Source organism: Lentzea sp. NPDC055074 (genome assembly GCF_053608005.1).
Map to the genome: position 1 here is coordinate 225649 of NZ_JBSGUQ010000004.1, position 57116 is coordinate 282764.

At 69.0% G+C, this 57116-nt stretch carries 55 protein-coding genes (2 of these 55 only partly in view); 22 read left to right on the forward strand and 33 right to left on the reverse strand.

What is annotated here, in order from left to right:
• Both dnaN and dnaA read right to left on the reverse strand, forming a co-directional pair.
• A protein-coding gene (dnaN, locus tag ACWF7A_RS11515) for a DNA polymerase III subunit beta (protein WP_452250363.1) crosses the window boundary here: on the reverse strand, positions 1–1101 show its 5' portion. The gene continues 24 nt to the left of window position 1, outside the view; 1101 of the gene's 1125 nt are visible here — the first part of the coding sequence; its start codon is at positions 1099–1101; the stop codon falls past the left edge of the window.
• 807 nt (positions 1102–1908) lie between these two features.
• On the reverse strand, positions 1909–3510 hold the full coding sequence (gene dnaA / locus ACWF7A_RS11520; RefSeq protein ID WP_452250364.1) for a chromosomal replication initiator protein DnaA: 1602 nt from the start codon (positions 3508–3510) through the stop codon (positions 1909–1911).
• A gap of 347 nt (positions 3511–3857) precedes the next feature.
• Between dnaA and rpmH the strand changes: the two genes are divergently transcribed.
• The 5 genes from rpmH to ACWF7A_RS11545 are packed head-to-tail and all read left to right on the forward strand — an operon-like array spanning position 3858 to position 6266.
• Positions 3858–4001, forward strand: coding sequence for a 50S ribosomal protein L34 (rpmH, locus tag ACWF7A_RS11525; protein WP_030465619.1), 144 nt, complete (start codon positions 3858–3860; stop codon positions 3999–4001).
• A gap of 26 nt (positions 4002–4027) precedes the next feature.
• Positions 4028–4369, forward strand: a complete 342-nt coding sequence (gene rnpA / locus ACWF7A_RS11530; protein ID WP_452250365.1) for a ribonuclease P protein component — start codon at positions 4028–4030, stop codon at positions 4367–4369.
• Positions 4366–4623: a membrane protein insertion efficiency factor YidD gene (gene yidD, locus ACWF7A_RS11535; protein ID WP_030480223.1), complete on the forward strand. Its 258-nt coding sequence runs from the start codon at positions 4366–4368 to the stop codon at positions 4621–4623. Before rnpA ends, yidD begins: the two co-directional genes overlap by 4 nt.
• A gap of 5 nt (positions 4624–4628) precedes the next feature.
• Positions 4629–5663 (forward strand): membrane protein insertase YidC, encoded by a 1035-nt coding sequence (gene yidC / locus ACWF7A_RS11540; RefSeq protein ID WP_452250366.1) that lies wholly within the window; start codon positions 4629–4631, stop codon positions 5661–5663.
• Between the two features lie 30 nt (positions 5664–5693).
• On the forward strand, positions 5694–6266 hold the full coding sequence (locus ACWF7A_RS11545) for a Jag family protein (protein WP_452250367.1): 573 nt from the start codon (positions 5694–5696) through the stop codon (positions 6264–6266).
• Between the two features lie 936 nt (positions 6267–7202).
• Here ACWF7A_RS11545 and ACWF7A_RS11550 read toward each other — a convergent pair.
• Positions 7203–7640, reverse strand: a complete 438-nt coding sequence (locus ACWF7A_RS11550) for a protein-tyrosine phosphatase family protein (protein WP_452250660.1) — start codon at positions 7638–7640, stop codon at positions 7203–7205.
• Positions 7641–7845: 205 nt separating this feature from the next.
• Between ACWF7A_RS11550 and rsmG the strand changes: the two genes are divergently transcribed.
• The 3 genes from rsmG to ACWF7A_RS11565 all read left to right on the forward strand — a co-directional run bounded on the left by rsmG (position 7846) and on the right by ACWF7A_RS11565 (position 10429).
• Positions 7846–8493, forward strand: a complete 648-nt coding sequence (gene rsmG, locus ACWF7A_RS11555; protein WP_452250661.1) for a 16S rRNA (guanine(527)-N(7))-methyltransferase RsmG — start codon at positions 7846–7848, stop codon at positions 8491–8493.
• 95 nt (positions 8494–8588) lie between these two features.
• Positions 8589–9464, forward strand: a complete 876-nt coding sequence (locus ACWF7A_RS11560) for a ParA family protein (RefSeq protein ID WP_189157576.1) — start codon at positions 8589–8591, stop codon at positions 9462–9464.
• On the forward strand, positions 9461–10429 hold the full coding sequence (locus ACWF7A_RS11565) for a ParB/RepB/Spo0J family partition protein (protein WP_452250368.1): 969 nt from the start codon (positions 9461–9463) through the stop codon (positions 10427–10429). The genes ACWF7A_RS11560 and ACWF7A_RS11565 overlap by 4 nt, the downstream gene beginning before the upstream one ends.
• Before the next feature lie 89 nt (positions 10430–10518).
• Here the strand turns inward: ACWF7A_RS11565 and ACWF7A_RS11570 are convergent, their stop codons facing one another.
• Positions 10519–11463: a D-alanine--D-alanine ligase family protein gene (locus ACWF7A_RS11570; protein ID WP_452250369.1), complete on the reverse strand. Its 945-nt coding sequence runs from the start codon at positions 11461–11463 to the stop codon at positions 10519–10521.
• Between the two features lie 19 nt (positions 11464–11482).
• Positions 11483–12799: an aminotransferase-like domain-containing protein gene (locus tag ACWF7A_RS11575; RefSeq protein ID WP_452250370.1), complete on the reverse strand. Its 1317-nt coding sequence runs from the start codon at positions 12797–12799 to the stop codon at positions 11483–11485.
• Between the two features lie 134 nt (positions 12800–12933).
• On the opposite strand from ACWF7A_RS11575, the gene ACWF7A_RS11580 reads away from it, so the two are divergent.
• Positions 12934–13566 carry a GNAT family N-acetyltransferase gene (locus tag ACWF7A_RS11580; RefSeq protein ID WP_452250371.1) on the forward strand — a complete coding sequence of 211 codons (633 nt, stop codon included), beginning with the start codon at positions 12934–12936 and terminating at the stop codon, positions 13564–13566.
• 53 nt (positions 13567–13619) lie between these two features.
• On the opposite strand, the gene ACWF7A_RS11585 is transcribed toward ACWF7A_RS11580, so the two are convergent.
• The 9 genes from ACWF7A_RS11585 to ACWF7A_RS11625 all read right to left on the reverse strand — a co-directional run bounded on the left by ACWF7A_RS11585 (position 13620) and on the right by ACWF7A_RS11625 (position 23826).
• The gene (locus tag ACWF7A_RS11585; RefSeq protein ID WP_452250372.1) at positions 13620–14759 is read right to left on the reverse strand and encodes an N-acetylmuramoyl-L-alanine amidase; all 1140 of its coding nucleotides are present in this window, start codon (positions 14757–14759) and stop codon (positions 13620–13622) included.
• A gap of 220 nt (positions 14760–14979) precedes the next feature.
• Positions 14980–15309 (reverse strand): thioredoxin, encoded by a 330-nt coding sequence (gene trxA, locus ACWF7A_RS11590; protein WP_093595124.1) that lies wholly within the window; start codon positions 15307–15309, stop codon positions 14980–14982.
• Positions 15310–15344: 35 nt separating this feature from the next.
• Positions 15345–16319 (reverse strand): thioredoxin-disulfide reductase, encoded by a 975-nt coding sequence (trxB, locus tag ACWF7A_RS11595; RefSeq protein WP_452250662.1) that lies wholly within the window; start codon positions 16317–16319, stop codon positions 15345–15347.
• An 83-nt stretch (positions 16320–16402) separates the two neighbouring features.
• Entirely contained in the window at positions 16403–17143 is a 741-nt protein-coding gene (locus ACWF7A_RS11600) for a hypothetical protein (RefSeq protein ID WP_452250373.1), read from the reverse strand.
• Entirely contained in the window at positions 17140–17757 is a 618-nt protein-coding gene (gene sigM / locus ACWF7A_RS11605) for an RNA polymerase sigma factor SigM (RefSeq protein WP_360047514.1), read from the reverse strand. Before sigM ends, ACWF7A_RS11600 begins: the two co-directional genes overlap by 4 nt.
• 67 nt (positions 17758–17824) lie before the next feature.
• Positions 17825–19348, reverse strand: coding sequence for a protein kinase family protein (locus ACWF7A_RS11610; protein WP_452250374.1), 1524 nt, complete (start codon positions 19346–19348; stop codon positions 17825–17827).
• Between the two features lie 31 nt (positions 19349–19379).
• Positions 19380–21020: a murein biosynthesis integral membrane protein MurJ gene (murJ, locus tag ACWF7A_RS11615; protein ID WP_452250375.1), complete on the reverse strand. Its 1641-nt coding sequence runs from the start codon at positions 21018–21020 to the stop codon at positions 19380–19382.
• Entirely contained in the window at positions 21017–23314 is a 2298-nt protein-coding gene (locus ACWF7A_RS11620; RefSeq protein ID WP_452250376.1) for a DUF6049 family protein, read from the reverse strand. The genes murJ and ACWF7A_RS11620 overlap by 4 nt, the downstream gene beginning before the upstream one ends.
• The gene (locus ACWF7A_RS11625; protein ID WP_452250377.1) at positions 23311–23826 is read right to left on the reverse strand and encodes an NUDIX hydrolase; all 516 of its coding nucleotides are present in this window, start codon (positions 23824–23826) and stop codon (positions 23311–23313) included. Before ACWF7A_RS11625 ends, ACWF7A_RS11620 begins: the two co-directional genes overlap by 4 nt.
• Positions 23827–23868: 42 nt before the next feature.
• On the opposite strand from ACWF7A_RS11625, the gene ACWF7A_RS11630 reads away from it, so the two are divergent.
• A complete protein-coding gene (locus tag ACWF7A_RS11630; RefSeq protein ID WP_452250378.1) occupies positions 23869–25305 on the forward strand; it encodes a CCA tRNA nucleotidyltransferase in 1437 nt (478 codons plus the stop codon).
• Positions 25306–25401: 96 nt separating this feature from the next.
• On the forward strand, positions 25402–25656 hold the full coding sequence (locus tag ACWF7A_RS11635; protein WP_452250663.1) for a LuxR C-terminal-related transcriptional regulator: 255 nt from the start codon (positions 25402–25404) through the stop codon (positions 25654–25656).
• On the opposite strand, the gene ACWF7A_RS11640 is transcribed toward ACWF7A_RS11635, so the two are convergent.
• The gene (locus ACWF7A_RS11640; protein ID WP_452250379.1) at positions 25585–26925 is read right to left on the reverse strand and encodes an MFS transporter; all 1341 of its coding nucleotides are present in this window, start codon (positions 26923–26925) and stop codon (positions 25585–25587) included. The genes ACWF7A_RS11635 and ACWF7A_RS11640 overlap by 72 nt on opposite strands.
• A gap of 238 nt (positions 26926–27163) precedes the next feature.
• On the opposite strand from ACWF7A_RS11640, the gene ACWF7A_RS11645 reads away from it, so the two are divergent.
• Positions 27164–27742 (forward strand): YqgE/AlgH family protein, encoded by a 579-nt coding sequence (locus ACWF7A_RS11645; RefSeq protein ID WP_452250380.1) that lies wholly within the window; start codon positions 27164–27166, stop codon positions 27740–27742.
• Positions 27743–27853: 111 nt separating this feature from the next.
• On the opposite strand, the gene ACWF7A_RS11650 is transcribed toward ACWF7A_RS11645, so the two are convergent.
• Positions 27854–28258, reverse strand: coding sequence for an SdpI family protein (locus ACWF7A_RS11650; RefSeq protein WP_452250381.1), 405 nt, complete (start codon positions 28256–28258; stop codon positions 27854–27856).
• 249 nt (positions 28259–28507) lie between these two features.
• Between ACWF7A_RS11650 and leuS the strand changes: the two genes are divergently transcribed.
• On the forward strand, positions 28508–31285 hold the full coding sequence (leuS, locus tag ACWF7A_RS11655) for a leucine--tRNA ligase (RefSeq protein ID WP_452250382.1): 2778 nt from the start codon (positions 28508–28510) through the stop codon (positions 31283–31285).
• 21 nt (positions 31286–31306) lie between these two features.
• Here the strand turns inward: leuS and ACWF7A_RS11660 are convergent, their stop codons facing one another.
• Positions 31307–31921: a TetR/AcrR family transcriptional regulator gene (locus ACWF7A_RS11660; RefSeq protein ID WP_452250383.1), complete on the reverse strand. Its 615-nt coding sequence runs from the start codon at positions 31919–31921 to the stop codon at positions 31307–31309.
• Between the two features lie 92 nt (positions 31922–32013).
• Here ACWF7A_RS11660 and ACWF7A_RS11665 point away from each other — a divergent pair, with 92 nt between their 5' ends.
• The gene (locus ACWF7A_RS11665; RefSeq protein ID WP_452250384.1) at positions 32014–32877 is read left to right on the forward strand and encodes an NmrA family NAD(P)-binding protein; all 864 of its coding nucleotides are present in this window, start codon (positions 32014–32016) and stop codon (positions 32875–32877) included.
• Between the two features lie 3 nt (positions 32878–32880).
• Here ACWF7A_RS11665 and ACWF7A_RS11670 read toward each other — a convergent pair whose 3' ends face one another.
• A complete protein-coding gene (locus ACWF7A_RS11670) occupies positions 32881–33609 on the reverse strand; it encodes a TetR/AcrR family transcriptional regulator (protein ID WP_452250385.1) in 729 nt (242 codons plus the stop codon).
• 157 nt (positions 33610–33766) lie between these two features.
• Between ACWF7A_RS11670 and ACWF7A_RS11675 the strand changes: the two genes are divergently transcribed.
• On the forward strand, positions 33767–35845 hold the full coding sequence (locus tag ACWF7A_RS11675) for an MMPL family transporter (protein WP_452250386.1): 2079 nt from the start codon (positions 33767–33769) through the stop codon (positions 35843–35845).
• Here ACWF7A_RS11675 and ACWF7A_RS11680 read toward each other — a convergent pair.
• Both ACWF7A_RS11680 and ACWF7A_RS11685 read right to left on the reverse strand, forming a co-directional pair.
• Positions 35776–36747, reverse strand: coding sequence for a YVTN family beta-propeller repeat protein (locus ACWF7A_RS11680; RefSeq protein ID WP_452250387.1), 972 nt, complete (start codon positions 36745–36747; stop codon positions 35776–35778). The two genes, ACWF7A_RS11675 and ACWF7A_RS11680, sit on opposite strands and share 70 nt — an antisense overlap.
• Positions 36748–36974: 227 nt before the next feature.
• Positions 36975–39011: a DUF2339 domain-containing protein gene (locus ACWF7A_RS11685; protein WP_452250388.1), complete on the reverse strand. Its 2037-nt coding sequence runs from the start codon at positions 39009–39011 to the stop codon at positions 36975–36977.
• A 112-nt stretch (positions 39012–39123) separates the two neighbouring features.
• Here ACWF7A_RS11685 and ACWF7A_RS11690 point away from each other — a divergent pair, with 112 nt between their 5' ends.
• The 5 genes from ACWF7A_RS11690 to ACWF7A_RS11710 are packed head-to-tail and all read left to right on the forward strand — an operon-like array spanning position 39124 to position 44199.
• The gene (locus ACWF7A_RS11690; protein ID WP_452250664.1) at positions 39124–40089 is read left to right on the forward strand and encodes a LacI family DNA-binding transcriptional regulator; all 966 of its coding nucleotides are present in this window, start codon (positions 39124–39126) and stop codon (positions 40087–40089) included.
• Positions 40086–41495 carry a sugar ABC transporter ATP-binding protein gene (locus ACWF7A_RS11695; protein WP_452250389.1) on the forward strand — a complete coding sequence of 470 codons (1410 nt, stop codon included), beginning with the start codon at positions 40086–40088 and terminating at the stop codon, positions 41493–41495. The genes ACWF7A_RS11690 and ACWF7A_RS11695 overlap by 4 nt, the downstream gene beginning before the upstream one ends.
• Positions 41492–42397: an ABC transporter permease gene (locus tag ACWF7A_RS11700; RefSeq protein WP_452250390.1), complete on the forward strand. Its 906-nt coding sequence runs from the start codon at positions 41492–41494 to the stop codon at positions 42395–42397. Before ACWF7A_RS11695 ends, ACWF7A_RS11700 begins: the two co-directional genes overlap by 4 nt.
• Positions 42398–42427: 30 nt before the next feature.
• Positions 42428–43339, forward strand: coding sequence for a substrate-binding domain-containing protein (locus ACWF7A_RS11705; RefSeq protein ID WP_452250391.1), 912 nt, complete (start codon positions 42428–42430; stop codon positions 43337–43339).
• The gene (locus ACWF7A_RS11710) at positions 43336–44199 is read left to right on the forward strand and encodes a ribokinase (RefSeq protein WP_452250392.1); all 864 of its coding nucleotides are present in this window, start codon (positions 43336–43338) and stop codon (positions 44197–44199) included. Before ACWF7A_RS11705 ends, ACWF7A_RS11710 begins: the two co-directional genes overlap by 4 nt.
• A gap of 1 nt (position 44200) precedes the next feature.
• Here ACWF7A_RS11710 and ACWF7A_RS11715 read toward each other — a convergent pair whose 3' ends face one another.
• Positions 44201–45169, reverse strand: coding sequence for a right-handed parallel beta-helix repeat-containing protein (locus ACWF7A_RS11715; RefSeq protein ID WP_452250393.1), 969 nt, complete (start codon positions 45167–45169; stop codon positions 44201–44203).
• Positions 45170–45328: 159 nt separating this feature from the next.
• Here ACWF7A_RS11715 and ptsP point away from each other — a divergent pair, with 159 nt between their 5' ends.
• Positions 45329–46960: a phosphoenolpyruvate--protein phosphotransferase gene (gene ptsP, locus ACWF7A_RS11720; protein ID WP_452250394.1), complete on the forward strand. Its 1632-nt coding sequence runs from the start codon at positions 45329–45331 to the stop codon at positions 46958–46960.
• On the opposite strand, the gene ACWF7A_RS11725 is transcribed toward ptsP, so the two are convergent.
• Entirely contained in the window at positions 46957–47361 is a 405-nt protein-coding gene (locus ACWF7A_RS11725) for a RidA family protein (RefSeq protein WP_452250395.1), read from the reverse strand. The genes ptsP and ACWF7A_RS11725 overlap by 4 nt on opposite strands.
• A 70-nt stretch (positions 47362–47431) precedes the next feature.
• Here ACWF7A_RS11725 and ACWF7A_RS11730 point away from each other — a divergent pair, with 70 nt between their 5' ends.
• On the forward strand, positions 47432–47881 hold the full coding sequence (locus ACWF7A_RS11730; RefSeq protein ID WP_452250396.1) for a MarR family winged helix-turn-helix transcriptional regulator: 450 nt from the start codon (positions 47432–47434) through the stop codon (positions 47879–47881).
• Here the strand turns inward: ACWF7A_RS11730 and ACWF7A_RS11735 are convergent.
• The 11 genes in view from ACWF7A_RS11735 to macS are tightly spaced (at most 36 nt apart) and all read right to left on the reverse strand, a layout consistent with a single transcriptional unit that may run on beyond the window.
• Positions 47878–48750 carry a LysR family transcriptional regulator gene (locus ACWF7A_RS11735; protein ID WP_452250397.1) on the reverse strand — a complete coding sequence of 291 codons (873 nt, stop codon included), beginning with the start codon at positions 48748–48750 and terminating at the stop codon, positions 47878–47880. The genes ACWF7A_RS11730 and ACWF7A_RS11735 overlap by 4 nt on opposite strands.
• The gene (locus tag ACWF7A_RS11740) at positions 48747–49757 is read right to left on the reverse strand and encodes a hypothetical protein (RefSeq protein WP_452250398.1); all 1011 of its coding nucleotides are present in this window, start codon (positions 49755–49757) and stop codon (positions 48747–48749) included. Before ACWF7A_RS11740 ends, ACWF7A_RS11735 begins: the two co-directional genes overlap by 4 nt.
• Positions 49742–50215, reverse strand: a complete 474-nt coding sequence (locus ACWF7A_RS11745) for an RNA polymerase sigma factor (RefSeq protein ID WP_452250399.1) — start codon at positions 50213–50215, stop codon at positions 49742–49744. The genes ACWF7A_RS11740 and ACWF7A_RS11745 overlap by 16 nt, the downstream gene beginning before the upstream one ends.
• A gap of 29 nt (positions 50216–50244) precedes the next feature.
• Positions 50245–50412, reverse strand: coding sequence for a DUF397 domain-containing protein (locus ACWF7A_RS11750; protein ID WP_452250400.1), 168 nt, complete (start codon positions 50410–50412; stop codon positions 50245–50247).
• 13 nt (positions 50413–50425) lie between these two features.
• On the reverse strand, positions 50426–51328 hold the full coding sequence (locus ACWF7A_RS11755; RefSeq protein WP_452250401.1) for a Scr1 family TA system antitoxin-like transcriptional regulator: 903 nt from the start codon (positions 51326–51328) through the stop codon (positions 50426–50428).
• A 9-nt stretch (positions 51329–51337) separates the two neighbouring features.
• Positions 51338–52516 carry a glycine C-acetyltransferase gene (locus ACWF7A_RS11760; RefSeq protein ID WP_452250402.1) on the reverse strand — a complete coding sequence of 393 codons (1179 nt, stop codon included), beginning with the start codon at positions 52514–52516 and terminating at the stop codon, positions 51338–51340.
• Positions 52516–53547, reverse strand: coding sequence for an L-threonine 3-dehydrogenase (tdh, locus tag ACWF7A_RS11765; RefSeq protein ID WP_452250403.1), 1032 nt, complete (start codon positions 53545–53547; stop codon positions 52516–52518). Before tdh ends, ACWF7A_RS11760 begins: the two co-directional genes overlap by 1 nt.
• Before the next feature lie 36 nt (positions 53548–53583).
• The gene (locus tag ACWF7A_RS11770; protein WP_452250404.1) at positions 53584–55038 is read right to left on the reverse strand and encodes an SDR family oxidoreductase; all 1455 of its coding nucleotides are present in this window, start codon (positions 55036–55038) and stop codon (positions 53584–53586) included.
• A 36-nt stretch (positions 55039–55074) separates the two neighbouring features.
• Entirely contained in the window at positions 55075–55587 is a 513-nt protein-coding gene (locus ACWF7A_RS11775; protein ID WP_452250405.1) for a DUF1707 SHOCT-like domain-containing protein, read from the reverse strand.
• A 20-nt stretch (positions 55588–55607) separates the two neighbouring features.
• Positions 55608–56270 carry a response regulator gene (locus ACWF7A_RS11780; protein ID WP_382432622.1) on the reverse strand — a complete coding sequence of 221 codons (663 nt, stop codon included), beginning with the start codon at positions 56268–56270 and terminating at the stop codon, positions 55608–55610.
• Positions 56267–57116, reverse strand: partial view of a MacS family sensor histidine kinase gene (gene macS, locus ACWF7A_RS11785; protein ID WP_452250406.1) — the 3' portion only. It continues 311 nt past the right edge of the window; only the last 850 of its 1161 coding nucleotides appear in the window; its start codon lies beyond the right edge, outside the window; the stop codon is at positions 56267–56269. Before macS ends, ACWF7A_RS11780 begins: the two co-directional genes overlap by 4 nt.

A 57116-nucleotide genomic window follows, 5' to 3' on the forward strand; every position in this document is an offset into this window, starting at 1 on the left:
GAGCAGGTACAGGTAGCCCGGCGCCACGTTCCCATCCTCGTCCACCGGCTTCAGCAATGCCGGTCGGCTGGGTGTGGTGAAGGACAAGTGGACTTTCTGCGTGCGGACGGCTCCGAGGCCGTCGAGCAGGTAGCCCGGGTTGAACGCGATGGTGACCGCGTCGCCGGTGTACTCGACCGGGAGCTCTTCCTCGGCCGAACCCTCGTCGTCGCCGCCGGCCGAGAGACGCAGACCACCGTCGACGAACTCGAGGCGCACCTGCGTGCCGCGTTCGGCGACGAGCGACACGCGCTTGATCGCCTGCTGCAGCGCGTCGATGTCGATGATCGCCGCGGCGCTGTGCTCGGACGGCAGCAGCTGGCGGTACTTCGGGAAGTCCGCGTCGAGCAGGCGGGTGGTGGTCCGCTTGCCGGAGCCGGACAGACCGAGCAGTCCGTCGTTGGCCGCGAGCGACATCTCGACCTTGCTGCCGCCCGAGCCGAGCGTCTTCGCGGCGTCGCTGAGCGTGCGGGCGGGGACGAGGACCGCGACGTCGCCGAGCGTCGCGTCGGGCTCCCACGGGAACTCGCGCATCGCGAGGCGGAACCGGTCGGTGGCGACGAGGGTCAGCTTGCCCTCGCCGATCTCGACGCGGACGCCGGTCAGCATCGGGAGCGTGTCGTCCTTGCCGGCCGCGACGGCGACCTGGCTGACCGCCTCGCCGAAGACTTCGCCGGGGAGCTCACCGATGAGCTGCGGCATCGACGGGAGCGCCGGGTAGTCCTCGACCGGCATCGTCGGGAGGCTGAACCGGGCGCTGCCACAGCTGATCATCATTCGAGCACCGTCGACCGCGATCTCGACGGGGTGGTTCGGGAGCGCCTTGGTGATGTCGGCGAGAAGACGCCCGGAGACCAGAGCGCGGCCACCGTCGGCGATCGTCGCGGGCACACCGACCTGAGCGGAGACCTCGTAGTCGAACCCGGAGACCGTCAGCGAATCGTCCGACTCCGCGTCGAGCAGCACGCCGCCCAGCACGGGAACCGGTGGACGAGACGGAAGGCTGCGAGCGACCCAGGCGACAGCGTCGGCCAGGCCGTCGCGTTCGACGCGGATCTTCATGAGGCGTCCTTTCCTCGACAGTCGACAAGCCCAACCACGACAACGAGCCAGTGGGGGTTAGGGAGCCTCGACCTCGGCTGACCCGAGGTGCGGAGCAACAACGTTAGAGCGTCCTGGCCCTTCCCGTCACTTCGGGGTTCGGGCACCGATCCCCGGGAACCATCCACCGCTGTTTTGCTTTTGAGTTCTCCCAGAAGAGATCAAACAGCAGTAACAGTAAGGGTTGTGGATTGTGGGGACAGCCGTTAAACCTGCAGGTCAAGGTGTCACCCACCATGTGGACTAAGGGGGGATGGCACCCGGGGACAGATCGGCGCACCCGGGGACAGCCAGTTGTGCACAGGTCTCGATCCACAGATCGTCCACAGTTGTCCCCGGGTGCGTCCCCGGGTGCGGGCCAGTTGTACCCGGGTGTTCAACAGGCTTCTGTGGCCAGATCGTGGCCGGGGCCACAGACTTTTCCAGTTGTCCCCACCCCTTCGAGTGCCTGGGGTCAACAGAAAGCCTCGCCGCGCGGCGGATCGAGCCTCGTCTACCCAGGTACGTGTGCGGCTCGTGGTGGTGGTTGGAGCCGCACGGGCTTATGCAGTCCCATGCTGTCGCCCAAGTCGTCCCCAGGTGTTGGTCGTCGGGCGGCGGCCGCGCCCCCGGGTGCTCGCTGCCGGACCGCGGATCCGTCCCCGGGTGCTCGCCGCCGAGCCGGCCGGTCGCCTCCGGACCGTCCGGCCGTCCCGCTCACTGTCCCTGGGTGCGAACGAAAAAGGGGCCCTCCGCGGTGGAGGACCCCTTCGTTGCTACCCGGGTGGATCAGGAGATGTGGCGGGCGCGCTGCTTGATGCGCGACGTCAGTTCCTGCACCTGGTCGTAGATGCGTCGGCGTTCGGCCATCTCCTTGCGGATCTTCTTGTCCGCGTGCATGACCGTCGTGTGGTCGCGGCCGCCGAACGTCTGGCCGATCTTCGGCAGCGACAGGTCCGTCAGCTCGCGGCACAGGTACATGGAGATCTGCCGCGCCTGGGCGAGCGCCTTCGTCTTGCCGGGGCCGCACAGGTCGTCGATCGAGACGCCGAAGAACTCGGCGGTGACCGCCATGATCATCGGTGCGGTGATCTCCGGCGCGTGCGAGTCCGGGATGAGGTCGCGCAGCACGATCTCGGCGAGCTGGATGTCGACCGGCTGGCGGTTGAGCGACGCGAACGCCGTGACGCGGATGAGCGCGCCCTCGAGCTCGCGGATGTTGCGCTCTATGCGGGAGGCGATGAACTCCAGGACGTCCGCGGGAGCCGCGAGCCGGTCCTGGGCCGCCTTCTTGCGCAGGATCGCGATCCGGGTCTCCAGCTCGGGCGGCTGGATGTCCGTGATCAGGCCCCACTCGAACCGCGTGCGCAGACGGTCTTCCAGCGTCTCCAGCCGCTTGGGCGGCCGGTCGCTCGACACCACGATCTGCTTGTTCGTGTTGTGGAGCGTGTTGAACGTGTGGAAGAACTCCTCCTGCGTACCTTCCTTGCCCTCCAGGAACTGGATGTCGTCGACGAGGAGAACGTCGATGTCCCGGTAGCGGCGCTGGAAGGCGACCTTGCGGTCGTCGCGCAGCGAGTTGATGAAGTCGTTGGTGAACTCCTCGGTCGACACGTACCGCACGCGCATGCCGGGGAACAGGCGCTGGGCGTAGTGCCCGACGGCGTGCAACAGGTGCGTCTTGCCGAGGCCGCTCTCACCCCAGATGAAGAGCGGGTTGTACGCCCGGGCGGGAGCCTCGGCCACCGCGACGGCCGCGGCGTGCGCGAACCGGTTCGAGGCGCCGATGACGAACGTGTCGAAGTTGTACTTCTCGTTCAGCCGGGTCTGCGACGGCGACGGGTTCGCGGGCCGCGTGTAAGGGAGGTTCGCGTTCGGAGCCACCCCGCCCGCGGTGTTGGCCGTGTTGAACGTCGGCCAGATCTCGGAGACGGCCGCGAGCGCGTCGCCGGCCTCGTCGACTTCTTCTTCCGGGTCGTCCGCGATCACGGGGCCGGGCGTGTCGCCGTTCGGGATCGCGGGGATCCCCGGGACGACCGACGGCGCCACGGGCTGGACGACCTGCGCGGCCTGGATCGCGTGGACGGAGATCGGGGTGGTCGGCGGGCTCACGACGGGACTCACCGGTTCCGGCGAGTCGACCTTCACCGCGAGCGAGACCGAGCGGCCGAGCCTGCGGGAGAGCGCCGCGGTGATCGGGTCGCGCAGTGCGCGTTCGATCGCTTCTTTCGCGAAGTCACTGGGAGCAGCGAGCAGTGCCGTTCCATCCAGCAAACCGATCGGACGGGTGACCCTCATCCACGCGCGCTGCTGAGGGGACAGGTGGCTCGTCGCCAGTTCCTGCACCACCTCGGCCCACACGAGACCAAGATCGACCTGCTGGTTCGACACCTCCGCGCTCCCCTCCCCTCCGCCGGAGCCCAAGACTCCACATGTGGACACGGAGAATAGAGGTATCCACAGAGTTATCCACAACTGTGCACTAAAAGGTGCGTTGTGTTGCCGGTCGGTGGCGGCTCCCACGCCAACCCCGGCACGCGCGAAGGACGAACGGTAACAAGGCCCGGCACGCCTCACAAGACGTGGTGTGGCCCACCCCGATTTGGTCGCCGCACCCGGGCATGCGTACCCTCGTACGAGTCTCCCGCTTGCGACGGGCGCCTTTCGCGCGCCTACGTCCACTGCCGTCGGGGACAACCACAAGGCTTTGTCAGCAGTGAAGCACCGGGAGACCGACCGTGAGCAAGGGTAAGCGCACCTTCCAGCCCAACAACCGCCGCCGCGCGAAGACGCACGGCTTCCGGCTGCGCATGCGGACCCGCGCCGGCCGCGCCATTCTGGCCGCGCGCCGCAGCAAGGGCCGTGCCACTCTGTCCGCCTGACAGCGGCTGGTAAGCGCAGCGACGTCGTGCTACCACCGGCCGCCCGGCTCACCCGCAGCCAGGACTTCGGCCTGGTGGTCCGCCGAGGCCGCCGCGCCGGACGACCCCGGTTGGTCGTCCACGTCTTGAAGCCCGACGTGCCCACCTTGGATTCGTCCAAGGTGGGCTTCGTCGTGAGCAAGGCAGTGGGCAACTCGGTGGTTCGCCACCGTGTCTACCGACGCCTTCGCCACGTCGTCCGCCCGGCACTGGAAGAACTGCCGCCGGGAACTCTCGTCGTGGTCAGGGCGTTGGCTCCAGCAGCCGAGGCGTCGAGCTCCGAGCTCTCCGCCGATTTCTCTTCTGCCCTGCGCAAGGTGCTGCGATGACCACGTTGCCCGCGAAGGTCGCGCTGCTGCCGGTGCACTTCTATCGGAAGTTCATCTCGCCGCTGCTGCCGCCGACCTGCCGCTTCTACCCGAGTTGCAGCGCGTACGCGGTGGAAGCCCTGACAGTCCACGGCGCACTGCGAGGAACCTGGCTGACCATCCGCCGGTTGCTGCGCTGCGGACCCTGGCACCCTGGAGGCCTGGACCCCGTTCCGCCGAGGCGGCAGGTCCCCGACGTATCCACCGAGGAGTAGCTCCCGTGCTCAACTTCATCTACTACCCGGTGTCCTTCATCTTGTGGTGTTGGCACTGGGTGTTCGGCAAGGTCTTCGGTGAGTCGAGCGGCTTCGCCTGGGCACTGGCCGTGATCTTCCTGGTCTTCACGCTCCGCGCCATCCTCTTCAAGCCGTTCGTCGGCCAGGTGCGCTCCATGCGAAAGATGCAGGAGTTCGCGCCGGAGATGCAGAAGCTGAAGAAGAAGTACCCGAACGACCGCCAGCGCCAGGCGCAGGAGATGCAGAAGCTGCAGTCCGAGCACGGCGTCAACCCGCTCGGCGGCTGCCTGCCGATGCTGGTGCAGATCCCGGTGTTCATCGGTCTGTTCCACGTGCTGCGCTCGTTCAAGCCCGGCTGGGGCGAGGTCTACTTCTTCGACAAGCAGGGCGTCGACTCGTTCGTCAACGCCAAGCTCTTCGGCACGAACCTCTCGACCTTCATCACGATGCCGTCCGACCAGCTCGCGCAGTTCGGCACGGAGCGCCTGAACGTCATCCTGCTGTCGGTGCCGCTGATGATCATCGCGTCGATCGCGACCCACTTCACGGCCCGCCACTCGGTCGCCCGCCAGAACGCCTCGGCCCTGGACAACCCCCAGACGGCGATCATGAACAAGCTGACGCTCTGGGTCTTCCCCCTGGGTGTTCTCGCCGGTGGCTTCTTCTTCCCCGTCGCGATCCTGCTGTACTGGCTGTCCAACAACGCGTGGACCCTCGGCCAGCAGCACTTCGTCTACAAGCGCATCGACGCCGAGGAAGAGGAGAAGAAGGCCACGGTCGTCGAGACCCGCCAGGCCCTCGCTCCGAAGCCGGGCGCGAAGCCGGTCAACCCGAAGAAGCCCGCACCGGGAGCCAAGCCGGCCAACGGCGCCAAGCGCATGCCGACCGCGGGCCCGAGCGGCGCGCCGAAGGCGTCTTCCACGGATGCTGCCACCAACGGCAACGCCAACACCGAGATCCCCGGCCTGACCCCAGGCCGATCCACCAGCAAGAAGCCGGGCAGCAAGAAGCGCCGCTGATTTCGGGCGTTGCCCCGGAGAGGAGACATCGTGTCGGAGACCTTGCAGGCGACCGACGACGTGGAGGCGTCGTCGGAGGCCGAGGCCCAGACCGAGAGCACCGGGACTGCTGCTGAACCGCAGTCCCCCAGCAAGACCGAGGACCTGCTCGTCCAGGAAGGCGACATCGCGGGCGACTACCTCGAGCGCCTGCTCGACCTGCTCGACTACGACGGCGACATCGACCTGGACGTGGAAAGCGGCCGCGCCATCGTCAGCATCGACGGCGGCGAAGACCTCGCCAAGCTGGTGGGCCCCCGCGGCAACGTCCTCGAGTCGCTGCAGGAACTCACCCGCCTGGCCGTCCAGCAGGAAACGGGAGTCCGCTCCCGCCTCATGCTGGACATCGCCCAGTGGCGAGCGGGCCGCAGGGCAGAACTGGCAGAGATGGGCCGCACCACCGCGGAGAAGGTGGCCGCCTCAGGCGAGCGCGCCCGCCTGCACCCCATGACCCCGTTCGAGCGCAAGGTCGTCCACGACGCCGTCGCCTCGGTCGCGGGCGTGCACAGCGAGAGCGAGGGCGAGGAGCCGCAGCGGCGGGTCATCATCTTCCCCAAGCCGTAGCAGCTGGACCTCTCTCACGGCCCCTGGTTCCACTGGAACCAGGGGCCGTTTGCTGTCCCGGGGCAGGCAGGGCGGGGCGGCGCGGCCGGCTCGGGGGGCCGGGGCGGCTGCGGGAGGCGGTGGAGGGCCGGAGAGAGAAGGCAAGGGCTAGAAGCGAGAGCGCGAAGCCGAGAGCGGGAGCGAGGTGGGGGTGAGACATGGCGGCACAGACGGGGGCGAGGGCTGGGCAAGAGCGGGAGCGAGGAGGTGGAGGCGAGGGCTGGGGGCGGCGGCAGGAGGCCGAGCTAGTGCGGGAGCTGGGCGGCGGGAACTGGACAGCCGAGGCAGCGCGGAGAGGCAGCGCGGAGAGGCAGCGCGGAGAGGCAGCGCGGAGAGGCAGCGCGGAGAGGCAGCGCGGAGAGGCAGCGCGGAGAGGCGGAGTGCGCGTGAGCGGAGTGGGCGCGGCTAGCGACATGTCGACATGACGCGATCCCCCCTGAACGCAGACCGGGAGCAGTCCCCACGGGCGACGGCCACGCGCTCAGCGGCTCCCTAGACACGGCACTTGCGGGGACCACCGAGGCGATGGCGAAGCCGAGGCGTCACTCCAGAACCACAGGGCAAGGCGACCGATCGCAATGGCGGAGCCGAGGCGTGCGTACCTCTCCCCGCCGGGCAACCGGCGACAAAGGTGGGCGCGGCGCGATTGGGGCTTGACCTTGAGGGGTTGGATGCGACCGTGGCAGGGATCGGCTGGGTTGTTATGCCCAGCTTGTAAAGGTCCGATATGGCATCCAGCTAGAGGCTCAAGGTCAAGCCCCAATCGCGATCGTCGCGAAGCGGCGATGCCCCAGCACCGCCACGTCACGACCCAACCCAGCCACCCACGCAAGGCGACACGACGCGCGATAGGCACCCCCGCTGGAACAGCAGAGACAACCGTTCCACGTGAAACACCTACCCCCGCCCACCCCACCAGTTCTCCAACCACTCCCCCTGCCCCACGGTCTGAGGCACCGCCCTCCCCCGCACTCCGGAGATCAACCCCCAAGCCTCCGAAGGCGGAACCCCATCCATCCCCAACAACAACCCGGCCATCAACGAAGACCGCCCCACTCCAGCCCAGCAGTGAAACACCACATGCCCACCACCCACGTACACCTCGTGCAGCGGCCGAACCAACGCAACGGCCGCATCGACGTCAGGCACAGACCCATCCGCCACGGGCAAGCACAGGTATCGAATCCCGGCCGCGGAAACGACCCGCTCCTCATCCACCAGATCGCACTCGACCCGCTCGGAATCAGTCTGCAGCGACACCAGTACATCCACCCCCGCTCGCCGCAGCCCAGCAGCCTTCCCCTCCAGCAGCCACCCGCCTGCCGGATGACCCATGGTCGACACGAGCCCACGACCCGTACGAGCGACCGTCCACAGCGTCGAATCCAACTTTCCCCCAAGTTTCACGTGAAACGGCGCTCAGGATTTGGCGCCACCCACTGTCGATCCGTCATGATGGTGCCCTGGCATTCGCCAGCTTTTCCACCGGCCGCTGGGACACCGCCGCCGCGTGGTTTCACGTGAAACGCGGATGGAGAACATGGCCGGGGATTTGCCCGACAACGCGAAGCTCGTCTTCGGTGAGCACGTCGATCGTGCCGCCGAGTATGTCCGGCTCCTGGAGGAGCACGGCGTGGAGCGCGGACTCATCGGCCCTCGTGAGGTCGAGAAGATCTGGGATCGGCACGTGCTCAACTCGGCGGTGATCGAGGAGCTCTTCCAGCCCAACGAACGTGTCGTCGACGTGGGCTCAGGCGCCGGGCTGCCGGGAGTGCCGCTCGCCATTGCGCGGCCCGACCTGAGGATCACGTTGCTGGAGCCGATGGCTCGCCGCATCGCGTGGCTCGACGAGGTCAAGGAACGGCTGAGCCTCGACAACGTGACGGTCCTCCGCGGGCGCGCGGAGGAAGGACCGATCCGGAAGCAGTTGCTCAACTGCGACTCGGCCACGGCGAGGGCGGTGGCTCCGCTGGAGAAGCTGACGAAGTGGTGCCTGCCGCTTCTCAAGGGCGGTGGGCGGATGGTGGCGCTCAAGGGCGAGCGTGCGCAGGAGGAGTTGGAACGCGACGGTGCGGCGGTGCTCAAAGCTGGGGGCGCCAACCCGCACGTGGTCGTCGTGGGAGCGGACGTACTTGAGGTGCCGACGACGGTGCTCATCGTGGAGCGCCAGACCCGGAGGGATCGGTGAGCGTGTACCCGGAGTTCCAGGCCGCCGATGTTCCACGTGAAACGAAGCCCTCCAAACCCAAAGCCAAGACGACCAACAACGGAGATGACAGCGCCGTGGTGTGGACCCCGATTGCAGAAGAGGCGGCTCGTGCGGCAAGCGTGCTGCACCCCGACGAGTCACTGCTCCCCCGCCCGACCCATCGCCGGGTGATCACCGTCGCCAACCAGAAGGGTGGCGTCGGCAAGACGACGAGCACGGTGAACCTCGCTGCCGCGCTCGCCATTCACGGGCTCAAGACGCTCGTGATCGACCTCGACCCCCAGGGCAACGCCAGCACGGCGCTCTCCGTTGAGCACCGCAGCGGCACGCCGTCCGTCTACGAGGTCCTCATCGGCGAGATCTCCATCGCCGAGGCCGCTCAGGTCAGCCCGACGTCGCCGAACCTCTTCTGCGTGCCCGCGACGATCGACCTCGCCGGCGCCGAGATCGAGCTCGTCTCGATGGTGGCGCGTGAGGCGCGGCTCAAGGAGGCGCTCTCCCCCGAGGCGCTCGACCAGCTGCAGCCCGACTACGTCTTCATCGACTGCCCGCCGAGTCTCGGCCTGCTGACCGTCAACGCGATGGTCGCGGCGCAGGAGGTCCTCATCCCGATCCAGTGCGAGTACTACGCGCTGGAGGGTCTGAGCCAGCTGCTGCGCAACATCGAACTGGTGCAGCAGCACCTCAACCCGGAGCTCAGCATCTCCACGATCCTCCTCACGATGTACGACGGCCGCACGAAGCTCGCGGACCAGGTGACCAGTGAGGTGCGCGGTCACTTCGGCGACGTCGCCCTCAAGACGGTGATTCCGCGCAGCGTGAAGGTTTCCGAGGCGCCAGGATTCGGGCAGACGGTGTTGACGTACGACCCGGGCTCGCGCGGGTCGATGAGCTATCTCGACGCCGCCAAGGAGATCGCGATCCGCGGGGCCAAGAAGGAGGGCGCATGACGGAGCAGCGCAAGGGTGGACTCGGGCGCGGTCTGGCCGCACTCATCCCCCAGGGTCCGCCGGCCGGTGCGCCCAGCACGATCCGGCCCGCGATGGCCGGCAACGGGGCCACCAAGACCCAGACCGCGCAGCCTGCCGGTGAGGTAGCCGGGGCGGTGTACCGCGAGATCGCGGTCACCGCGATCCGTACGAACACCAAGCAGCCGCGTCAGGTGTTCGACCAGGATGCGATCGACGAGCTCTCGTTCTCCATCAAGGAGTTCGGGCTCATGCAGCCGATCGTGGTCCGCGAGCTGACCGCGGACACGTTCGAGCTCGTCATGGGTGAGCGCCGGTGGCGTGCCACGCAGCAGGCCGGGCTCAAGACGATCCCGGCCATCGTGCGGCAGACCGCCGACGACAACATGCTGCGGGACGCGCTGCTGGAGAACATTCACCGCGTCCAGCTCAACCCGCTCGAAGAGGCGGCGGCGTACCAGCAGCTGCTGGAGGAGTTCGGCGTCACGCACGAGGAGCTCGCGGACCGCATCGGTCGCAGCCGCCCCGTCGTCACGAACACCATCCGGCTGCTGAAGCTCCCCCTCCCCGTCCAGCGACGGGTCGCGGCGGGTGTGCTGAGCGCCGGCCACGCGCGTGCACTCCTCGGTCTGGACGACGCGGGAATGCAGGAGGACCTCGCGGCACGGATCATCGCCGAGGGCATGTCGGTCCGCGCGACCGAAGAAGCGGTGACGATCGCCAAGAACGAGAAGCCCAAGAAGGAGAAGGCCGCCCCGCGCAAGCAGCTGCACGCGCCCGGTCTGCAGGAGCTCGCCGAGCGCCTCTCGGACAACTTCGACACCCGCGTGAAGGTCGAACTCGGGCAGCGAAAAGGGCGGATCGTGGTCGAGTTCGGGTCAGTTGATGATCTTCAAAGGATCATCGGCATGATGAGCCCGGAAACGACAATTCGGACATCGGAGTAGGCCCATAGGATCACACCAGGGCCTTATGTCACGGTGACGATGACGCCCCGCATCCATACGGATACGGGGCGTCACCTATGAATGAGAGATCATCGAGCGACAGCGCGCTCGACCAAACCGGCGTAGATCTCGCCCAACGACTGCCCCGCCGCCTCGACGGCCATCGGCAGGAGCGACGTCTCGGTCAGTCCCGGCGACACGTTCACTTCCAGGAAGTAGACGGTGCCGTCCTCGGCCACGATCGCGTCGGTCCGCGACACGTCCCGCAGTCCGAGCAACCGGTGCGCCGCGACGGCCAGCTCCCCCACCGCCTTCGCGGACGAGGCGTCCAACCGAGCCGGCGCGTGGAAGTCCGTCAGCCCCGCGGTGTAGCGAGCGGTGTAGTCGTACACCCCGGTCTCCGGAACGATCTCGACCGCCGGCAGCGCGTACGGACCCTCCGGCCCGTCGACGACCGCGACCGCCACCTCCACCCCGGAGATGAACTGCTCGGCCAGCACGGTGTCCCCGTACGCCAGGCACCCGACCATCGCCGGCGGCAGCTCGGCCGCGTCACGCACGACCTGAGCGCCCAGCGCCGACCCGCCCTGGTCCGGCTTCAGCATCAACGGCAACCCGAGCGTCGAGACCATCGCGTCCAGCACCGGACGAGCGCCCAGCTCCCGGAACGTCGCGTGCGGCAGCACGACCCACTCCGGCGTCGCCAGCCCGGCACGGGCGAGCTCGGCCTTGGCGGTCGGCTTGTCCCACGCACGACGGCACGCCCGCGAGTCCGTGCCCACGTACGGCACGCCGAACATCTCGAGGATCGCCTGCACCGACCCGTTCTCACCCTCACCGCCGTGCAGGGCGACGACGACCGCGTCCGGGCGGTGGGACTCGAGGCGCGTCAGCAACGAGGCGTCGGCGTCCCACTCCTCCACCGTCAGGCCCACCGACCGCAGGGCGGCCGACAGCCGGCGGCCCGAGCGGATCGAGACTTCACGTTCGTGGGAGAGCCCACCGGACAGCACAGCGACCACACGGTCAGCCACAGCAAAACTCCAAAGAAGATCAGGCGGTGTCGGGCGACGGGGTCTGCGGACCGGACAGCTGACGGCCAGGTGTCGCCCCGAAGGTCGCGTGCAGCTGCATCTCTTCCTCGATGACGTTCGCCAGGCGGCGGACGCCCTCGCGGATGCGCTCCGGCGTCGGGTAGCAGTACGAGATCCGCAGCTGGCGGGAGCCGAAGCCGTCCGCGTAGAAGCCGGTGCCGGACGCGTAGGCCACACGGGCCGTCACGGCGCGGGGCAGCATCGCCTTCGTGTCGATGCCCTCCGGCACCGTCACCCAGACGTAGAAGCCGCCATCCGGAATGTTCCACGTGGAACCTTGCGGCATGTGCTGCTCGAGAGCCGAGATCGCCGCGTCCCGGCGATCCCGGTACGCCTCCCGGTAGGTCTTGATCTGCCCCTTCCAGTCCTGCGTCGACAGGTACCGGGACACGATCATCTGGTTCAGCGTGGGCGGGCACAGCGTGGCCGACTCGGCCGCCAGCACCAGCTTCTCGCGGACGGCGTGCGGCGCCAGCACCCAGCCGACCCGCAGACCGGCCGCGAACGTCTTGGAGAACGAGCCGAGGTACACGACGTTGTCCGGGTCCATCGACCGCAGCGCCGGGTACGTCTGACCATCGAACCCGAGCAGCCCGTACGGGTTGTCCTCCACGACCAGCACGCCGTAGGTCCGGCAGATCTCCAGGATCTCGGCCCGTCGCGACACCGCCAGCGTCACGCCGGCGGGGTTGTGGAAGTTCGGGATCGTGTACAGGAACTTGACCCGCTGCCCAGCGCGCTTGCACGCCTCCAGGGCCTCACGCAGCAACGACGGCACGAGCCCGTCGGCGTCCATCGCGACGTGCACGACCTGCGCCTGGTACGCGGTGAACGACCCGAGAGCGCCCACGTAGGAGGGCCCCTCGGCGATCACGACGTCACCGGGGTCGCAGAAGATCCGCGTGACCATGTCGAGGCCCATCTGCGAGCCCACGGTCACCACCACGTCGTCCGGGTGGCCGTTGATGCCCTCGAGCGCCATGACGTCGCAGATCTGCTCGCGCAGCAACGGGACGCCGTGCGCCGAGCCGTACTGCAGGGCCACGAGCCCTTCCGAAGCCACCAGCTGACCGATCTCCGCGGACAGCGACTCCAGGGGCAGCGCGGCCAGGTGCGGCATACCGCCGGCCAGCGACACGACCTCGGGCCTGGACGCCACTGCGAAAAGTGCCCGGATCTCCGATGCCGTCATCCCTGCCGTGCGCGCTGCGTAGCGACGGAGGTGGGGATCAAGGCTTCTGGGGCCCTGCTTGGCGGGTTGCCCGGGCATCGTCATGTGGGACTCCTGTATGGGAAATGTCCCGAGCGAGTGTAACCGTCGTCCCGTTCAGGGCACGCGCCTTCCGGGTTCCGTCACATTCGCCTACCCTCGTATGGGTTCGCTTTGCGTTTTAACGGGTGGAGGTCGGGGTGTCCCGTCGCGTCGTAGGCGTCACGCTGGACAACCTGGAGCATCTCTCCAAGCACAGCAGAACGTGCGTTTTCTGGGAGCTGGCTCCTCACCTGCGTGAACAGGCCGAGGAATACGGCGACACCGAGTTCGAGAAGGAAGCCTGGGTCTCCAGCGTCCTGCTCGAGTGGGGTTCGTGCGGTCGTCTCATCTACTGCGACGGCATCCCCGCCGGTTCGGTCTTCTACGCACCACCGGCCGCCGTGCCGCGCAGTTCCGCCTTCCCCACGTCCCCGGTGAGCCCGGACGCCGTCCTCATGACGTCGCTGGACGTCCTCCCCGAGTTCCGAGGGGGAGGACTCGCGCGAGTGCTCGTGCAGGCCGTGGCGAAGGACCTGACGCGTCGTGGCGTGAAGGCCATCGAGGCGTTCGGTGACATGCGCCCGGACGACGAAGAGGCGAGTTGCGTCACGCCCGCCGACTTCCTGACGAGCGTCGGCTTCAAGACCGTGCGGCCGCACCCTCGCTGGCCCCGGTTGCGGATGGAGCTCCGCAGCTCCATCACCTGGAAGGAAGACGTGGAGGCCGCTCTCGAACGGCTCCTCAACAGCGTCACCGTCTCCACCGCGGAACCCAGCTTCCGCCCCGTCTGAGACAGCGAAAAGGCCCCCTCGCCGAAGCGGAGGGGGCCTTTTTCGTCAGAACGTCAGCCCTTGGCCATCTCGTAGCGCAGCAGGTCGTTGAACGTGAACGTGCCCGTCGGCTGGTCGTCCTTGCCGAGCAGGTAGAGACGCTTCACGGCCACGAGGATGCCCTCGGCCACGATGTCGCGGAACCCCGGAGTCGCGAGGCGGGCCCGGTCCTCCGCGTTCGTCAGGTACCCGACCTCGACGCGGACGGCCGTGCAGCGGGTGAGCCGCAGCAGGTCCCACGTCTTCGGGTGCGAACCGCAGTTCGACATCGTCGTGCGGGCGGTGACCTCGCGCTGGATGAACCCGGCCAGCGCCTCACCGACCGTCGACGACGTGCCGTTGCCCGTCCCGTAGTGGAACGTGGCCACGCCCTGCGCGTTCGGCGACGAGTTGCCGTCGCTGTGCAGCGACAGGATCAGGTCGGCGCCCGCCTCGTTCGCGAACCGGGCGCGCTCGTTCTCGTCCGGGCAGTTGTCCGGACCGCGGGTGAGCAGCGCCTCCATGCCGGTGGCCGCCATCTTGCCTTCGAGGCGACGGGCCAGGTCCAGCATCAGGTCGGCCTCGGACAGCCCGTTCACGACCACACCGCGGTCCTGGCCGCCGTGGCCGGGGTCGATCACGATCCGCTTGCCGGACAGGCGTGAGCCGGCACCGCGGAGCCGTTCCTGCTCCCGCAACAGCTGCGGGCGGCCGCCGCGGACCTTCGGCTGGAGCTGGCGCAACGCGCGGACCGTGTCGGGACCGCACATGCCGTCCACGATCAGGCCGTAGTCGCGCTGGAAGTTCTTCAGCGCCTGCTCGGTCTGCTGACCGAACACACCGTTGGAACGGCCGACGTCGTAGCCGAGCTCCAGCAGGCGTTCCTGCAGCATCAGCACGTCGTCACCGGTCGTCGGCTGCGACATCAGGAACGCGAGCGGCCGGTCCCCCAACCGGAACGTCGCGTCACGCAGCGAACGGTAGGTCGCCGGGCCGACGATGCCATCGATGATCAGCCCCCGCTGCTGCTGGAACGCGCGCACGGCGTGCTCGACCTGTTGGTCGAACACCGGCGGCGCCTGTGGGTCGGCCGGCGGAAGCAGTCCGAGCCTGGTCACGATCGACCGGATCTCGGCAACATCACTTCCGACGTCCCCGCGGCGGAGCAGCTGCATGCACCCTCGCTCGACTAGGGCACCGAACTCGGTCGGCGCGTCAGTTGGGAAGCCCTCATTGTGCCCTGCTGCGCTCAGTGATCGATGCAGGGCTACTCACAGTCGTACCGGGATCACCGTCCCGGCACCGAAAACGAACGTGACCCGCTCGTCTTATCGATAGACGGGCGGGTCACGTTGCGCGTTGCAAAGGACTTGTTGGCCAATGCAACTTCTTCGCTCAGGCCAGGACGTCCTGCAGGTCCTTCAGCAGCGCGGCCTTGGGCTTCGCGCCGACGATCTGCTTCACCGGGCGGCCGCCCTGGAAGAGGATCAGCGTCGGGACGGACATGATCTGGTAGTCACGGGCGATCGACGGGTTGGCGTCGATGTCGACCTTGGCGACGGTGATCTTCTCGCCGTGCTCGGCCGCGATCTCCTCCAGCACCGGCGCAACCATCTTGCACGGGCCGCACCAGGTCGCCCAGAAGTCGACCAGCACGGGCTTCTCGCTGGTCAGCACGTCGTCCGCGAACGACTTGTCGGTCACCGTGACGGTGGCGCCTGCCATGTTGATCTCCCTAGAACTCTCTCGCAGCAGTTGCTTCAGTTGCTCTTGCCGTAGCCGCCACCGACGGCCTCGGCGGCGATCTCGGCCTGCTCGGTGCCGTGCTCGGCGAGCCACCGTTCCGCGTCGATCGCAGCGCTGCAACCGGAGCCGGCGGCGGTGATGGCCTGGCGGTACTCGTGGTCGACGAGGTCGCCGGCGGCGAACACGCCTTCCAGGTTCGTGTAGGAGGACTTGCCCTTGGTCAGGACGTAACCCTCCGCGTCGAGGTCGACCTGGCCCTTGACCAGCGCGGAACGCGGGTCGTGGCCGATCGCCAGGAAGAAGCCGGTGACGGGCATCTCGGACTCGGCGCCGGTCTGGGTGTCCTTGATCTTGATCGAGGACACGGTGCCGTCACCCAGCACGTCGGTGACCTGCGTGTTCAGCTGCCACTTGATCTTCTCGTTGGCGCGGGCGCGCTCGAGCATGACCTTCGAGGCCCGGAACTCCTCGCGGCGGTGGATGACCGTCACGGACTTGGCGAAGCGAGTGAGGAACGTCGCCTCCTCCATGGCCGTGTCGCCGCCGCCGACGACCGCGATGTCGTGGTCGCGGAAGAAGAACCCGTCACAGGTCGCACAGGCGGACACACCGCGGCCGAGCAGCTCCTGCTCGCCGGGGATGTCGAGGTACCGGGCGGCCGCGCCCATCGCCAGGATGACGGCCTTGGCCTCGTACTCGACGCCGTTCGCGACGACCTTCTTGATCTCACCGGTCAGCTCGACCGACTCGACGTCCTCGGCACGCAGCTCGGCACCGAAGCGGGTCGCCTGCTCGCGCATCTGCTCCATGAGCTCGGGGCCCATGATGCCGTCGCGGAAGCCCGGGTAGTTCTCGACCTCGGTCGTCGTCATGAGGGCGCCACCGTACTGCGAACCCTCGAAGACCAGGGGCTCCAGCTGCGCGCGTGCCGCGTAGACCGCCGCGGTGTAGCCCGCCGGTCCCGATCCAATGATGATCACGTTGCGCACGCTCACTGGCCTGCAACTCCTCGATCTCGTCGTCTGACTGGCTCAACGGATCGTAGGTGCAGCTAATTCCGTGACTTGAGCGACTACCTCGGCTTGATGGTGGTGTCGGCCAGAACGCCCTGCGGCTTGTCCGGCCCGCAGGTCTCCGGATCCAGCACGACCAGCCGGTACTGGCCCAGACCGGCGGGCAGGATCGCCATCACCGCGTCCTTGCCCTCCAGGTTGATCGGGCTGATGCCGAGCGGGTTGCCCGAGCTGGTGATGCCGCCGCCCTTGAGGCAGCCGGCCAGCCGGTCGGACGTCTCGAGCGGGCCGTAGTTCTGGGCCTTGAGCACCTCACCGACCGCGGAGCCCAGCTCGTCGCGCTTGAGCGCGAGCGGGGGCGCCTGGCTCGGCTTGGCCGTCGGTGCGGGCGCGGCGTCGTTCGCGGGCGGCTGCTGCGCACCCGGTGACACGGCCAGCACGATGCCGAACGCGGCCGCGGCGGCGACCAGCACGCCGACCCCGCCCAGGCCGAGCCGGCGGCTGCGCTTCTTGCGGACGTCGTCCAGGGACACGACCGGCGCGATGCCCGGACGGGCCTCGGCGGCCAGTGCGGCGTCGATCCGGGCGGCCACGTGGTCGGGCATCGGGATCGGCGGCAACGACCGGAGGTCCATCAGCGTCGCGTCGAGCGCCTGCAGGACCTCCCTGGCGTCGGGGTCTGCCTCGACCCTCGGGCGCAGCTGTGCGGCGACCTCAGGGGGCAGCACGCCCGCGTGCAGGTCCGCGATGAGGTCAACAGACCACGGCGGACCCATCGGCACGCGCTCCATGCCGGTCATCGGCCCTCCCACTGACGTTGCTCTTGCACATTCACACCGTCAGCTGGGACGTTCGCATCTGCGATTCGGTTCCTGAGGTGCCCGAGAACTTTGGCGAGCTTGGCGCGACCCCGCGCACACCTGCTCTTGACCGTGCCCTCCGCGATGCCGAGGATCTTGGCCGTTTCGGCGACCGAGTACCCCTCGACGTCGACGAGCACGATGGGCGCCCGCTGCTCTTCCGGCAGCTCCATCAACGCCTGCTGCACCATCAGGCTGGTCTCCCGGTCGCTCATCGCGTCACGGGGCGCGACGGGCTCGCCGGGACCGGCCTCGGGCAACGGCACTGTCGGTCTTGTTTGTCGCCGTCTCATCCGATCGAGACACGCGTTCACCACGATCCGGTGAAGCCAGGTGGTCACCTGTGACTCGGCGCGGAACGACGACGCTGCCCGGAAGGCGGAGATGAACGCCTCCTGCAGCGCGTCCGCGGCCTCTTCGGGATCACGCAGCGTGCGCAACGCCACCGCCCACATCCGGTCGCGGTGCCGTTTGACCAGCTCCGAGAACGCGTAGGGGTCACCTGCGGCGTGGGCCGAGATGAGATCGGCGTCCGAGCTGGCTGCGGCGGTCACGGGACGCACTTTAGCGAGGGTGATCACAGATCACCCGGACAGGTCTACCCAGAGTGCACGCGTAGTTCTACTGAGCCCGCGTGTACAGGACCTCTCGGATCTCCGACTGGTTCTTGCCACCGCCGGAGCTCGTCAGCTGAGTGATCCAGATCAGCACGTGGCTGGTCGGTTCGTGGTCGTTCAGCTGGATCTGCGTCTGCCCCTCGGACAGGTCCGCGACGCCGATGACCTTGGTCTCCTCGATCGGCGAGTCGAGCGCCGAGGCGACCCGGATCTCGACCTTCGTGCCCTTGCTGGGCGAGGTGATCGTGACCGAGGCCAGCTTCACCGGCTCCGCGAACGACGCCATCAGCCCGATGCCCGGCTTCAGCGTCGGGAACTGCTGGAAGTAGTTGTCGGTCCGCCAGAACGTGCCCGCGTTGTTGTCGACCGCCCGGCTCGCCTGGTTCGCGTTGTCGGGCTGGTTCGTCACGTCGTAGACGCCGATCTGGCCCGGCTGGACCGGACCGGCCGGCGCGGGCGGGGGCGCGGACTGGCCGTTCGACCCCGGCTGGTTGATCACCACGGTCGGGCCGCCGCCCTTGGACGGCTCGTCGCTGAAGAACCCGACGATCTGCACGCTCAGCCACACGATCACGGTCAGCGTGGCCAGGGCGAGCACGCCGACGCTGATCCACAGCTTCTTCTTCTGCTGCTTGTCCTGCCTCGGGCGCTGGGTCGTCCACACGACCTGGTCGTCGTCATCGCGTGACGCCGCCACGGCAGGGATCAGCGCCGTCTGGGCCTCCTCGGCCGCGATCTGGTCGAGGACCTGCAGGATCGCCGCGGACGTGCGGATGCCGCCGACCGACGTGTCCTCCAGCGACCGCACCGCGACGGACGACAGGTCGTGCGGCAGGTACGGGTGCAACGCGTTCGGCGCGACCACGGACCCGTCGGGCCCGGTCGGTGCGACCGGCACGCCCTGAGGGCCGCCCGGCAGCGCCCACCGGCCGGTGAGCAGCAGGTACAGGATCGCGCCGAGGCCCTTGACGTCGTCGCGAGCGATCGCGTCCGGGCGCGGGCCGGGGAACGCGAGGCGCAGGCGGCCGTCCGAGGTGACCCGGATGCGCTGCGGGTGGTCGGCGCCCAGCACGAGACCGGCGTGGTGCGCGCCCTCGATGGCGGCGCCCAGCGGTTCGAGCAGGCGGGTCGCGGCGCCCGCCGGCAGCGGGCCCTCCGCGATGAGGTCCATCAGGTCGGTGCCCTGGGTCCACTCGGCGATGACGATGCCGAGGATGCCCTCGTCGGGACGGATGCCGGTGCCGGGCGTCAGCACGTCGATCACCCTGGACACGCCGGGGTGCGTGAACGACGACGCGTGCATCGCCCGTTCGACCGTTCGGCGGGCACGGGCGGCTGCCTCGTTGTCCGCGAGGTTGCCCAGCAGGACCGTCAGCGCCACGTCCCGGTTGAGCTGACCGTCCCGCGCGCGCCACAGCTCCGCGTTGGACCGCGCGTCCGCTCCGGATTTCGCGAGCAGCCGGTAGCGGCCGTTGCCGATGACGCCGCCAGGATTCAGGGCGGCGTGAACTCCGCTACTCACGGACACCAGGCTACGGGACGGCGCTCACGGACTGGAGTCACCTTCGCCGCACCAAACGGTTGATCTTGTCGATCGCCGGCTTCATCTCGGGCACCCGGAACGCGGCCAGAAGGCCGAACGCGAGCGGAAGACCGATCAGCGTCACCAGGATGGTCTCGAACCAGGCGGCCACCACGGGGTTCGAGAACGCGATCAGGTCCAGAAGCAGCGCGTTCACCCCCTTGGCGACGGCGAAGGCCAGCGCGGACGCCACCACGGTCAGGCAGACGGTCCAGATCGTGAAACCCGTCCGCAGCCGGCCGAGGCGGACGCGCAGCCACACCTGGCCGACGATCGCGCCGAAGATGAAGCTGAGCGACATGGCGAGCGACACACCGACGGCGAGCTGCTCGGGCTCGGACACCGCCAGGAAGAAGTAGAGCAACCCGATCCGGACGGCCACGATCAGCGCCTGGATCAACGTCGGCGTGCGCGCGTCCTTCATCGCGTAGAAGACCCGCAGCTGCAGCAGCGTGACCGCGTAGGGCACCAGGCCGAACGCCGACAGCGCGAGCGCCAGGCCGACCGCCGTGCCGCCCTCCACGCCCGACTTGCCGAACCCGAACGCCGCGAGGCCGATGGCGACACCGGAGACCGTCATCAGGACGCTGAACGGCATCAGCAGGATCGTCGACATCCGGTTGCCGAACAGCAGGTCGCGGACGATCGCGTCGTTGTCGTTGTTCGCGGCGGCGCGGCTCATCTTGGGCATGAGCGCGGTCAGCAGTGAGACGCCCAGCACGCCGTAGGGCACCTGGGCGATCAGCCACTGGAAGTTGAACGCCGTCAGGGCGCCGTCGCCGTGGGTCGCGACCTTGGTCAGCACCGTCATGCTGGCGAAACCGAGACCGACGTAGAGCAGCACCCAGAACGCGAGGTTGCCGAACTCGGCGAGCCGCGCGTCCCAGCCGAACCGCCACTTGAACCGGAAGCCGGTCTTGCGCAGTGCCGGGAACAGCACGAGCGCCTGCACCGCGACACCGAGAGCGGTGCCGAGACCGAGCACCAGGACGTGGGCGTCGGTCATGGAGACCGGGTTGAGCGTGATGTCACCGGGCAGCAGCCAGTAGACCCCGAGAACGAGCATCACGACGACGTTGTTCAGGACCGGGGCCCAGGTCGGCAGGCCGAACACGTGCCGTGCGTTGAGCACGGCGCCGATCAGCGCCGTCAGGCCGTAGAACACGATGCCCGGCAGCACCAGGTAGGCGAACGAGGTGACCAGGTCCCGGTTCGCGTTCGGCGAGTCGGCGATGAACAGCGAGGTCAGCAGTGGCGCGCAGGCCACCGCGAGCACCGTGCCGACGGCGAGGATCGCGGTGCCCATGCTGATCAGCCACTGGGCGTACGACTCACCGCCGTCGCCGTCCTCCTTCTCGGCGCGGACCAGCAGCGGGATCGCCACGCTGGTCAGGATGCCGCCGAGGAGCAGCTCGTTGATCATGGTCGGCAGCGTCGACGCCGCCTGGTACGAGTCGTTGAGGGTGCCGATGCCCAGTGCCGCGACCAGCAGCACCTTCGACAGCAGGCCGGTGACCCGGCTGACGATCGTCGCGATCGCCATCGACCCGCTGGCCCTGGCGACCGACGGTCCCTGCTTCTGCTGCTCTGGCTGGGTGGTCGTGGCTGTCTCGCTCACGCGCTCGACTTCTCCGGTGTGACGTTCTCGATGGACGGTGCGCCGCCGTTCTCGCCGTTGCGAGCGCGGACCCGCTTGTAGATGCGCCGTCCGGAGAGCAGGACGAGCGCGATCCCGGCGATCACGGTGATGATCACCGTGATGGTGCCGTAGGCGGACGACGACACCTCCAGCTTGACAGTGTCACCCAGAGCGACGCCCTCGGGAGTGGTCAGGCGGACGCTGACCGGGAACCGGCCGGACCTCAGCACCTCGACGGGCACGCGCACGACGCGCTCGCCGCGGGCGGGGAGCACCTGGTCGGCGAGGTCGAGCTTCCGGATTCCCGGGGTGTCGGCGAGCGTGATGCGGACCGTCACGCGGACGTCGAGCTTGTTCGTGATCGTGACCGGGATCGGGCTGTCGCCGGAGCCGAGCAGGATCGGGCTGTTCGGCTGCGTCACGCCGACCATGCCGGTCAGCGCGTCGAGCTCGCTCTGGCTGACCTCGGCCGCGGACCGGGCGCCCTGCTCGTTGCCCCGCCACGCACCGGACATCACCCGCAGCAGCCCGAGCCACAGCGGGTCGGCCAGGTCGCCCGGCGCCGCGTGCGCGCTGTCCTCCTGCTGCATGGCCGCGACGAGGCCGTTGAGCTCGACGCTCTGGTTCGTCACGGAGTCCGAGATGATCGCCGAGATCTCCCGCGCACCGGCCTCCGGCGGGTAGGCGATCTTGGCGTTCGTCACCGCGGGGGTGGTGCCGGTGAGCTCCTCGAGCCCCGTCTGGGACGCGTAACCGCCGGTCAGCAGCTTCTGGGCGGTGGTCAGGAACTCGGTCATCTCCGAGAGCGGCGCGTGCCAGCGGCGCGGCGGCGCGACCAGCACGTTGCGGCCGTCGCCCTGCCAGCCGGCGCGGAACACCAGCACCGCCAGCGCGTTCTGCACGGACACCGGCTGGCTCTCGACCGGCGTGGTCACGCCGGACAACGTGCGCGGCCGCGACTCGCTGCCCTGCAGCGCGTCCGAGACCATCGAGTCGATCTTCACAGCGGTGACCGGGGTCTTGCCGCCTACGCCCACGGGAGCGGTGCCCGGCGCGTCGGAGAGTCCGGTCGGGTCGAGCAGCAGCGACTTCGCGCCGGGGTAGCTCTTGTCCGGCTGCGGGGTGACCAGTTCGTCGAACGTCGACTGGTCGAGCACGCCGTCCTCGGGCCACACCAGGTCGGGCAGCGGCCGCACACCCAGGACGTCCTGGATGAGCTTGGGGCCGTCCGTCACCGCGAGCGTGCGCATCGTGGACAGCTTCGCCCTGTTCAACGCCACGAGGTCGGCGTCGGCGTACGGCAGCGCGACGACGCACCGGCCCGTGACGGCGAGCTTGAGGCGGTCGAGCCACAGCTTCGCCTCGATCCTGCCCTTGCCCTCGGCGCCACCGCGGAGCGTGTACCCGGTGCTCATGGCCTGCACGGTGCGCAGCAGGTCCGGGTCGATGGCGAGGCACATGGCCGTGCTCATCGACGGGACCGCCTGCTCGTAGGCCTGCAGCAGGCCGTACAGCCTGCCGTTGACCGAGAGGGACGACGCGAGCTCGTCGTCGATCAGCTCCGACCGGCCCTCGCCGCCGAGCCGGACCAGCCGGGGGCGGTCCGCGATCGGCCACAGCACCGTGAGCTTCGAGCCCGCGCCCGGCTTGCCCTTGGTCTCGCCGCCGGGCACGCCCAGCACGGGCAGCAGCGTCGAGAGCGCCGCGAGCCGTGCCTGGCCGCCGAAGTCCGGCCTGCCGTTCACGTTCGCGAGGATCGGGTAGATGCCGGGCTGCTCGACCTCGAGCGACGTCGGTTCGGTACCGCGCAGCGGCACCTCCAGCGTGAAGTCCTTCTGCTGGCCGGGCTCGAGCTCACCCGCGACCGGGGTGAACTTGGGCTGCACGGCCTCGGCCGCCGCCGGCTCCCGCAGCGCCTTGCGCAGGTCGTCCTCGGTGCCGAGCGGCTCACCGCGCTCCAGGCGCAGCACGATGTCGAACACCTTGCGGTCGCCGACGTTCGCGATCTTGCCGGTGATCTTGACGGTCCCCGGTGAGTCGCTCGTCACGAACCGGGGCGTGAGCTGGTCGATGTCGAGCCGCAGGAACTGCGGCTGCGCCGTGCCGGGCTGGGCGGAGAGGGATCTGGTCGCCCACACCTGCGTGGCGGGGGCGGGCATGAACGGCAGCGCGTCGACCTCGTCCGGTTGCGACTGCTGCGCGCCGGCGGGCGGCGCCGCGAGCACCACGAAGGCGGTGACAGCGGCTGTGCAGACGAGTTTCCTCAGGCTCACGCCGACTCCGCCCCGTTCCGGCAGCGGTCGGAGAGCAGTTCGGCGGCTCGGCGGACCAGTCGGCGCTCGTCGGCGTACGCGAGTCGCTCGTCCAGTTCGCCGAGGGGCACCCACGCCACCTCGGTGACCTCCACGTCTTCGTCGGAAAGCTCTCCCCCCGTCGCTTCGAGGAGGAAGTGGTGAACCGTCTTGTGCACCCGGCGGTCGTCCGCGACGAACCAGTAGTCGATCGACCCCAACGGGCGCAGCACCCTGCTATGAATACCGGTCTCCTCGGCGACCTCGCGCACCGCGGTCTGTTCCGCGGTCTCGCCGGCCTCGATGTGACCCTTGGGCAAAGACCACAGCAACCGGCCTCGCCGGTCAAGTCTGCCGATCACCGCAGCCCGTTGCTCTGCGTCGAGCACCAGGCCACCGGCCGACGTCTCGTCGACCGTCTGGAGCCTCCTGCCCCGGCGCCGCTTCCGGCGCCCCGGCTTGGGACTCCCGGAACGTGCGGCTGACGGCGGCATACGGCCGATCGTACTTACGATCCTTGAGTACGCTGGTTTCTCGTGTCTCGATCGCTCCAGCAGAATGCGGTGGTGGAGAAGCCCGCCATCACACCAGTCGTCGCTGAGCTCGCCGCTCGGTTCGCAGCCGAGGACAAGCGCCTCTACCTCGTGGGTGGAAGTGTGCGCGACGCCGTGCTGGTGCGCCCGACGAACGACTTCGACTTCACCACGGACGCGCGACCTGCGGAGATCCAGAAGCTGCTGAGCGGCTGGGCCGACGCGCAGTGGGACACCGGCATCGCCTTCGGGACGGTCGGCGCGTCCAAGAAGGGCGAGATCATCGAGATCACGACCTTCCGCGCGGACGTCTACGACGGTGTGACCCGCAACCCCGAGGTGACCTTCGGCGACTCGATCGACGGTGACCTGGTCCGCCGCGACTTCACGGTCAACGCGATGGCGTACGACATCGCCGCCTCCGAGTTCGTCGACCCGACCGGTGGCCTGCAGGCGGCGCGCGAGGGCGTGCTGGACACCCCCGCGACCCCGCAGGAGTCGTTCGGCGACGACCCGCTGCGCATGCTGCGCGCCGCCCGGTTCGTCTCGCAGCTCGGCTTCACGGCCGCGCCGCGGGTGGTCGAGGCGATGCGGTCGATGGCAGGCGAGCTCGCCCGCATCACGCCGGAGCGCGTGCAGGCGGAGCTCTCGAAGCTCCTGTGCGGGGCGCACCCCCGCCGCGGCATCGAGCTCATGGTCGAGACCGGGCTGGCGGACATCGTCCTGCCCGAGCTCACGGCCATGAAGCTGGAGATCGACGAACATCATCAGCACAAGGACGTCTTCGACCACTCCCTGGTTGTGCTGGAACAGGCAATTGATCTTGAAGAAGTTGATCAGTCACCCGATCTGGTGCTGAGGATCGCCGCGCTCCTGCACGACATCGGCAAGCCGGCGACGCGGAAGTTCGAGTCCGGCGGCGGCGTCTCGTTCCACCACCACGAGGTCGTGGGCGCGAAGATGGTCCGCAAGCGCTTGCGGGCGTTGCGGTACTCGAAGGAGATCACCGAGGACGTCGCGAAGCTCGTCTACCTGCACCTCCGCTTCCACGGGTACGGCAACGGCGAGTGGACGGACTCGGCCGTGCGCCGGTACGTGACGGACGCCGGTGACCTGCTGACGCGGTTGCACAAGCTCGTCCGTGCGGACTGCACGACCCGGAACAAGCGCAAGGCGAACCTGCTGCGCCGGACCTACGACTCTCTCGAAGAACGCATCGCGCGCATCGCGGCCGAGGAAGACCTCGCGCGCGTGCGTCCGGACCTCGACGGCAACGAGATCATGAAGCTGCTCGGCCTGGCGCCGGGCCGTGAGGTCGGTGCCGCGTGGAAGTTCCTCAAGGAGCTCAGGCTGGACCGAGGGCCGCTGGACCGCGACGACGCCGAGGCGGCGTTGCTCGACTGGGCGCGCGAACAGGGGATCACCCCGCCAGCCCAGTGACTCATAGTGAGTGAATGCAATCCCCGCGTGAGCGAAGTGTCAGCGCAGGGGTGCACCATGTGAAGTGCGCCAGGGGGGCGCATGGGGGTGGTGCAGATGTTCGCTTGGGGACTTTCCGCAGGTCCTGCCGTACGGGACCTCGACGTTCTGACCGACGACCAGCGGGCCGTGCTGAGGTGTCTCGCGCGTGGTCACGCCGACCACGAGATCGCGCGCGTGCTCGGTTTCGGGCTGCAGCGGGTCGCCGACGAGGTGGCCGACATCCTGCGGAGGCTGGATCTACCCGATCGGGTGGCTGCCGTCGTTTTCGCGCACGAGGCCGGAATGCTTCATCTGCCGTTCCCGCGATGACAGGAGCAGGTAGGCGGCGAGCCCGACCAGGTAGAGGCACGCGGCGACGAGGATGAGCGCGTGCGAGCGGCCGTTCAGCGGGACGACCGTCGCGGTGATGGACACCGCTGTGACCTGCGCGATGTTGAAGAGGGTGTCGTAGAGGGCGAACACACGCCCGCGCACCTCGTCACCGACGTCGTGCTGCACGGCGGTGTCGACGCAGAGCTTGACGATCTGCCCGGCGAAGATGATCACGAAGCTGGCCAGCAGGATCGTCGGCAGCGTCATCGGCAGCCCGAGCCCGACCTGCGCGGCGGCGGTCAGCAGCAACGCTCCGCAGATCGTGCGCTTGACGCCGAACCGGTCGACGATCCGGTCGGTCAGGATGCCGGCGAGCAGCACACCGGCGCCGCCCGCGACCGCGACCTCGCCGAGCCCGCCGATCCCGGCCTTGAGGATGCCGACGTCCTCCAGGCTGTAGCGCATCAGCAGCAGCGTGATCATCAGGCTGATGCCGAACGCCGCCCGGTGCGCGAGCAACGCGGCCAGCCCGGCCGTCACGCTGGGCGTGCGCCAGGTGGCCTTCGCGCCGTCCACCAGGCCGCGAGCGACGGCCGTGAGGGCGTGGCTGGGCTCGTCGACCTCGTCCGGCCCGAGCACACCCGCCTTGAACCGGCTGGCGATGAACGCGCTGAGCAGCAGTCCGACCACGGCGATGCTGGTCGTCCACGCCGAACCGCCGTCCCCGGCGCCGAGCAGCGTGCGGAACCCGATGGCACTGGCCGCGCCGATCACGGCCATGACCGCGCCGGCCGTCGTGGCCAGCGCGTTCGCCTCGACCAGGTGGTCCTCGTCGACGACGTGCGGCAGTGACGCCGAGAGTCCGGACCCGACGAACCGGCCGATGCCCATGACGACGAGCGCGGAGACGTAGAGGGGCAGCCCGCTCAGCCCCGCACCCACGGCGAGCGCGGTGAGCAGCACGAACGTCGCGCGCAACAGGTTCGCCACGACGATGACCCGCTTGCGGTCCCACCGGTCGAGCAGAGCGCCGGTGAACGGTCCGATCAGCGAGTACGGCAGGAGCAGGACCGCGAACCCGGCCGCGATCGCCGCCGGATCGGCCTGGCGCTCGGGGTTGAACAGCACGGCCCCGGCGAGCCCGGCCTGGAAGAGCCCGTCGCCCCACTGGGAAGCGAGGCGGGTGGCGAGAAGTCTGCGGTAGGCGGGGATGCCGAGGAACCGGCGTGATCCCCAGTGGTGTTTCTCCACCGCAAGCGTTGTCACCGTTGCACTCTATGCGCGTGGTGGTGAAAACCACGAAAGCCGGACCTCACGGTCCGGCTCCCCTGGTGCCGGATGCCAGGTCGCCTCACGGCGCGGTGCACCAAGCGGTTCCAGCCGAACGGTATTCCGCAAGGGCGGTTGTCTGTTGAGCCCGGGGGACACAAAGACATCCGACACCTCAGTCTAACGGGACGCGGCCCTGAGTTGTTCCGGCGATCACGGGTGATTTCATGGTGACGTGCGTCCCGATGACGAAGTCGAAGTCGAGCCGGGCTCCCTCTTGGTAGCCGCTCCGAGCCTGAACGACCCGAACTTCACGCGCACCGTCGTCTACATCATCGACCAACGTCCAGAGGGGACCCTCGGCGTCGTGCTGAACCGCCCCTCCGAGGTGGCAGTGCACGACGTGCTGCCGCCGTGGGGTTCCCACGTCACGAAGCCGCAGTGCATCTACATCGGCGGCCCGGTCGAGCAGAAGACGGCGCTGTGCCTGGCAGCGTTGAAGGCGGGCACCGACCCGTCCTCCGTGGAGGGTCTGGTCAGCGTGCAGGGCCCGGTCGCGTTGGTCGACCTCGACGCCGAACCGGACGACCTGATGCCGCTGGTGCGCGGCCTGCGGGTGTTCGCGGGCTACAGCGGCTGGGGCGAGGGCCAGTTGCAGAGCGAGATCGACCGCGGCGACTGGATCGTCGTGACCGGACTGGCCGACGACGTGCTGGTCGGCGCGAACGTCGACCTGTGGGGCAGGGTGCTGCGCCGGCAGGGCATGCCGCTGGCGCTGCTGTCGACCTACCCGAAGGACCCCAAGGACAACTGATCCACTTCGCTTCCACGCCGTCGGCTCGGCCCGGTGAGTTGATTCACGTGAAACGTCGGCACGAAAAAGGCCGGACCACCCTGTGATCCGGCCTGTCGTTCGAGAGAGGCCCTAGAGGCCCGCGAGCGGGGAGCAACCGCCACCGCCGCAAGCGCAGCCACCGCAGCCCTTGGGCTTGACCGGCTCCGGCAGCGCCTCGGCCGCCCGGCTGCCGACGATCCCGCCGGCGAAGGCGATCGCGAGCGCGCCCACCAGTCCGATGATCCCAGCGGTGACGGCGAGGTCGGCCATGACGAACGCCATCGCGCCCGACACGATCGCCACGACACCGGCGGCCACGTTCGGCACGCCCGCCACGCGGTTGGCCAGCGCGAACGTCTCCTCGTCACGCACGGCGGCGGCCGTGCGCACACCGACGAAGCGGTTGCGGCGCAGCTTGCCCTGCAGACCCAGCAGACCGACCGCGCCGAGAGCGACGCCGAGCACACCCAGGACGACCGACAGCACGATGTTCACCCCATGAGGGTAAGACGGGACGCCGCCTGCCTCACGCTCACCCCGGTCTGATGTGCCGCAGGCCACCGCCCGGTTCATCGTGCTTGCGCTGCGCTGATACCGTTGAGGGCATGAGCACGGCCCGCCTGCTCCTTATCTAGCCGCGACGACCTCTTCGAGAGACGGTCGGCGCGGCCACCCTCCATGCCCGTCTGGGCTGGGGGGTTTCGTCATGTCAGGGGCAGGAACAGACGTGAGAGGGACCTTGAAATGAGCACGGACGCGGCGGAGATTCCCGCCTACCGCTACACCGCAGAGCTGGCGAACCAGATCGAGGAGCGGTGGCAGCGGTACTGGGAGGACCACGGCACCTACCACGCGCCCAACCCCGTTGGCGCGCTCAAGGGTGACGTGCCCGCGGACAAGCTGTTCGTCCAGGACATGTTCCCGTACCCGAGCGGCGCCGGCCTGCACGTCGGTCACCCGCTGGGCTTCATCGGCACGGACGTCTTCGCGCGGTACCACCGCATGAACGGCCGCAACGTGCTGCACACCATGGGTTTCGACGCGTTCGGGCTGCCCGCCGAGCAGTACGCGGTGCAGACGGGCCAGCACCCGCGCAAGACCACCGAAGACAACATCAACACCTACCTGCGCCAGATCCGGCGGCTGGGACTGGGCCACGACGAGCGCCGTCGCATCTCGACGATCGACCCGGAGTACTACAAGTGGACCCAGTGGATCTTCTTGCAGATCTTCAACTCCTGGTACGACGCCGACGCGCGCAAGGCTCGTCCGATCGCCGAGCTGATCGCGCAGTTCGAGTCTGGTGAGCGCGACGTCGAGGGCGGTCAGACGTGGTCTGAGCTGTCTTTTGCCGACCAGCAAAGGATCTTGGGCGAATTCCGCCTGGCCTACATGTCGGAGGCGCCCGTCAACTGGTGTCCCGGACTGGGTACTGTCTTGGCGAACGAAGAGGTCACCGCGGACGGTCGCAGTGAGCGTGGCAACTTCCCGGTGTTCAGGAAAAGCCTGCGCCAGTGGATGATGCGCATCACCGCGTACTCGGACCGGCTGATCGACGACCTGGACAGGTTGGACTGGCCGGACAAGGTCAAAGCCATGCAGCGCAACTGGATCGGGCGCTCGCACGGCGCCCGTGTCCGCTTTGCGGTGGGAAGCGAGAACATTGAGGTCTTCACGACCCGCCCGGACACGTTGTTCGGCGCGACCTACATGGTCCTGGCACCGGAACACGAGCTGGTGGACCAGATTGCGACGCCCGATCGCGTGGCAGACATCGCCGCGTACCGGCGCGCAGCGTCCCTGAAGTCCGAACTGGACCGTCAGGAGAACAAGGAGAAGACCGGCGTCTTCATCGGGGCGTACGCCACGAACCCGGTGAACGGCAAGGAGATCCCGGTCTACATCGCCGACTACGTGCTGATGGGCTACGGCACGGGCGCGATCATGGCCGTCCCCGGCCAGGACCAGCGCGACTGGGACTTCGCCAAGAAGTTCGACCTGCCCATCATCCGCACTGTCCAGCCGTCGGAGGGCTTCGAGGGCGAGGCCTACACCGGTGACGGCCCGGCGGTGAACTCGGGCTTCCTGGACGGCATGGCGATCGACGACGCCAAGAAGACGATGATCGGCTGGCTGGAGGAGAACAACGCCGGCCACGGCACCGTCCAGTTCAAGCTGCGCGACTGGCTGTTCAGCCGCCAGCGCTACTGGGGCGAGCCGTTCCCGGTCGTCTACGACGAGGCCGGCACCGCCATCGCGCTGCCCGAGTCGATGCTGCCGATCGAGCTGCCCGAGGTCGACGACTACTCGCCGCGCACCTTCGACCCGGAGGCCGCGGACACCGAGCCGTCGCCGCCGCTGTCGCGCGCGACCGAGTGGACGACCGTCGAGCTGGACCTGGGCGACGGCCTGAAGACCTACCGCCGCGACACGAACACCATGCCGAACTGGGCGGGTTCGTGCTGGTACCAGCTGCGCTACGTCGACCCGGTCGAGACCGAGCGGTTCGTCAACCCGGAGAACGAGAAGTACTGGCTGGGCCCGCGCACCGCGGAGCACGGCCCGACCGACCCCGGCGGCGTCGACCTGTACATCGGCGGCGTCGAGCACGCGGTGCTGCACCTGCTGTACTCGCGCTTCTGGCAGAAGGTCCTGTTCGACCTGGGCCACCTGTCCGGCGACGAGCCGTACCGCCGCCTGTTCAACCAGGGCTACATCCAGGCGTACGCGTACCGCGACCCGCGTGGTGTGCACGTGCCCGCGGACGAGGTCGTCGAGGCCGACGGCAAGTACCTGTACAACGGCGAGGAAGTCACTCGTGAGTACGGGAAGATGGGCAAGAGCCTGAAGAACGTCGTCACGCCGGACGAGATGTGCGAACGGTACGGCGCCGACACCTTCCGGTTCTACGAGATGTCGATGGGCCCGATGGACGTCTCACGCCCGTGGGCGACCAAGGACGTCGTTGGCGCACAACGGTTCATGCAGCGCCTGTGGCGCAACCTGGTCGACGAGACCGACGGTTCGCTGCGCGTCACCGCCGAAGAGCCTTCGGTGGAAGCGTTGCGCCTGCTGCACAAGACGATCGCCGGCGTGCACGACGACTACGCGAACCTGCGCTACAACACGGCGGGCGCGAAGCTGATCGAGCTGAACAACTTCGTCACCAAGCACTACTCGTCCGGCACGCCCCGCGCGCTGGCCGAGGCCATGGTGCTGATGCTGGCTCCGCAGGCCCCGCACGTGGCCGAGGAGCTGTGGTCGAAGCTGGGCAACGACGGCTCGCTGGCCCACGGCCCGTTCCCGAAGGCCGACGAGCAGTACCTGGTCGAGGACACCGTCGAGTACCCGATCCAGGTCAACGGCAAGGTCCGCTCGCGGGTCGTCGTGTCGGCGTCCGCGGCGCAGGACGAGATCAAGGCCGCCGCGCTGGCGGAGGAGAAGATCGCGGAGCTGGTCGCCGGTGGTGAGCCGCGCAAGGTGATCGTGGTGCCCGGCCGCCTGGTGAACATCGTCCTGTAGCAACGAGAAGAGCTGGCGCGGCTACGGCCGTGCCAGCTCTTCCAGCACCTGCTCCACCTCGAGCGTCGGGTCGGCCACGCGAGCCGCCCGCAACGCCCCCGCGAGCACGGTCATGAGCATCTCCACGACCAGGTCCGCGCCGAACGGGTGCGCGCCCGTCAGGTAGTCGCGCGCCAGCTGGTCGGCCGCTGTCGTGTACGTCCGCAGCGCGGCCCTGACCGCCGGCCTGTCGTAGTCCAGGCCCAGGTTCTCGCCCAGCTTCCGCGCGCCGTCGTCCCGCACGCGGTCGAACGGCTCCTCCACACCCCAAGGCCGCAGCACCAGGTTGAGCGCCAGGTCCCTGTGCGCGGCCAGGTACGTCAGGTGCGCCGCGTGCGACCGGCGGACCCGCTGCCCCAGCGGCACGTCCGGGTCGTCGACGTGCAGGTCCAGCACCTCGCGCCCGATCGAGCACAGCACCTCGCTGTAGAGCCCCTGCTTGCTGCCGAAGTGGTGGAACACCAACCCGTGCGCGACTCCGGCCGCTCGGGCGATGTCGGCTGCCTTCACCTCGTCGTACTTCGAGGTGATGAACAGCTCTCGGGCCGCTGCCAGGACTTTCTCCTTGGTGGCGGCTGCGGTGGCGGCACGGGTCATGCGACCACGCTAACAGCTCGTTGACTCCGAGTCAGTGAAGGAGTAGTTGTTGATTAAGAGTCATTGACTTTAAGTCAACGAGGGGATGCGAGATGACGAAGACACTGATCATCGGAGCGACCGGGACCGTGGGCGGCCTGGTTCTCGCGGAGGCCGTGCGCCGAGGTGCGGACGTGCGCGCGTTGGTGCGCAGCAAGGAGCGAGCGAACCTGCCCGACACGGTCGAGCTGGTCCAAGGAGATCTGGCCGACCGCGAGGCCGTGGCCGGCGCGTTGCGGGGCGTCGACTCGGCGTTCTACGTGTCGCCGCACGAGACCAACGAGGTCGAGATCGCGACGATCTTCGGCCAGGAGGCCGAGCGGGCCGGCGCGCGCCTGGTCTTCGGCGGCTTCCACATCGAGGACGACGACGCGCGCGAGGCGGCGGGCAGCGCGATCCCGGCCTACATCCCGAAGCTGAAGCTGGCAGCGTTCCTCGCGAGCACCGACACCAGGCCCGCGATGGTCAGCATCACCAACTTCGCCCAGAACGACGAGGTCTTCCGCGCGGACATCGAGGCAGGGACGTTCCCGACGCCCCTGCACCCCGGCGGGGTCAACCGGATCGACCTGCGCGACGCGGCCGAGGTGCTCACCAACGCGCTGGTCGACGTGAGCTTCGCGGCCGGCTCCTACCAGCTCGTGGGCCCCGAGTCGCTGAACGGTGAGCAGTCGGCGCAGATCTGGGCGGAGGAACTCGGGCGGCCGGTCGTCTACACCGGTGGCGACCCCGAGTGGCGCAGGGCGTTCGAACGCAGGCTGTCGGGCCAGAAGCTGGTGGACTGGATCCGCAGCTTCGAGCTGCTCAGCGCGGCGCCGATCCCCACGGCCGAGGCCGAGGTCGCGACCATGACGAAGCTGCTCGGGCACGCGCCGCGCACGCTGCGCGACTACGTGCGCGACTCGGTGAACAGCTGAGTTTCAGCGAGCAGCTGAGCTCGAGGAGTCCTCGAAGCCGATGTCCGTCAGCATCTGGTCGAGCATGCTGTCGAACATCGGCTCCGGGTTGCTCACCGCGAACGGGAACCGCCCGAACACCTCCAGGGCCACGTGCCCGTACAGCCGCACCCACGACTGCACGACGTGGTAGATCTTCCCGAGGTTCAGCACCTCGTCCGCCAGCGTCACCCCGTGCTCCGCCACCGCGTCCCGCAGCACCTGCTGGAAGCGGACCAGGTCTTCGTGCAGCACGGCGGGCACTTCCTCGCCCGCGTGGTTGGCGTCCTCGTTGGACGCGATCAGCGGCCCCGCGAGCTGCAGGAACACCGAGCCGAACTGGTCGGCTCCCAGGGGGTCCCGCGGCGAGGCGAACACCAGCGCGAACTCCTGCGGGTGGGCCAGCGCCCAGCGGCGGAACGCGTGGCAGACCGCGCGCACCTTGCATCCCACCTGGCCTGACGTGTCCGCGGCGAGGTCGGTGTGCAGGGCTGCCGCCATGTCCGCGCAGATGTCGTCGCAGAGCTGGCGCAGCAGCGCGTCGTGCGAGTCGTAGTAGCGGTACAGGGCGGGCGCGGTGATGCCTAGTTTGCGCGCGATCGCACGCAGGGTAACCGCGTCGCGGCCGCTCTCCACCAAAAGAGTGCGGGCCGCCTGCCGAATCTCACGCTCGGTCTCGGCGCGGAGTCGTTCTCGGCGAGTGGCCTCGGTCATATGTCACTCCATCGGGTTGTAGACCCCGTCCGCTGACCCGTACGGTTTCAGTGAACGGTGTTTACAAGAGTTCACGGGATTTACAGACGGTAACCCAGGAGGCCGGTCGTCGATGTTCGCGAAGTGGGGATCTATCGCATATCGCCGCCGGTGGGTGGTGTTGATCGCGACCGTACTGCTCGCGGTCGTCGGCGGTGTGTGGGGCATCGGCGTGTTCGACAAGCTCAGCCAGGGTGGTTACGAGGCTCCTTCCAGTGAGGCGGCGCGGGCCGACAAAGTAGCCGAGGAGGCGTTCGGGCGGCAGAACGGTGACGTGATCGTCATTTATCGCGGCGATTTCGCGAACCCGCTCGAGCTCAAGAAGGTCGCCGACCACATCAGCGGCTTCCCCAAGGACGACGTGCTCAAGGCCGTCGGGCCGGTGCCGTCCGACGACAAGCAGCAGGCTCTCGTCGCGATCACGCTGAGCAGCGGTGACTCGAACGAGCAGATCAAGCAGTTCCAGGACGTCCAGTCCCAGCTGAAGATCGACGGCTTCACCGAGCAGGTCGGCGGGCTCGTGCCCACCCAGAAGGCCATCAACGACATGTCCCAGGAGGACCTGACGCGCGCGGAGATGTTCTCGCTGCCGCTGGTCCTGCTGCTGCTCGTGATCATCTTCGGCGGCCTGGTGGCCGCGAGCCTCCCCGTCGTGGTCGGCGGTCTCTCGATCATGGGCGCGCTCGGCGTGCTGCACGCCGTGGCCATCTTCACCGAGGTCAACTCGTTCGCGGTCAACGTCGCCTCGCTGCTCGGCCTGGGCATGGCGATCGACTACGGGCTGTTCATGGTCGGCCGGTTCCGCGAGGAGCTCGCCCAGGGACGCACGACCGAACAGGCCGTCGGCCGCACGGTCGCGTCGGCCGGCCGCACCGTCGTGTTCAGCGCGACGCTGCTGGTCATCGCACTGGCCGGGCTGCTGCTCTTCCCGCACGGCTTCCTGAAGTCCCTCGCCTACGGCGGTGTGGCCTCGGTCGCCATCGCGGCGCTCGTCTCGATCACCCTGCTGCCCGCGTTGCTCGGCGTGCTCGGCCACCGGGTCGACAAGCTCGCGATGCCGTGGCGCAAGAAGGAGCCCAGCGAACGCGGCTGGCGCAGGCTCAGCGGCAAGGTCATGAAGCGGCCCGTGCTCATCGCCGTGCCGATCGTCGGCGTGCTGCTCGCGCTCGGCTCGCCGTTCCTCGGCGTGCAGTTCGGCCAGGTCACCGAGAAGGTCCTGCCCGAGGGCAACGCCGTGCGCGTGGCCACCGAGAACATCAACCAGAACTTCTCGGCGCTCTCCAACACCGGCTTCAAGATCGTCGTCAGGGGCGGTGACGAGGCCGCGGTCCAGGCCTACCTGGGCAAGGTCAAGGACGTCCCGGGCGTCGGCGAGGTCCAGCCGACCGGCTCCGGCAACGGCGTCACGGCCGCGTCCGCCGGGCTCGACAACGACGCGCTGAGCGAGGAGTCCAAGCAGGCGCTCGAGGACGTTCGCGCCCTCGAACCTCCCGCCGGTGCCGAGGTGCTGGTCGGCGGCAACACCGCCACGGTCAGCGACTCGCTCGACGCGATCGCCGCCGGACTGCCGCTCATGGTCACGCTGCTGGTCGGTGCGACGCTGATCCTGATGTTCCTGGCGTTCGGCTCGGTCGTGCTGCCGATCAAGGCCGTGCTCATGAGCGCGCTGTCGCTGTCCGCGACGTTCGGCGTGCTGGTCTGGATCTTCCAGGACGGCCACGGCGCCGACTGGCTCGGCGTCACGCCGGGGCCGCTCGAGTCCGGCATCGTCGTGCTGATGGCGGCCATCGTGTTCGGTCTGTCGACGGACTACGAGGTCTTCCTGCTCAGCAGGATGGTCGAGGCCCGCGGTCAGGGCGCGACGACGGAGGAGGCGGTCACGACCGGCCTCGCCAAGACCGGCCGCGTGATCACCTCGGCCGCGCTGCTGCTGATCGTGGTGACCGGCGCGTTCGCGTTCTCGCAGGTCGCGATGATGCGGTTCGTCGGCGTCGGCATGATCCTCGCGCTGGCGCTCGACGCCACCGTGGTCCGGATGCTGCTCGTGCCCGCCGTCATGAAGCTGCTCGGCAACGCCGCGTGGTGGTCACCCGGCCCGCTCAAGAAGATCCAGGAACGCCTGGCGCTTCACGACGAGCCGGTGGACGACCTCGACGACTTCGACGACGAGGTCCGCAGGCCCGTCCCGGTCGGCTGAGGCGGGAAGGCGATCATGGCCGCGTCGAACAGGCGCGGCCTCGCCTCCAGCTCACCCGTCTTCATCAGGTACGTGGTGAGCACGGCGTTCGTGCTGTCCAGAACCGTCGTCGTCGCGCCGGTGGCGAGGAAGACCCTCGTGTCACCCGGCGCGATGGCGACGCTCGGCGAGTCGATCGGCAAGCGTTCGCGCACCGTCATGGTCGCCGTGTCCACGACCACCACCGACCGCTCCTTCGGCAACGTCACGTAGGCCGTGGCGCCGTCCGGGGTGACGGCGATGCTGCCCGCTCCCCTGCCGACCTCCACCGCGCCGACGACCTGGTTCGTGGTCGTGTCGATCACCGACACCGTGCCGGGCGTCTTCGTCCCGAGGCGCATGCTGCTCACGTAGAGGCGCTTGCCGTCCGGGGAGATCGCCAGGTGCTGCGGCAGCCCGCCGACCTGCACCGCCGAGGTCTGGAACGCCGTCGCCGTGTCGATCAGGCCGACCGTGCCGTCCTGGGAGTTCGCGACGTAGAGGATCTTGTTGTCCGGGTGGACGGCGAGGCCCTGCGGCTGCCCGCCCGCCTTGATCACCGCGACCAGCTGGAAGCTCTCCGGGTTCACCACCGCGACGCCGCCGCTGGCCGAGACGTAGAGCCGCCGGCCGTCCGGGCGCATCGCCGCGTGGGAGAGCTGGACCTGGGTGAAGAGCCGGTCGACGATCGCACCGCTGCGGGGGTCGACGACGGTGATCGCGCCGGTCCACCCGTTGATCACGTAGAGCCGCCGCCCGTCGGGCGACACCGCGACACCCGTCGCACGGCCCCCGGTGTCGGCCTGCACCAGAACGGCACCGTTGCGGGTGTCCACGACCTGGACGAGACCGGTCTTCCCCACCACGTACGCAAGCGGTGCCACCGATGCGGAAGAAGTGGTCGTGTACTCGTGCCCTTGGTGAACACCCGTCGCCGCGAAGGCCGCTGAGAGCGCTAGAACCGCGGCCACGAGGCGTGGCTTTGCCATACGGCCGATGGGAACACTTCCGGGTGCTTTCGATCCACTTCAGTCACTCGACCGAGGGAAATCTATGCCTGGATGTAGTACGGCTGTCGTCCGCGACGGCGGTGCGGACGACAGCCGTCCCATCAGTAGGAGTGCGGAGCCACCGGTTTGGATTCATACGACTCGGGATTCCTCGCCGATGTCACCAGTTTGGCGTAACGAGCGCCCGCGGTGAGCAGGACCAGACCGGCACCGAGGAACGCCAGCACGCGGGCGACGCCGTCGAGCGCGGAGAGGTCGAACAGCACGAGCTTCACGACCGCGGCGGCGACGAGGATCAGGCCGGAGATCCGCAGCGCCTTGTTGTTGATCCCCCTGACCAGCAGGAACAACGCGGCGATCGTCCACGACACGGTGACGATGGAGTGTCCGAAGAGGAACCCGGTCTCGTCCGGCGAGATGAGCAGCGCCGCGCACAGCACCACTCCGGCCGCGCCGTAGAGCAGCACGAGCCCCGAGACGATCCACGGGAACGGGTGCCTGGCCGGCTCGCGCAGCACCTGCATCTTCAGCGCGGCCCACGGCAGCACGGCCGCGAACACGCCGAGCACGATCGCCGTCACCAGGCCCGCCGCGTAGTCGCCCGGCTCGACGTTGCTGAAGAACCGCGGCTCCGAGATCAGCCACGTGATCGGGACGGCCAGGCCCATCGTCATGATGAACCCGACGACACCGAACGCGATCGAGCCCACCAGCGCGCTCTTCTTGTTCAGCTGGGCCGCGAGGAACGCCAGCAGCACGGCCTCGGCCAGCACGATCGCCGTGCGGACGTTGCCGTCGAGCGCGATCACCGTGGTCTGGAACAGCGCGAGCATGCCCGTCGCACCGGCCGCGGTCGTGAACGCGCGGGGCAGGTCGGGGACCATCCAGATCGCGAGCAGCACGGCCGCGACCGCACCGGCGAGGATCGAGTTGGCCGGGTTCTCCAGCAGCGTCGTCGCGAACATCGCCGGCAGCGCCGACCCCGCGATCAACGCGATCGCGACGATGTCGTCGGGACGCTTGCGGATCGTGAGGAACGCGACCGCGATGCCGACGACGGTCGTGGCCGCGGCGACGCCGACCACGGTCCACTCGTAGGTACGCGGGATGGCGTTCGCGGTGGTGAGCAGTGAGGCGAAGATCGGCGGGAAGCCACCGGCGATGGCGAGACCCGGCCAGTTGCGACGGATGTGGACCGGCGTGCTGGCCATCTTGAGCACGAGCAGGAAGCCGACGAGCAGGACCGTGAAGCCCTCGGTGATGATCGGCGAGCACACGGCGCAAGCTGCGACGACGGTGACCGCGAGCGCTTGCGACTCCCACTTCAGCGCGAGCACGACACCGGCCGCCGCGACGGCGAGTCCGACGACGAGGCCCACGCTCTCGGGCAGATATCCGTAGAGGCTGGTCGCCGCGATCACGTCCAGGTAGAGCCCGGCGAAACCGGTGAAGGCCAGTGCCATCGCCCCGGTGCGACCGGTGGGGTTGCGGTGCAGCCACATGCCGATGCCGACCAGCGCGCCGCTGAACACCGCGCCGCCGATCACACGCGGCAGCGGGCCGAGCCAGCCGCGCTGCACGGCGAGGACCAGCAGCAACACGAAGCCGAGCACGGTGATCGCGCCACCGACCCACGCCAGCAGCTTGGCTCCGGCGCCGTCCTTGCCGAGCTTCTCGAACAGGGTCTCGCGCGGCTGCTGCGGCCACGGCTGCTGCTGCGGGTGAGGCCACTGCTGCTGACCGGGCGGAGGCGGGAACTGGGGTCCGGGCGGCGGGAACTGCGCGCCGGGAGGAGGCGGCGGAAGCTGCTGGCCGGACGGCGCCGGGGGCAGCTGGGCCGAGGCCGCGGACTGCTGCGACCAGGGGTTCGGCTGCTGAGGCGCGCCCGCCGGCGGCTGCTGCTGCGGTGCGCCGACGGGTGCCTGCTGCGGCACCCCGGCAGGCGGAGTCGGGACGGTCGTGGCCGGCGGCTGCGGCACCGCGACCGGCCGCGCCACCTCGGGTGCCTCGAGAACCGCGGTCGCGGTCGAGGTGGAGCGCTCACGCAGCTCCGAGCTGATCGTCGTCAGCCGCTGCCCGATGGCCGCGAGCTCCAGCGCGAGGCGCTGCTCGTCTCCGAGGCGATCCTGTCCGTCCATGTGATCAGAGTGAGGCAGGGCACCCCCAGTTACATCCGTACACCTACTCATCCACTGGTCTCGGCTTGACTACATCCATGTGTAATCGATTAACTACGGCCTCGTGACGACCATGAAGGACGTCGCGCAGCACGCAGGCGTCTCCACAGCCACCGTGTCGCGCGTGCTCAACGGGCACGCCGCACCCACGCCCGAGACCCGTGAGCGCGTGCTCGCCGCGATCGAGGAACTCGGCTACCGGCCCAACGCCCTGGCGCGATCCCTCAGGACCACCAGCACCCAGACCCTCGGTCTGGTCATCAGCGACCTGCTGAACCCGTTCTTCGCCGAGATCGCCCGAGCGGTCGAGGACGAAGCCCGGTCACACGGCTACTGCGTCGTGATCGGGAACGCCGACGAGAACACCGAGCAGGAGGCCACCTACGTGCGCACCCTGCTCGACCGCCGGGTGGACGGCCTCCTGCTGTGCCCAGCGACCGACGACCCGAGTCTGGTTCGCGAAGTGAGCGCAGGCGGCGTACCCCTGGTTCTGCTCGACCGGACGGTCCGGGGCGCCACATGCCCCGTCGTCCGCGCTGACGGCAGCGAGGCGTTGACCGCGCTCGCCCGGCGGCTCGTCGGCGCCGGCCACACCCGCATCGGAGTGATCGCGGGTCCGCCGAACACCTCCACTGGAAGAGAACGAACCGACGTGCTCACGGGGTCGCTCGGCGGCCTCGCGCAGGTAGTGCACGGCGACTTCCGCCAGGAGAGCGGCAGCCAGGCCGCCGCGAGGCTCCTCGACGACGGCGCCACGGCGCTGGTCGCGATGGACAACCTGATGGGCCTCGGCGCGCTGGGCGAGATCCGGGCCCGCGGCCTGCAGATCCCGCACGACATCGCGTTCGCGGTGTTCGACGACCAGCCGTGGTTCCCGCTGCTCGACCCGCCGATCACGGTCATCGCGCAGCCCACCGTCGAGATGGGCAAGGCCGCCGCGCGCAGCCTCCTCGCCCTGATCGACGGACGGCAGCCCGACGACGTCCGCCTCACCGCGAAGCTCGTGCTGCGCGGCTCGCTCGGGGAGGCCGAGCTGTGAACACCCTGATCACCGCCCGCGGCATCACCAAGCACTTCGGCGCCACCAAGGCGCTGGACGGCGTGGACCTCGACATCAACGCGGGCGAGGTCCACGTCCTGCTCGGCGAGAACGGCGCGGGCAAGTCCACGCTGGTCAAGGTCCTCGCGGGCATCCACGGCCACGACGCCGGCACGATCGAGGGCCACACGAGCCTCGCCGTGATCCACCAGGAACTGGCGCTGGTGCCCGAGCTGTCGGTCGCCGAGAACCTGTTCCTCAACCGGCTGCCGAGGAGGTTCGGCTTCGTCGACCGTGCGGAGATGCGCCGCAGGGCACCGGAGCTGCTGAACCGCGTCGGCCTGAACGTCGACCCGGACGCCAAGGTCAAGGACCTCGGCATCGCCCAGCAGCAGATGATCGAGATCGCCCGCGCGCTCGACAAGGACACGGGCGTGCTGATCCTCGACGAGCCGACCGCCGTGCTCACCGAGACCGAGACCGACCGGTTGCTGCAGATCATGGCCCAGCTGCGCGACAACGGTGTCGGCCTCGTCTTCATCACCCACCACCTCGACGAGATCCAGCGCGTCGCCGACCGCATCACGGTCCTGCGCGACGGCCGGAGCGTCGGCGTGCTCGGACCGCGGGCCACCACCCAGCACATGATCGAGCTGATGGTCGGCCGCCCGATCGACGAGCAGTACCCGCGCGCGCACCAACGCCCGGGCAGGCCGTTGCTCAGCATCCAGGGTCTGACCAGGCGCGGAGTCTTCGAGGACATCACCATCGAGGTCCACGCGGGCGAGGTCGTCGGCATCGCGGGCCTGGTCGGAGCGGGACGCACGGAGGTCGCGCGAGCGGCGTTCGGCGTGGACGCCTACGACCACGGCATGGTCGAGGTCGACGGGAAACCGTTGCCCCGCCACAACGTGCAGGCCGCCATCAAGGCCGGTCTCGGCCTGGTCCCGGAGGACCGCAAGGGCCAGGGCCTCGTCCTCACCGCCACGGTCGGCCGCAACCTCGAGCTCGTCACGCTCGACGACCGCGACCAGAAGCGCCTGCACGACATCGCGGGCAAGCTCCGCATCAAGGGCCGCGTCGAGCAGCCCGTGAAGGAGCTCTCCGGCGGCAACCAGCAGAAGGTCGTCATCGGCAAGTGGCTGCTGGCCGACCCGAAGGTGCTGATCCTCGACGAACCGACCAGGGGCGTCGACGTCGGCGCCAAGGTCGAGATCTACGAGCTGATCAACCGCATGACCGCGCAGGGCCGGGCCGTGCTGCTCGTGTCCAGCGACCTGCCCGAGGTGATCGGGATGAGCGACCGCGTCGTCGTCATGGCCCACGGCCGGGTGGCCGGTGAGCTGCCCGAGGGCGCGACCCAAGACCAGGTGATGGCACTCGCCGTGCAGGAGATCTCAGCGTGAGCACGATCAGCATCCGCAAGTACGCCAGCGAAAACGGAGCCCTGGCGGGGCTTGTGATCCTCGCCCTGGCCATCGCGGTCATGCAGCCGGCGTTCCTCAACGCGCAGAACCTGCTCAACGTCGGTGTGCAGGCCGCGGTCATCGCGATCATGGCGTTCGGCATGACGTTCGTGGTGGTCGCGGGCGGGATCGACCTGAGCGTCGGCAGCATCGCCGCGCTCGCCGCGATGGTCGGCGCCCTCACCGCCGGACCGGTCGGCCTCCTGGTCGGCGCGCTCTGCGGTCTCGTCAACGGCGCGTTGGTCAGCTACGGCAAGCTGCCGCCGTTCATCGCGACGCTGGCCATGCTCAGCGTCGCCCGCGGTCTCACGCTGGTGTTCTCCGAGGGGCAGCCGCACGAGACCGACGCGCTGGTCACGTTCCTCGGCTCGAACCTCGCGCCGATGGTCCCGTTGCCCCTGCTGCTGATGCTCGCGTTCTTCGGCGTCACCGGCCTGATCCTCACGCGCACCAACCTCGGCCGTCGCATGTACGCGATCGGCGGCAACGAGGAGGCCGCGAAGCTCAGCGGCATCGACGTGCGCCGCAACAAGCTCTGGATCTACGCGCTCTCCGGCCTGTTCGCCGCCGCCGCGGGCCTCGTGCTCGCGGGACGGCTCGGGTCCGCCGGTCCGCAGGCAGCGGTCGGCTACGAGCTCGACGCCATCGCCGCGGTCGTCATCGGCGGTGCGTCGTTGTCCGGTGGCGTTGGCCGCGCCACCGGGACGTTGGTCGGCGCACTCGTGCTCGCCGTCCTGCGCAACGGCCTCAACCTGCTGCAGGTCCCGCCGTTCTGGCAGCAGGTCGTCATCGGTGCGGTGATCGCTCTCGCCGCGCTGCTCGACTCACTTCGCCGTCGCTGAGAAAACCCGCAACAGGTAAGGAAGACACCAATGAAGGTGACCCGACGGATCGCGCTGACGCTCGGTGCCGCTGCTCTCGTGGCGACCGGCTGCAGCGGAACCGGGGCGTCCGGAGACATCACCATCGGCCTCGCAGTGTCCACTCTGAACAACCCGTTCTTCGTGGAGCTGCAGCAGGGCGCGCAGGAGATGGCGAACCAGCTGGGAGCCAAGCTCACCGTGGTCGACGCGCAGAACGACGCGACGAACCAGGTCAACCAGGTGCAGACGCTGGTGACCCAGGGCGTCAAGGCGATCATCCTCAACCCGGTCGACTCGAAGCAGTCCGCGCCCGCCGCGAAGGCCGCCGAGACCGCGAACATCCCGCTGATCTCGGTCGACCGCGCCGTCGAGGGCAAGGTCGCCGCCGAGGTCGCCTCGAACAACGTCTCGGGCGGCAGCCTCGCGGCCATCGAGCTCGGCCGTGCCACGTCCGGTGAGGTCGCGCACCTCAAGGGCATCCCGGGCGCGTCGGCGTCGCGTGACCGCGGTCAGGGCTTCGAGCAGGGCTTGAACAGCGGCAACATCAAGGTCGTCGCCTCGGCCGTCGCCGACTTCGACCGCGCCAAGGGCCTCAACGAGACCACGAACCTGCTGCAGGGCCACCCCGGTCTCAAGGGCCTCTTCGCCGAGAACGACGAGATGGCGCTCGGCGCGATCAAGGCTCTCGGCGCCCGTGCCGGCAAGGACGTCCAGGTCGTCGGCTTCGACGGCACCCCGGACGGCCTGAAGGCGATCCAGGACGGCACGCTCGCCGCGACCGTCGCCCAGCAGCCGAAGCTGCTCGGGTCGAAGGCCGTCGAGCAGGCCGTGCACGCCGCCAAGAACGAGCCCGTTCAGCAGGTCGTGGACGTCGAGGTCAAGGTCATCACCGCGAAGAACGTGGCAGAGTTCGTCAAGTGACACAGACTCTGCTCGTTCTCGGGTCCGCCAACGCCGACCTCGTGGTCGAGGTCGGCAGGCGGCCCGCCGGCGGTGAGACCGTGCTCGGCGGCGACACCGTCGTGCTGCCCGGCGGCAAGGGCGCGAACACCGCCGTCGCCGCCGCTCGCGTCGGTGCGTCCGTCTCGCTGGTCGGCGCTGTCGGTGGCGACGGGTACGGCGCGCTGCTGCGCGAGTCGCTGGAGTCGTCCGGTGTCGGCACCGCGCTGGTGAAGACTTCCGATCGCCCCACCGGGATCGCGTACATCACCGTGACGCCGGACGGCGAGAACTCGATCGTCGTCTCCCCCGGCGCGAACGCCGACGTGTCACTGTCCGATGTGGACGCCCTGTCGTTCGACGGCGTGCGGGTGCTGACCTGTTCGCTGGAGGTGCCGCTGGAGACGGTGGTCCACGCGATCGGCGTCGCCTCGAAGGCCGGCGTCACGACGGTGCTGAACCTGTCGCCGGTCGCCGAACTGCCCGCGGAGACGTTGCGGCAGCTCACCGTTCTGATCGTGAACGAGCACGAGGCCGCGCAGCTCGCCGCGGACTGGAACGGCCTGCTCGACCTGGGCCCCAGCTCGGCGATCATCACGCTCGGCGCGCGCGGCGCCGCCGTGGTCGAGAAGTCCGGCGTCGTCGAGGTGCCGTCGGTCGAGGTCGACGAGGTGGTCGACACGACCGGTGCCGGTGACGCGTTCGCCGGTGCGCTGTCCGCCCGCCTCGCCGAGGGCGACGACCTGGTGCGGGCCGCGCGTTACGCCGCGAAGGTCGCCGCGCTGTCCGTCACGAAGGCGGGCGCGCAGCCGTCCTACCCGACCGCGGCCGAGGTCGGCTGACCTACGCCCGCACCGCCGCGCGGTCGTCGAACAGGTCCTCGTCCGGCAGCGTGTACCTCTCGACGTTCGGCGCCCTGTCCGGCAGAGGCCCGTCCGGCATCTCCGGCTGCACCGGCGGCGCGGCGACCTGGGTGAACGGGATTCCGCGCGGTGCCCTGGCCTTCTTCCCGGGACCGACGACCACGTCGCCCCCGGGATTGCCGGTGACCAGGTTGCGGGACATTCCGTCGCGCGGCCTTCCCGTGATGCTCATGCCGATCCCGAACGCGCTGTTCTCGCGTGCCGGTGACAGCGCTTCGTCGTTGTCGGAGACGAGGTTGCCGACGAACACCACGTCGTCCAGCGCGGAGGCGTCCGAGGTCAGGCCGACGCGGTTGCCGCTGAACCTGTTGCCCAGCACGAACATCCGGCCGGACGCGTTCGTGCCCGCGTACCCGACGGCGTTGCGCTCGGCGACGTTGCCGCGCACCACGACGTCGCACGGCTGGCACTGGCGCACGTGGAATCCGGAGTCCGTGCTGCCGCTCGCGTAGCTCTGCTCGATCACGCCGTGCTGGGCGCCCAACGCGTAGATGCCGTTGATCGCGTTGTTGCTCGCTGTCACGTACGAGATGCGGAAGCCCTGCGACCGCGAGATCAGCACGCCGTGGGACGTGTGGTTGCGGACCGTCAGGTTCTGCACCGTCACGTCCGGCGCGGACAACACGATCCCGTCGGCCCGCCTGACCTCACCGTCGATGATCACGCTGCCGCGCTGCACACCCCTGATCGTCACCCCGCGCGTGCCGACCCGCACCGACTCCCGGTAGACGCCGGGTGCGACCAGGATCGTCGCGCCCTCACGCGCCACGTCGACGGCGGCCTGGATGGTCCCGGCCTGCCCCGGAACTCTGATCTCCAGCCTGGGGTCCTCGGGCGACGAGCACCCGGCGACGAGAAGCGCTACGGCGCAGGCGTACAGAAAACGCACGGCAGGCACCGTACTGCTCTGTTCGGCCCAATGGAGCGCTGCCCCTGTTTTCATCTGTGTTACGCCATGAAGACGAGCTTCGCGTCGTTCCGCATTCTGTGTGCCGGTTGGTCACACTGAGCTGTCCTGGGTTCCCAGCTGGAGGGTATGGTCTAGACCATGTCGAGCGCGCGGCTGAGCGGTGTCGGTGTCAGCAGCGGTCGGGCAACCGGCCCCGTGGTAAGGGTGACCGAGGCCCTGCCGGAACCCCCTGCGGGCCTGCGAACAGCGGATACGAAGATGGAAGCCTCCCTAATCCGTCCCGCGACGGAGGTCGTGGCGCAGCGCCTGATGGAGCGCGCGAAGACGGTCGAGGGTGATGCCCGTGCCGTGTTGGAGACCACCGCCGCGATGGCGGGCGACCCGTCGCTCATCAAGGCCGCCGAGAAGCTCGTCGTCGACCAGTCGCTGACCGCCGCACGCGCCGTGCACCAGGCCGCCGCGAAGTTCATCACCGCGCTGCAGTCCGCCGGTGGCTACATGGCCGAACGCGCCCGCGACGTCCAGGACGTCCGCGACCGCGTGGTGGCCGAGCTCCTCGGCCTGCCCGCACCCGGCGTCCCCGACCTGGCCTCGCCGTCCGTGCTGGTGGCGCGCGACCTCGCGCCCGCCGACACCGCGGGCCTCGACCCGGCGAAGGTCCTCGCCCTGGTCACCGAGGAGGGCGGCCCGACCTCGCACACCGCGATCCTCGCCCGTTCGCTCGGCATCCCGGCCGTCGTCGCGTGCCGCGGCATCCTCGCGTTCGAGGGCACCTCTCTCGACGTCGACGGCGACACCGGCCAGGTTCGCGAGTCGGACGGCAAGGTCCGCACGGCCGGCACCGGCAAGAAGGCCGAGTGGAACGGCGTCGGCGTCCTCAAGGACGGCCTGCGCGTGAAGGTCCTCGGCAACGTCGGCTCCCCCGCCGACGCCCAGGCCGCCGCTGCGGCGGGTGCGGAGGGCGTGGGCCTCTTCCGCACGGAGTTCTGCTTCCTGGACGCAGCTGAGGAACCGACCGTTGCTGAGCAGACTGCTGCTTACGAGGCTGTGCTGGCGCCGTTTGCGGGCAAACCCGTTGTGGTGCGCACCCTCGACGCGGGCGCGGACAAGCCGCTGGCGTTTCTGAGCCCGGACCCCGAGCCCAACCCGGCCCTGGGCGTCCGCGGCCTGCGCGTCGCCTTCGACCGTCCCGAGGTCCTCGACCGCCAGCTCGAGGCGATCGCCGCCGCGGCCAAGTCCTCCGGCGCCGACGTCTCGGTCATGGCCCCGATGGTCGCCACCGCCGCCGAGGCCGCGTGGTTCGTCGAACGCGCCCGCAAGGCCGGCATCGCGCGCGTCGGCGTGATGGTCGAGGTCCCGTCCGCCGCCTTGTCCGCGAAGGAGATCCTGCAGGTCGTCGACTTCATCTCCATCGGCACCAACGACCTGGCCCAGTACGTCTTCGCCGCCGACCGCCAGCTCGGCGGTGTCGCGGCGCTGAACGACCCGTGGCAGCCCGCGTTGCTGCGCCTGATCGCCCTGGTCGGCGAGGCGGCCACCGCCACCGGCAAGCCCGTGGGCGTCTGCGGCGAGGCGGCGGCCGACCCGCTGCTCGCGTGCGTGCTCATCGGCATGGGCGTGACGTCGCTGTCGATGAACCACACCGCGCTCTCCGGCGTCGGCGCGAGGCTCGCGACGTCCAGCATGGACCTCTGCCAGCTCGCGGCCCGCGGCGCACTGGCGGCGGGCGACCCGGCGTCGGCCAAGCTGGCGGCCCGCGCCCCGCACTAGCTGACTGCGGTCACGCGGATCTCGATGCGCATCTTCGGGTGACCGAGGGCGGTGACCCCGCTCTCGGTCCAGATCGGCGCACGCTCGCCCATGCGCGCACGGAACTGCTCCACCATCACGCGGTTGTGGTCGTCGAACGAGTCGTCGCCGAGCACGTGGTACGAGTTCACGTGCACGACGTCGGCCCACGACGCGCCTGCCGTCGCGAGGGTGCGCTCGACGTTCTCGAACGCCTGCACGATCTCGTCCTCCAGCGAGGCGGGGAACTCGAACGAGTCGTCCCAGCCGCCCTGACCCGAGATCTCGACGCGGTCGCCGATGCGCACCGCCTGGCTGTAGTGCATGTTCTTCAGCTGCGTCTCGCCGTATCCGGGGGTGGCGAAGAACTCCGGCTTGCTCATGATTGCCTCCTATGACTTCATGCTTGAAGTCAACGTAGCATGACTTCAAGCATGAAGTAAGCTGCGCGGCATGGAGTGGCTGAACGCCGAGGAGAAGGACGCCTGGACCGGGCTGGTCTCGTTGCTGCTGCTGATGCCGGGCCGGCTGGAGGCGCCGCTGCAGCAGGAGTCGGGGCTGAGCCTCTTCGACTACCTGGTGCTCAGCCACGTTTCCGAGGCTCCGGACCGCACCATGCGCATGAGCAAGCTCGCGCACCTGGCGAACGGGTCGCTGTCGCGGCTGTCCAACGTGGTCAAGCGCTTCGAGCAGCGTGGCTGGGTGGTGCGGTCGCCCGATCCCGACGACGGCCGCTACACCGTCGCCTTCCTCACCGACGAGGGCTACGAGGTGGTCAAGGAAGCCGCGCCCACGCACCTGCGCGCGGTCCGGCAGTGCGTGCTCGACCCGCTCTCCGCCGCCGACCGCCAGGCGCTGATCCGCATCGCGGCCAAGCTGAACGTGACCATCCCGCCGCCCTAACGCGGGCGCAGCTCGTCGAGCACCGCCCTGATCAGCGGATGGTCCTCGGACCCGCGACGCACCGCCGCGACGACCCGCCGCAACGGCGCAACGCCCGACACGGCCCGTCGTACCGCCACGGCGCTGCCGACCCGCACGCCGCCGACGGCGTTCCGGGGCGCCAACGCCACCCCCGCACCTGCCGCGACCAGTGCTTCGATCGCGCGGAAGTCGTCAGAGGTGTGCCTGATGCGCGGCGTGAACCCGGCTTGCGCGCACGCCATCTCCACGACGTCCCGCAGCGGGTTGCCGGGCAGCGTCACCACCCAATCCTCGTCGGCGAGCGACGCCAGGTCCACTGGTCCGGAGACCGGGTGCCCTGGCGGCAGCACGACGTCGAAAGGCTCCGTGTAGAGCGGAAACCGGGTGAAGCGCTCCGTCGTGCGGTGCTCCTCGGTGATCGCCACGTCGATCTCGCCGTCGAGCAGGAGCCGCACGCTCTCGTGCCCCTCGGCGTCGCGCACGGAGAGTTCGATCGAGCGTTCCTTCAACGCCGCCAGCGCGGGCGCGACGACCTGCGTGATCGCCGACGCGAACGCCGCTACCGCCACGCGCCCGGCGGTGCCGGCGGCGAGAGCGTCCAAAGTGGCCTGTGCGCGCTCCAGTTCGGCGGCGACGACGTGGGCGTGCGCGACGAGCAACGAACCGGCCGGCGTCAGCGACACCCGCCGTCCCTTGCGCAGCAACAACGGATGCCCTGCCTCGGACTCCAGTGCTGCGAGCTGCTGCGACACCGCTGACGGCGTGAGGTGCAGCGCGGCGGCTGCGGCCGTCACGGTGCCGTGGTCAGCTAGCGCGCGCAGCACGCGGAGCCGTCGTGGGTCGATCACCGCTCAATGATGGGGGATTCCACTTCGCCGTTCACGGGGACGCCCAACGGGAGGGCCGGCTCGACGTTCGTCCCCTCCAACAGGAGGTACTGCTCCTCCGCGATCGGCGTCCTCGCGGGAAGGCCGTGCTGGGACGTCGTGATGACGTTCCGCTTCAAGATCGGCTTGCCCGTCGCGGGGTTGATGACGAACTCGGTCTCGACGTCGTCGAACTGGAACTGCTTCAGCGCGGGGATCGCCACCCCGACGCCCACGCCCCCGTTGGGCAGGGGCACGCGGTCGAGGTACCGCACCCCGTCGAGCGACTTCAGCAGCTCGAACGCTCCCCGGCGCTGGTCGTCGCGCACGTCCGCGATCATCACCGCCATGACGAGGTCCGCGAGCTCGTAGGCGCCCTTCTCCTCGGGCTGCAGCTTCGCCTTCATGCCAGCCGGGTCCGCGGGCAGGTCGTCGAACGACTCCAGCCGCTCCCAGTAGGCGGACGTCAGCGAGAGCCCGCTGACGTAGGACTCCTGCACCGCCGGCGCCATCGGACCGATGCGCACCGACCGGCTGCCGTTGAGCTGGGGCACGACCTCAGGACGACCTGCGGCTTCCCACGCGTTCTTGTCGTCCCGCGAGTACGGCGCGACCTCGCCGTCCTTCTGCACCACCGCGATCTCGCGGTTCCCGGCCTGCCACTGATCGGTCTTGGAGTCGAACCGCACGACGTACGGTTTCGTCGACCCCTCGACGACCATCAACGACGACTGCTGCCGCAACACCCGCCACCACTTGGAGATGGCACCCGGCTGCACGGGCTGAGAAGGCTCAGGCAGCACAACGACCGCAAGGGCGATCACAGCGGCGACGACGGCCAACGGAGCGAACCGCCTCACGAACTGCTTCCGCGCCGGCCTCTCTCGCGGCAACGTGACGATGCGTGCGAGGTCGCGTTCCATCCGGCCGGGATCGACCTCGGGTGTCGGTGGCCTGGCCTGCGCCAGGTCTTTCAGGATGTCTTCCACGACGCCCTCGCACGGTCGAAGTTCGGTGTCCAGAGAGCGGCCTGCAACCGCCGCCGAGCCCGATGCAGCCGCACGAAGAACGTCGCGGTCGTGCACCCGAGCACCTGCGCCGCCTCGGCCGCGGCCAGTCCGTGCCACGCGATGAGCGTCAGCACCTCCTGGTCCACCTCGGACAGACTCGCCAGGGCCGCACGCAGTTCGATCACCGCGAAGTCGTCCTCCGCCGGGAAGTCGGTGAGCTCGATGTGCGTCGTCTGCCGACGGGCCGAACGCACCAGGTTGCGGGCGATGCCGAGCAACCACGGCAGCGCGTTAGACGGCATCTGGTCGGACTTGTGCCACGCGATCGTGAAGGTCTCGCTGGTGATGTCCTCGGCAAGCCGCAGCCCCGCGTGGCTCGCCGCATAAGCGAGCACCCGCGGGTAGCACTCGCGGTAGACAGCCGAGAAGTCCTCCACGTGAGGAAGTGCGCCGACCGGCCGGATTCTTACCGGCTAGTGACGCGGGTCACATCGCGGAGGAATGCGGACCACGCTTCACCCGACACGGGGAGGTGCGTGGCCGGTGCCTTGCTGTCCCGGATGCCGACGCCGCGCCCGACCTCGACGCAGTCACTCGAGTTCGGGCTGTATGAGCTCTTGCGCCAGGTAGACATGCGGAACGTCTCCTCAGATCAGGAAGCCGGTGATCAGCTCCTTCGATTCTTCCGGATCGAGAGCTTGATCGTCGAGCCGCTTCAGCACGGCGGTGTAGACAGCAATTGACTTCGGGTCCTCCAAGAAGAGGCCGGAGTTCTCGCCTTCGAGGAAGACGGCAGGCTCGAACTTCTCGTAGCCGAGCCGGATGAATGATCCTGAAACACCGGCGTGAGAGCCGATCGAGGCCGGTACGACTCGCACGGTCATGTAGGAACGCTGTGCCATCCCCAGTAGGTGGATGTATTGATCCTTCATCACGTCTGGTCCGCCTACGGGCAGACGCAGTGCGTATTCGTGGATGTAGAAGACGAACGCGCGGCTCCAGTGGAAGAGCTTGTGGCGTTCGAGCTTCGCCGCGATGACCTTCTCGTAGTCGACCGACTCGGGCTGAGCCACTCCGTCCACGGCGGCACGCATGTAGTCGGTGGTCTGGAGGTGGCCAGGGACGAGGAGCGACGACCAGACGGTGATCTCGTTGGCGAGGAGTTCTTGCTTGAGCAGCGTGGACATCTGCTCTGACCCGCCGGGGAACTCGAGGTAACCGCGTTCCCGAGTCTCGCGGAACAGCGCGAGCAGCCGCTGGGCCTCCGGCGTCTTGACGTGGCAGAAACCCAGCAGCAGCGTCACGTCGGCTTCGGTCACGCCGCCCTTGCCGCGGACCAGGTCAGAGAGTTTGGCTTCGTCCCAGCCGAGTTCTTCGGCGATCTTGCGGTGAGTCAGTCCGGTCTGCTCGATGGCGTACCGGACGCCCTCGCCGAGCTCTCGACCCACCACACTGGACTTTCGTCGTGGCATGTCGAAGAAAATAGAAGAAAAGTTCGTACCGGCTCCAGGGTTTTCCTCGAAAGAAGTAGTTCCTTGGAGCCGGTACAAGTCCGATCTCTACATCTTTTCGCGTGCCGCGATAAACGCGTCCACCGCCCGGTTAACGTCTTCGGTGGTGTGCGAAGCCGACATCTGCGTGCGGATACGCGCCTTGCCGTGCGGCACGACCGGGTACGAGAACCCGATGACGTACACGCCCTGCTCCAGCAACAGGTCCGCGAGCCTGGCCGCCTCCGCCGCGTCGCCGATCATCACCGGGATGATCGGGTGCTCGCCGGGGAGCAGGTCGAAGCCGGCCTCGGTCATCCGCCGGCGGAACAGCTCGGTGTTCGACCGCAGCTGCACCAGCAGCTCCGACGAGGACGACAGCATGTCGAGCGTCGCGATGGCGGCCGCGGTGATCGAGGGCGCCAGGGAGTTCGAGAACAGGTACGGGCGCGAGCGCTGGCGCAGCAGTTCGACGATCTCCTTGCGGCCGGACGTGTACCCGCCGGACGCGCCGCCCAGCGCCTTGCCCAGGGTGCCCGTCACGATGTCGACGCGGTCCTGCACGCCGAACAGCTCCGGGGTGCCGCGGCCGGTCGGGCCGGTGAAGCCGACAGCGTGCGAGTCGTCGACCATTACCAGGGCGTTGTAGCGCTCGGCCAGGTCGCAGATCTCGTCCAGCGGCGCGAGGTAGCCGTCCATGGAGAAGACGCCGTCGGTCGCGATCAGGCGGTAGCGGGCGTCGGCGGCGTCCTTGAGCTGGCGCTCCAGGTCGTCCATGTCGCGGTTCTTGTAGCGGAACCGGCGAGCCTTCGACAGCCGCACGCCGTCGATGATCGAGGCGTGGTTCAGCTCGTCGGAGATGATCGCGTCCTCGGCGCCGAGCAGCGTCTCGAAGAGACCGCCGTTCGCGTCGAAGCAGGAGCTGTAGAGGATCGTGTCCTCGGTGCCGAGGAACTCGGAGAGCTTGCGCTCCAGTTCCTTGTGCGGTTCCTGGGTGCCGCAGATGAACCGCACCGAGGCCATGCCGAAGCCCCAGTCGTCCAGCGCCTTCTTGGCGGCCTCGATGAGCGTCGGGTGGTCGGCGAGGCCGAGGTAGTTGTTGGCGCAGAAGTTCAGCACCTCGTCGCCGGAACCGACGCGGACGGCGGCGTTCTGCGGGGTGGCGATGACGCGTTCGGACTTGTAGAGCCCGGCCTCCCTGATCTCCTCGATCGTCTTGAGGAGGTCGTTCTTCAGCTCGCCGTACATCAGGCTCCCGTCCAGTCGAGGATGACCTTGCCGCACTTGCCTTCACGCGCGGTGGCGAACGCCTCCGCGTGCTGCGTGTGGTCGTACCGGTGCGTGATGACCGGCGCGAGGTCGAGGCCGCGCTGCAGCAGCACGGTCATCGAGTACCAGGTCTCGAACATCTCGCGGCCGTAGATCCCCTTGATGTGCAGCATCTTCAGCACGACGCTGCTCCAGTCGACGGAGAACTCGTCCGCGGGCAGTCCGAGCATCGCGATCCGGCCGCCGTGGGCCATGTTCGCGATCATGTCGCGCATCGCGACCGGCTTGCCGGACATCTCCATGCCGACGTCGAAGCCCTCGGCCATGCCGAGTTCCCGCTGGGCGTCGGCGATGGTCTTCTCGGCGACGTTCACCGCGAGGTCGACGCCGACCTTGCGGGCCAGGTCGAGGCGGTGCTCGGAGATGTCGGTGATCACGACGTTGCGCGCGCCCGCGTGCTTGGCGACGGCGGCGGCCATGATGCCGATCGGGCCGGCGCCCGTGATGATCACGTCCTCGCCGATGACCGGGAACGACAGCGCGGTGTGCACGGCGTTGCCGAACGGGTCGAAGATCGCGGCCACGTCCAGGTCGACCTGCGTGCGGTGCACCCAGGCGTTCTGCTCGGGCAGCACGACGTACTGCGCGAACGCCCCGTCGGAGTGCACGCCGAGGCCGCGCGTGTTCGCGCAGAGGTGGCGGCGGCCGGCCTTGCAGTTGCGGCAGGTCCCGCAGACGAGGTGGCCCTCGCCGCTGACCAGGTCGCCGACCTTCACGCCGGTGACGCTGCCGCCGACCTCGACGACCTCGCCGACGAACTCGTGGCCGAGGACCAGCGGCGCCTTGATGTTGGTCGCGGCCCAGTCGTCCCACGAGTCGATGTGCAGGTCGGTGCCGCAGATACCGGTGCGCAGCACCCTGACCAGCACGTCCGTCGGTCCGGGGGTAAGGTCCGGGACGTCGGTCAGTTCGAGGCCAGGCCCAGCGGCGACCTTGACGAGAGCCTTCATGCGGGAAGTTTCACCCTTTGCTGCTTGTGCAGTCCATCAGGACTTTCTGAAGTTCTTGTGCAGCTCGGCTTCATTGGCGATGTTGCGCACCATGCCGCCGAACACGATGCCGTGGAACGGCCAGACGGCCCACCAGTAGAGGTGTCCGGCGAGCCCTTTGGGGACGAACACGGCGCGTTGGCGGTAAGTGGACCCGTGTCCCTCGTTGGCCGCCACTCGAAGCTCCAGCCACGCCTTGCCGGGCACCTTCATCTCGGCCCGCAGCCGCAACAACTTCCCGTGCTCGATCTCCTCGACCCGCCAGAAGTCGAGCGCCTCACCCACGTAGAGCCGCTGCGGATCACGCCGTCCACGCCGCAGCCCCACGCCGCCGACCAGCCGGTCCATCCACCCCCGGACCGCCCAGGCCAGCGGGAACGAGTACCAGCCGCGTTCACCGCCGATGCCCTCGACGACCTGCCACAGCCGTTCGGGCGTCGCGTTCGTGCGCTGCTCGCGGTCGTCGGTGTAGACCGAGCCACCGGACCAGTCGGGGTCGGTCGGCAACGGTTCGCTCGGCGCGCCCGGCAGCGTCGCCCCCGACCAGCGGGTCTCGACGTCGGCGTCGCGGATCTTCGACAACGCCAGTTCGACGGCCTTGTCGTAGCCGGTGTTCTCGCCCGGCAGCACCTCGCGGATGTCGTTCTCGTGGCACACCACCTCGTGCACCAGCGACTCGATCAACGGCTTGGCGATCGACTTCGGCACCGGCGTGACGACGTTGACCCAGTGCGACGACAGGCCCGGCGTCAGCAGCGGCACGGGCAGCACACGGCGCTTGGGCAGGCCCGCGACCTCGGCGTACCTCATCATCATCTGCAGGTACGTCAGCACGTCCGGGCCGCCGATGTCGAACGTGCGGTTCTCGTTCTCGAGCGTGGTGGCCTCGACCAGGTACCGCAGCACGTCCCGCACGGCGATCGGCTGGATCCGGTTGTGGACCCAGCGCGGCGTGACCATGACCGGCAGCCGTTCGGTGAGGTAGCGCAGCATCTCGAAGCTCGCCGAGCCCGACCCGATGATCACCGCGGCCTGCAGCACCACGGCCTGCACGCCGGACTTCAGGAAGACATCGCCGACCTCCTTGCGGGAGGCCAGGTGCGGCGACAGCTCGACGCCCTCGGGGTGCAGTCCGCCCAGGTAGACGATCCGCTTGACGCCCGCGCGTTCCGCTGCCCGGGCCGTGTTCTCCGCAGCCTTGCGGTCGGCGTCCGCGAAGTCCTTCGAGTGCAGCGAGTGCACGAGGTAGTGGACGACCTCGACGTCCCGCATGGCCTCGTCGAGATCCCCGAGCACGTCTCCGCGCACGATCTCGACGTCAGCCGCCCACGGGACGTCGCGCAACTTCTCCGGCGAACGCACCAGGCAGCGGACCTCGTGCCCTTCGGCCAGCAGCCGGGGCACGAGTCGTCCGCCGAGGTATCCGGTCGCGCCGGTCACGAGGCATCGCATGCCTCGATCCTGCTGGTTCGCAGGTCGGCGTGCAGATCAGCGCTTGCTGCGCTTGACCACCACGGTCCCGCCGCGCACCACTCCCTTGAGCTGGAAGTGCGGGGTGCCCGCCGAGTTCCGGACCTTGTCCTTCACCTCGCCCGCGGTGATCTCGACGGCGTCGAAGTTGAGCGACGCCCCCGGCGGCAACAGCATCTTCACCGTGCCGAGCGACACGTCGAGGTCGACGTTGACCACCGGCGGCACCTCGGCGGCGGTGAAGTCGAGGTTCGTGGTGCCGAGGGTGTTGCGGATGACGAGCTCGTTCGGCACGACCCAGTGCCCCTTGCGGGTCGTGGTGCTCATCGTGTTCTTCAGCTCGGTGCGTTCGCGGGCCAGCTCGTTGTTGACCATGCCGGGCAGGTCCATCAGCACCGCGTTGAGGTCCGCCCTGGTCTTCGCGGCGAGAGCGGTGTCCGTGCGGACGGTGAACTCGTCCAGCGTGATCATGCCGCGGCCCACCGCCTTGTTCAACAGGCTGACGACGTGCTCACGCTCCGCGTCGGACACTCGTAACTCTCTGGCGTCTGTCATTTCTCTGCCTCCGGTTCGGCGTCGAGACCGTGCTCGATGGCATAACGCGCCAACTCCACCCGGTTGTGCAGTTGAAGTTTGCGCAAAGTCGACTGGACGTGGTTCTCGACCGTGCGGTGGGAGATCACCAGGCGGTTCGCGATCTGCCGTGCGGTCAGGCCCTTGGCCACCAGCCGCAGCACCTCGGTCTCCCGATCGGTGAGCTGCGGCTTCTCCTCCGAGTCGTCCGGTGCGGCGGCCATGCGCCGGTACTCGCCCAGCACCAGGCCCGCGAGGCCGGCGGTGAAGACGGCGTCGCCCGCGGCCGTGCGGGAGACGGCCTCGACCAGTTCCTCGGAGGACGCGGACTTCACCAGGTAACCGGACGCGCCCGCCTTCACGGCCTGCAGCACGTCGTCGTGCTCGCCGGACGCGGACAGCACGAGCACGCGCGTCTCCGGCAGCTCACTGGTGATCATCGCGGTCGCGTCGACCCCGGAGAGCTCACCGAGGTTGAGGTCCATCAGGACCACGTTGGGCCGCACGGCCTTCGCGATCCGCACAGCCGACGGCGCGTCGCCCGCGGTCGCCACTATCTCGAAGCCGCGCTCCTGCAGATCGCGCGCCACGCCCTCGCGCCACATCGGGTGGTCGTCCACCACCATCACCGAGACCGTCATCCTGCCGCCCCCTTCCTGAACACCCGAACCTCCCATTCCGTGCCCTCCCCCGGCCCGGTCTGGAGCTCGAGCGTGCCACCGAGCGACTCCACCCGGCCTTTGATCGACTTCTCGATCCCCATCCTGCCTTCCGCGGCGGCCACGGCTATCCGGCCTTCCGGGATGCCAGGCCCATCGTCCCTGACGCTGAGCACGATCTCCTCTCCCAGGTCCTCGAGCAGCACCCAGGCCCGCGCGTCCTCACCGGCGTGCTTGTCCACGTTGGACAGCGCCTCGCGGACCAGCGACGTGAGCTCGACCGCGGCGCCGGTCTTCAGCATGACCTGCGTGGCGGGCGTGGAGATCTGGATGCGCGGCGTGGCCAGCAGCTGCAGCCCCGGCCGCAGGTCGATCTCTCCATCCACAGTGGAGTCGGCGGGGGCGGCGGCCACCAGGTTCCGCAGCGCCACCTCCTGCTCGCCGGCCATCTGGGCCAGCTCCGCCGCCTCGCCACCGACCTCGAGGCCGCGCTTGCGCACGCGGGCGAGGACCTGGAGGACGCTGTCGTGGATCGAGCGGGCAAGCCTTTCGCGTTCGGCGGTGGCCGCTTCCGCTCTCAACGCCTGCGCGAGAAGCACCGCACTGCGTCGCGCGGTGGCCGATGCCATGCCGACGACCATGCCCGCGCCGGCGAGCAGCACGACGTCGCGCAGGAGGTCGAGGCTCGGCGAACGGTGGGACAGGTAGGTGAAGAGCCCGACGGTCAGCCCGCCGCCGAAGCCCGCGGCGGCCCCGCCGAGTGCGCCCAGCGCGACCGCCGGCACGCACGCCCAGATCGTCGTGATCAGCGGGACGTGCTGGATCAGC

What these genes read in the sequence shown, in the direction of transcription:
- ACWF7A_RS11565 (WP_452250368.1), top strand. Translation starts at nt 9,461, where the DNA reads ATGACGGAGCAGCGCAAGGGTGGACTCGGGCGCGGTCTGGCCGCACTC.
- ACWF7A_RS11730 (WP_452250396.1), top strand. Translation starts at nt 47,432, where the DNA reads ATGGAGTGGCTGAACGCCGAGGAGAAGGACGCCTGGACCGGGCTGGTC.
- ACWF7A_RS11670 (WP_452250385.1), bottom strand. Translation starts at nt 33,609, where the DNA reads ATGACCGAGGCCACTCGCCGAGAACGACTCCGCGCCGAGACCGAGCGT.
- ACWF7A_RS11550 (WP_452250660.1), bottom strand. Translation starts at nt 7,640, where the DNA reads ATGGGTCATCCGGCAGGCGGGTGGCTGCTGGAGGGGAAGGCTGCTGGG.
- ACWF7A_RS11760 (WP_452250402.1), bottom strand. Translation starts at nt 52,516, where the DNA reads ATGTACGGCGAGCTGAAGAACGACCTCCTCAAGACGATCGAGGAGATC.
- ACWF7A_RS11780 (WP_382432622.1), bottom strand. Translation starts at nt 56,270, where the DNA reads ATGACGGTCTCGGTGATGGTGGTGGACGACCACCCGATGTGGCGCGAG.
- ACWF7A_RS11750 (WP_452250400.1), bottom strand. Translation starts at nt 50,412, where the DNA reads ATGTCTACCTGGCGCAAGAGCTCATACAGCCCGAACTCGAGTGACTGC.
- rsmG (WP_452250661.1), top strand. Translation starts at nt 7,846, where the DNA reads ATGGCCGGGGATTTGCCCGACAACGCGAAGCTCGTCTTCGGTGAGCAC.
- tdh (WP_452250403.1), bottom strand. Translation starts at nt 53,547, where the DNA reads ATGAAGGCTCTCGTCAAGGTCGCCGCTGGGCCTGGCCTCGAACTGACC.
- ptsP (WP_452250394.1), top strand. Translation starts at nt 45,329, where the DNA reads ATGTCGAGCGCGCGGCTGAGCGGTGTCGGTGTCAGCAGCGGTCGGGCA.
- ACWF7A_RS11635 (WP_452250663.1), top strand. Translation starts at nt 25,402, where the DNA reads ATGTTCGCTTGGGGACTTTCCGCAGGTCCTGCCGTACGGGACCTCGAC.
- trxA (WP_093595124.1), bottom strand. Translation starts at nt 15,309, where the DNA reads ATGGCAGGCGCCACCGTCACGGTGACCGACAAGTCGTTCGCGGACGAC.
- ACWF7A_RS11575 (WP_452250370.1), bottom strand. Translation starts at nt 12,799, where the DNA reads ATGACGATGCCCGGGCAACCCGCCAAGCAGGGCCCCAGAAGCCTTGAT.
- ACWF7A_RS11770 (WP_452250404.1), bottom strand. Translation starts at nt 55,038, where the DNA reads ATGCGATGCCTCGTGACCGGCGCGACCGGATACCTCGGCGGACGACTC.
- yidD (WP_030480223.1), top strand. Translation starts at nt 4,366, where the DNA reads ATGACCACGTTGCCCGCGAAGGTCGCGCTGCTGCCGGTGCACTTCTAT.
- ACWF7A_RS11600 (WP_452250373.1), bottom strand. Translation starts at nt 17,143, where the DNA reads ATGACCGGCATGGAGCGCGTGCCGATGGGTCCGCCGTGGTCTGTTGAC.
- ACWF7A_RS11660 (WP_452250383.1), bottom strand. Translation starts at nt 31,921, where the DNA reads ATGACCCGTGCCGCCACCGCAGCCGCCACCAAGGAGAAAGTCCTGGCA.
- ACWF7A_RS11585 (WP_452250372.1), bottom strand. Translation starts at nt 14,759, where the DNA reads ATGCAGCTGCTCCGCCGCGGGGACGTCGGAAGTGATGTTGCCGAGATC.
- ACWF7A_RS11625 (WP_452250377.1), bottom strand. Translation starts at nt 23,826, where the DNA reads ATGCCGCCGTCAGCCGCACGTTCCGGGAGTCCCAAGCCGGGGCGCCGG.
- leuS (WP_452250382.1), top strand. Translation starts at nt 28,508, where the DNA reads ATGAGCACGGACGCGGCGGAGATTCCCGCCTACCGCTACACCGCAGAG.
- ACWF7A_RS11685 (WP_452250388.1), bottom strand. Translation starts at nt 39,011, where the DNA reads ATGGACGGACAGGATCGCCTCGGAGACGAGCAGCGCCTCGCGCTGGAG.
- ACWF7A_RS11725 (WP_452250395.1), bottom strand. Translation starts at nt 47,361, where the DNA reads ATGAGCAAGCCGGAGTTCTTCGCCACCCCCGGATACGGCGAGACGCAG.
- ACWF7A_RS11705 (WP_452250391.1), top strand. Translation starts at nt 42,428, where the DNA reads ATGAAGGTGACCCGACGGATCGCGCTGACGCTCGGTGCCGCTGCTCTC.
- ACWF7A_RS11690 (WP_452250664.1), top strand. Translation starts at nt 39,124, where the DNA reads ATGAAGGACGTCGCGCAGCACGCAGGCGTCTCCACAGCCACCGTGTCG.
- ACWF7A_RS11665 (WP_452250384.1), top strand. Translation starts at nt 32,014, where the DNA reads ATGACGAAGACACTGATCATCGGAGCGACCGGGACCGTGGGCGGCCTG.